54 protein-coding genes are annotated in these 57,058 nt (G+C 36.8%); 26 read left to right on the top strand and 28 right to left on the bottom strand.

The annotated features are described in order from the left end of the window. Positions 1-1,640: 1,640 nt before the first annotated feature. Positions 1,641-4,508 carry a pitrilysin family protein gene (locus tag CRS_RS24125; protein WP_142726487.1) on the top strand — a complete coding sequence of 956 codons (2,868 nt, stop codon included), beginning with the start codon at positions 1,641-1,643 and terminating at the stop codon, positions 4,506-4,508. A gap of 87 nt (positions 4,509-4,595) precedes the next feature. Here CRS_RS24125 and CRS_RS24120 read toward each other — a convergent pair whose 3' ends face one another. From CRS_RS24120 to CRS_RS24110, 3 genes are all read right to left on the bottom strand, one after another. Next, positions 4,596-5,672: a GNAT family N-acetyltransferase gene (locus CRS_RS24120; RefSeq protein WP_142726486.1), complete on the bottom strand. Its 1,077-nt coding sequence runs from the start codon at positions 5,670-5,672 to the stop codon at positions 4,596-4,598. Next, positions 5,669-6,667, bottom strand: a complete 999-nt coding sequence (locus CRS_RS24115; RefSeq protein ID WP_142726485.1) for a polysaccharide deacetylase family protein — start codon at positions 6,665-6,667, stop codon at positions 5,669-5,671. Before CRS_RS24115 ends, CRS_RS24120 begins: the two co-directional genes overlap by 4 nt. 72 nt (positions 6,668-6,739) lie before the next feature. After that, the gene (locus CRS_RS24110) at positions 6,740-8,878 is read right to left on the bottom strand and encodes a S46 family peptidase (protein ID WP_142726484.1); all 2,139 of its coding nucleotides are present in this window, start codon (positions 8,876-8,878) and stop codon (positions 6,740-6,742) included. 287 nt (positions 8,879-9,165) lie between these two features. Between CRS_RS24110 and CRS_RS24105 the strand changes: the two genes are divergently transcribed. Then, positions 9,166-9,651, top strand: a complete 486-nt coding sequence (locus CRS_RS24105) for a copper resistance protein NlpE (RefSeq protein ID WP_228451344.1) — start codon at positions 9,166-9,168, stop codon at positions 9,649-9,651. 41 nt (positions 9,652-9,692) lie between these two features. Here CRS_RS24105 and CRS_RS24100 read toward each other — a convergent pair whose 3' ends face one another. Then, positions 9,693-10,340 (bottom strand): MgtC/SapB family protein, encoded by a 648-nt coding sequence (locus CRS_RS24100; protein WP_142726483.1) that lies wholly within the window; start codon positions 10,338-10,340, stop codon positions 9,693-9,695. Between the two features lie 230 nt (positions 10,341-10,570). On the opposite strand from CRS_RS24100, the gene CRS_RS24095 reads away from it, so the two are divergent. Continuing rightward, positions 10,571-10,969: an immunity 22 family protein gene (locus CRS_RS24095; protein ID WP_142726482.1), complete on the top strand. Its 399-nt coding sequence runs from the start codon at positions 10,571-10,573 to the stop codon at positions 10,967-10,969. Between the two features lie 215 nt (positions 10,970-11,184). Next, entirely contained in the window at positions 11,185-11,772 is a 588-nt protein-coding gene (locus CRS_RS24090) for a zinc ribbon domain-containing protein (RefSeq protein WP_142726481.1), read from the top strand. Between the two features lie 60 nt (positions 11,773-11,832). Here CRS_RS24090 and polA read toward each other — a convergent pair whose 3' ends face one another. The 11 genes from polA to tssO all read right to left on the bottom strand — a co-directional run bounded on the left by polA (position 11,833) and on the right by tssO (position 26,422). Beyond that, positions 11,833-14,667 carry a DNA polymerase I gene (gene polA / locus CRS_RS24085; protein WP_142726480.1) on the bottom strand — a complete coding sequence of 945 codons (2,835 nt, stop codon included), beginning with the start codon at positions 14,665-14,667 and terminating at the stop codon, positions 11,833-11,835. 306 nt (positions 14,668-14,973) lie between these two features. After that, positions 14,974-15,387, bottom strand: coding sequence for a type VI secretion system tube protein TssD (tssD, locus tag CRS_RS24080; RefSeq protein ID WP_142726479.1), 414 nt, complete (start codon positions 15,385-15,387; stop codon positions 14,974-14,976). Positions 15,388-15,725: 338 nt separating this feature from the next. After that, the gene (gene tssD / locus CRS_RS24075) at positions 15,726-16,139 is read right to left on the bottom strand and encodes a type VI secretion system tube protein TssD (protein WP_142726478.1); all 414 of its coding nucleotides are present in this window, start codon (positions 16,137-16,139) and stop codon (positions 15,726-15,728) included. A 283-nt stretch (positions 16,140-16,422) separates the two neighbouring features. Continuing rightward, a complete protein-coding gene (locus CRS_RS24070; protein WP_142726477.1) occupies positions 16,423-16,962 on the bottom strand; it encodes a YdcF family protein in 540 nt (179 codons plus the stop codon). 99 nt (positions 16,963-17,061) lie between these two features. Beyond that, a complete protein-coding gene (locus CRS_RS24065) occupies positions 17,062-17,928 on the bottom strand; it encodes a lytic transglycosylase domain-containing protein (protein WP_142726476.1) in 867 nt (288 codons plus the stop codon). A 57-nt stretch (positions 17,929-17,985) separates the two neighbouring features. Beyond that, positions 17,986-20,481: an ATP-dependent Clp protease ATP-binding subunit gene (locus tag CRS_RS24060; RefSeq protein ID WP_142726475.1), complete on the bottom strand. Its 2,496-nt coding sequence runs from the start codon at positions 20,479-20,481 to the stop codon at positions 17,986-17,988. 610 nt (positions 20,482-21,091) lie between these two features. Then, the gene (gene tssD, locus CRS_RS24055) at positions 21,092-21,499 is read right to left on the bottom strand and encodes a type VI secretion system tube protein TssD (RefSeq protein ID WP_142726474.1); all 408 of its coding nucleotides are present in this window, start codon (positions 21,497-21,499) and stop codon (positions 21,092-21,094) included. Between the two features lie 437 nt (positions 21,500-21,936). Beyond that, a complete protein-coding gene (gene tssR, locus CRS_RS24050; protein WP_142726473.1) occupies positions 21,937-24,342 on the bottom strand; it encodes a VWA domain-containing protein in 2,406 nt (801 codons plus the stop codon). A 47-nt stretch (positions 24,343-24,389) separates the two neighbouring features. After that, a complete protein-coding gene (locus CRS_RS24045) occupies positions 24,390-25,301 on the bottom strand; it encodes a PKD domain-containing protein (protein ID WP_142726472.1) in 912 nt (303 codons plus the stop codon). Between the two features lie 48 nt (positions 25,302-25,349). Continuing rightward, positions 25,350-25,874 (bottom strand): type VI secretion system transmembrane protein TssO, encoded by a 525-nt coding sequence (locus tag CRS_RS24040; protein ID WP_142726471.1) that lies wholly within the window; start codon positions 25,872-25,874, stop codon positions 25,350-25,352. A gap of 11 nt (positions 25,875-25,885) precedes the next feature. Continuing rightward, positions 25,886-26,422, bottom strand: a complete 537-nt coding sequence (gene tssO / locus CRS_RS24035; RefSeq protein ID WP_142726470.1) for a type VI secretion system TssO — start codon at positions 26,420-26,422, stop codon at positions 25,886-25,888. A 179-nt stretch (positions 26,423-26,601) separates the two neighbouring features. Here tssO and CRS_RS24030 point away from each other — a divergent pair, with 179 nt between their 5' ends. The 5 genes from CRS_RS24030 to CRS_RS24005 all read left to right on the top strand — a co-directional run bounded on the left by CRS_RS24030 (position 26,602) and on the right by CRS_RS24005 (position 31,422). Further along, positions 26,602-27,273, top strand: a complete 672-nt coding sequence (locus tag CRS_RS24030) for a response regulator transcription factor (protein ID WP_142726469.1) — start codon at positions 26,602-26,604, stop codon at positions 27,271-27,273. A gap of 318 nt (positions 27,274-27,591) precedes the next feature. Then, positions 27,592-27,882, top strand: a complete 291-nt coding sequence (locus CRS_RS24025) for an HU family DNA-binding protein (protein WP_002984212.1) — start codon at positions 27,592-27,594, stop codon at positions 27,880-27,882. Positions 27,883-28,249: 367 nt separating this feature from the next. Then, entirely contained in the window at positions 28,250-29,809 is a 1,560-nt protein-coding gene (locus tag CRS_RS24020) for a ribonuclease E/G (RefSeq protein WP_142726468.1), read from the top strand. Between the two features lie 281 nt (positions 29,810-30,090). Further along, complete coding sequence (locus CRS_RS24010) at positions 30,091-30,558, top strand: OsmC family protein (protein ID WP_142726467.1); 468 nt, start codon at positions 30,091-30,093, stop codon at positions 30,556-30,558. Positions 30,559-30,771: 213 nt separating this feature from the next. Next, complete coding sequence (locus CRS_RS24005) at positions 30,772-31,422, top strand: response regulator transcription factor (RefSeq protein ID WP_228451343.1); 651 nt, start codon at positions 30,772-30,774, stop codon at positions 31,420-31,422. A gap of 261 nt (positions 31,423-31,683) precedes the next feature. Here CRS_RS24005 and CRS_RS24000 read toward each other — a convergent pair whose 3' ends face one another. From CRS_RS24000 to CRS_RS23975, 6 genes are all read right to left on the bottom strand, one after another. Continuing rightward, complete coding sequence (locus CRS_RS24000) at positions 31,684-33,195, bottom strand: carboxypeptidase-like regulatory domain-containing protein (protein WP_142726466.1); 1,512 nt, start codon at positions 33,193-33,195, stop codon at positions 31,684-31,686. 12 nt (positions 33,196-33,207) lie between these two features. Next, entirely contained in the window at positions 33,208-34,572 is a 1,365-nt protein-coding gene (locus CRS_RS23995; RefSeq protein ID WP_142726465.1) for a CsgG/HfaB family protein, read from the bottom strand. 23 nt (positions 34,573-34,595) lie between these two features. Further along, a complete protein-coding gene (locus CRS_RS23990; RefSeq protein ID WP_142726464.1) occupies positions 34,596-35,006 on the bottom strand; it encodes a curli production assembly/transport component CsgF in 411 nt (136 codons plus the stop codon). A gap of 11 nt (positions 35,007-35,017) precedes the next feature. After that, positions 35,018-35,752: a curli production assembly/transport protein CsgE gene (locus CRS_RS23985; RefSeq protein ID WP_228451342.1), complete on the bottom strand. Its 735-nt coding sequence runs from the start codon at positions 35,750-35,752 to the stop codon at positions 35,018-35,020. 7 nt (positions 35,753-35,759) lie between these two features. Continuing rightward, positions 35,760-36,158, bottom strand: a complete 399-nt coding sequence (locus CRS_RS23980) for a hypothetical protein (protein ID WP_142726463.1) — start codon at positions 36,156-36,158, stop codon at positions 35,760-35,762. Positions 36,159-36,279: 121 nt separating this feature from the next. Then, positions 36,280-37,098 carry an RIP homotypic interaction motif-containing protein gene (locus CRS_RS23975; protein WP_142726462.1) on the bottom strand — a complete coding sequence of 273 codons (819 nt, stop codon included), beginning with the start codon at positions 37,096-37,098 and terminating at the stop codon, positions 36,280-36,282. 507 nt (positions 37,099-37,605) lie between these two features. Here CRS_RS23975 and CRS_RS23970 point away from each other — a divergent pair. From CRS_RS23970 to murC, 4 genes are read left to right on the top strand one after another with little or no spacing between them, the layout of a single operon-like run. After that, on the top strand, positions 37,606-38,235 hold the full coding sequence (locus CRS_RS23970; RefSeq protein WP_142726461.1) for a CoA pyrophosphatase: 630 nt from the start codon (positions 37,606-37,608) through the stop codon (positions 38,233-38,235). Positions 38,236-38,262: 27 nt separating this feature from the next. Then, positions 38,263-39,069, top strand: a complete 807-nt coding sequence (locus CRS_RS23965; RefSeq protein ID WP_062675350.1) for a 1-acyl-sn-glycerol-3-phosphate acyltransferase — start codon at positions 38,263-38,265, stop codon at positions 39,067-39,069. Positions 39,070-39,083: 14 nt separating this feature from the next. Beyond that, positions 39,084-39,521, top strand: a complete 438-nt coding sequence (locus tag CRS_RS23960) for a hypothetical protein (RefSeq protein WP_142726460.1) — start codon at positions 39,084-39,086, stop codon at positions 39,519-39,521. A 6-nt stretch (positions 39,522-39,527) separates the two neighbouring features. Next, positions 39,528-40,865 (top strand): UDP-N-acetylmuramate--L-alanine ligase, encoded by a 1,338-nt coding sequence (murC, locus tag CRS_RS23955; protein ID WP_142726459.1) that lies wholly within the window; start codon positions 39,528-39,530, stop codon positions 40,863-40,865. A gap of 41 nt (positions 40,866-40,906) precedes the next feature. Here the strand turns inward: murC and CRS_RS23950 are convergent, their stop codons facing one another. Both CRS_RS23950 and CRS_RS23945 read right to left on the bottom strand, forming a co-directional pair. Continuing rightward, a complete protein-coding gene (locus CRS_RS23950) occupies positions 40,907-41,971 on the bottom strand; it encodes a nitronate monooxygenase family protein (RefSeq protein WP_142726458.1) in 1,065 nt (354 codons plus the stop codon). Positions 41,972-42,144: 173 nt separating this feature from the next. Then, positions 42,145-43,020 (bottom strand): aldo/keto reductase, encoded by an 876-nt coding sequence (locus CRS_RS23945; RefSeq protein WP_142726457.1) that lies wholly within the window; start codon positions 43,018-43,020, stop codon positions 42,145-42,147. A 299-nt stretch (positions 43,021-43,319) separates the two neighbouring features. Between CRS_RS23945 and CRS_RS23940 the strand changes: the two genes are divergently transcribed. Both CRS_RS23940 and CRS_RS23935 read left to right on the top strand, forming a co-directional pair. Further along, positions 43,320-43,754, top strand: coding sequence for a GNAT family N-acetyltransferase (locus CRS_RS23940; protein WP_142726456.1), 435 nt, complete (start codon positions 43,320-43,322; stop codon positions 43,752-43,754). After that, positions 43,755-44,222, top strand: a complete 468-nt coding sequence (locus CRS_RS23935) for an N-acetyltransferase (RefSeq protein WP_142726455.1) — start codon at positions 43,755-43,757, stop codon at positions 44,220-44,222. It abuts the gene before it with no gap. On the opposite strand, the gene CRS_RS23930 is transcribed toward CRS_RS23935, so the two are convergent. Beyond that, positions 44,196-45,095, bottom strand: a complete 900-nt coding sequence (locus CRS_RS23930) for a LysR family transcriptional regulator (RefSeq protein ID WP_142726454.1) — start codon at positions 45,093-45,095, stop codon at positions 44,196-44,198. The two genes, CRS_RS23935 and CRS_RS23930, sit on opposite strands and share 27 nt — an antisense overlap. Before the next feature lie 40 nt (positions 45,096-45,135). Next, positions 45,136-45,882, bottom strand: coding sequence for a metallophosphoesterase (locus CRS_RS23925; RefSeq protein ID WP_142726453.1), 747 nt, complete (start codon positions 45,880-45,882; stop codon positions 45,136-45,138). Between the two features lie 314 nt (positions 45,883-46,196). Between CRS_RS23925 and CRS_RS23920 the strand changes: the two genes are divergently transcribed. From CRS_RS23920 to CRS_RS23895, 6 genes are all read left to right on the top strand, one after another. Next, positions 46,197-46,814 carry an NAD(P)H-dependent oxidoreductase gene (locus CRS_RS23920; RefSeq protein WP_142726452.1) on the top strand — a complete coding sequence of 206 codons (618 nt, stop codon included), beginning with the start codon at positions 46,197-46,199 and terminating at the stop codon, positions 46,812-46,814. Beyond that, positions 46,811-47,695, top strand: coding sequence for an NAD-dependent epimerase/dehydratase family protein (locus tag CRS_RS23915; RefSeq protein WP_142726451.1), 885 nt, complete (start codon positions 46,811-46,813; stop codon positions 47,693-47,695). Before CRS_RS23920 ends, CRS_RS23915 begins: the two co-directional genes overlap by 4 nt. Before the next feature lie 2 nt (positions 47,696-47,697). After that, complete coding sequence (locus CRS_RS23910) at positions 47,698-47,985, top strand: putative quinol monooxygenase (RefSeq protein ID WP_142726450.1); 288 nt, start codon at positions 47,698-47,700, stop codon at positions 47,983-47,985. Positions 47,986-47,987: 2 nt separating this feature from the next. Continuing rightward, entirely contained in the window at positions 47,988-48,743 is a 756-nt protein-coding gene (locus CRS_RS23905) for a type 1 glutamine amidotransferase domain-containing protein (protein ID WP_228451341.1), read from the top strand. A 211-nt stretch (positions 48,744-48,954) separates the two neighbouring features. Continuing rightward, complete coding sequence (locus CRS_RS23900) at positions 48,955-49,938, top strand: aldo/keto reductase (RefSeq protein ID WP_142726449.1); 984 nt, start codon at positions 48,955-48,957, stop codon at positions 49,936-49,938. A 219-nt stretch (positions 49,939-50,157) separates the two neighbouring features. Next, on the top strand, positions 50,158-51,126 hold the full coding sequence (locus CRS_RS23895) for a cyclase family protein (protein WP_142726448.1): 969 nt from the start codon (positions 50,158-50,160) through the stop codon (positions 51,124-51,126). Between the two features lie 243 nt (positions 51,127-51,369). Here the strand turns inward: CRS_RS23895 and CRS_RS23890 are convergent, their stop codons facing one another. The 3 genes from CRS_RS23890 to CRS_RS23880 form a co-directional block, all read right to left on the bottom strand. Further along, a complete protein-coding gene (locus tag CRS_RS23890) occupies positions 51,370-51,813 on the bottom strand; it encodes a carboxymuconolactone decarboxylase family protein (RefSeq protein ID WP_142726447.1) in 444 nt (147 codons plus the stop codon). A 7-nt stretch (positions 51,814-51,820) separates the two neighbouring features. Continuing rightward, entirely contained in the window at positions 51,821-52,252 is a 432-nt protein-coding gene (locus CRS_RS23885) for a DoxX family protein (protein WP_172617147.1), read from the bottom strand. Between the two features lie 63 nt (positions 52,253-52,315). Then, positions 52,316-52,888, bottom strand: coding sequence for a Crp/Fnr family transcriptional regulator (locus tag CRS_RS23880; RefSeq protein WP_142726446.1), 573 nt, complete (start codon positions 52,886-52,888; stop codon positions 52,316-52,318). Positions 52,889-52,952: 64 nt separating this feature from the next. On the opposite strand from CRS_RS23880, the gene CRS_RS23875 reads away from it, so the two are divergent. The 5 genes from CRS_RS23875 to CRS_RS24900 all read left to right on the top strand — a co-directional run. Next, complete coding sequence (locus CRS_RS23875; protein WP_047429381.1) at positions 52,953-53,318, top strand: DUF1304 domain-containing protein; 366 nt, start codon at positions 52,953-52,955, stop codon at positions 53,316-53,318. Between the two features lie 529 nt (positions 53,319-53,847). Then, positions 53,848-55,098 (top strand): glycine betaine/L-proline ABC transporter ATP-binding protein, encoded by a 1,251-nt coding sequence (locus tag CRS_RS23870; RefSeq protein WP_142726445.1) that lies wholly within the window; start codon positions 53,848-53,850, stop codon positions 55,096-55,098. A 1-nt stretch (position 55,099) separates the two neighbouring features. Further along, on the top strand, positions 55,100-55,927 hold the full coding sequence (locus tag CRS_RS23865) for a proline/glycine betaine ABC transporter permease (RefSeq protein WP_047429375.1): 828 nt from the start codon (positions 55,100-55,102) through the stop codon (positions 55,925-55,927). 1 nt (position 55,928) lies between these two features. Then, on the top strand, positions 55,929-56,783 hold the full coding sequence (locus tag CRS_RS23860) for a glycine betaine ABC transporter substrate-binding protein (protein WP_142726444.1): 855 nt from the start codon (positions 55,929-55,931) through the stop codon (positions 56,781-56,783). Between the two features lie 85 nt (positions 56,784-56,868). Continuing rightward, positions 56,869-57,058: helix-turn-helix domain-containing protein (locus CRS_RS24900; protein WP_142722049.1), on the top strand; the 190-nt coding region annotated here is incomplete at its 3' end.

Raw genomic sequence — 57,058 nt, 5'->3', positions numbered from 1 at the left:
CCTGAGCCAGGATCAAACTCTCCATTGTATGTTTGTCTGACTCACTCAAAGTTTTTAACGCTTTAGTTTTTCCTTACTTGGTTGTTATATTGTATGTCAATGATCTTTATATCTTTCGCTTTTAACGAAGCAATCTCTCTGTCAGTGTCGCTCCGTATTTGCGAGTGCAAAAGTAAAACTTTATTTCTTAATGACCAAATGTTTTAAAGAAAATTTTAAAGTTTTTTTAAGTAACTTTAATTCCTTTACCAAACCTCAATCATCCTACTCCTGCGCTCCCTTAATTGGGACTGCAAAGATACAAACTCTTTTTTATCCCGCAACTCTTTTTAAAAAAAAGTTTAAAGTTTTTTCCGCCTGTTTCTTTTTTGAAGTAATAATGTTTTTGCCCATCTAAAGGCTCTCCTGCGCTACTGATCTACTCACGTTTTCAGTGGGGCAAAGATAGAAACTTCACATACACTACGCAAGTTTATTTAACATAAATTTCATATTGAAACAATATTTTGCCCTAATCAGCTGGAACGCAGGGTGAAAAATTTTAAACATTTGTTTGGAGGATCGGGTGAGAGCGTTCGAGGGTTGGAGAGTTGGAGCGGTGGAGAGGATGAGAAGCGTGATTCGGGGTACGGGATGCGGGGTTTTGGGGTGTGAAAGGATCAAAATGAGGTATATAGAATTATATAGAATGGCTTTTTTAAATTAATAACCTATATATAAGTTTTGGCTAAAGCCGAGTTAAGGGGTTCTTTTTTGCTAAACGGGCGTACTTCGACGAAGCTCTGGATTTTAGCCCGTTCCTATTGATGGAAGATCATATATATTATATAATGAAGGGAGATTGTTGATTTTCATGTATGGGGATGATGATTGCCCACAGATCTCACAGATTTACACAGAGAAGGAGTTCCTATTTTATTATATACATTTATATTATATATAGGATGGAAAGGATTGGAAATGCTAAAGAGTATATTTATATTATGTATAGAAGAGTAATAGAATTTACCTCGTATACCGTAATTAATTAAAATGCTTCGACTCGGCTCAGCATGACACTGCTAATACTAACTGTTAAAAAAAATCTTAGATATTATTCTGTCAACTTACAGCCTTTAAGGGTATTGGGATTCCTCTATAGAAACCAGCAATATGAAAATTCAACACCAATGTTCCTTTTATACCTGGAAACCCGCAACCCGCAACTCAATAATCCTAACCTCATCATTCATCATTCATCATTCATCATTCATAATTCATAATTCATAATTCATAATTCCCCCCTAGCCCTGATAGAAATGGATACCCCGCAGCAAAAGTTTGAAAGTGGTGGGCTTGAGCACCGGAGAGCACAGGCGCGAGGAGTAGGAATGAATAGCAGGAGAAAGCTCCTGAAAATGTTGGAGAGTCTGAGAGTATGAGGGCTTGAGAGTTGGATGGATGAAATTGTAGTGATGCCATATATAAATGTAGTATAGATATATGAGTGTATGCAGGATTGGAAAACCGTTTCTGTAGAATGATTCACCTTTTCAACTATAACAATAGATGTAATAATGATAAAAAGCAGCTGACATTTTTTTTGATTCCTTACATTTGTAGTGCATTCCGGTTGCTAAGGAATGAAATGAGTTTTATATATGACAGACAGAAAATATAAGGAAACGGTTCACACAGATAAAAACCATTACGAATATATTACAGTAACAAACGACGAAAATAACGTCAGAATCTATACTTTGAAGAATGGATTAAAGGTTTTTCTTGCTCAGAATTTTGATGCTCCGAGAATACAAACCTTTATTCCGGTAAGAACAGGAAGTAATAATGATCCGGCTGATAACACAGGCCTGGCTCATTATCTTGAGCATATGATGTTTAAAGGGACTTCCAAAATCGGAACCCAGAACTGGGAAAAGGAAAAAGAACTTCTTGATCAGATCTCAGCACTGTATGAAGACCACAAGGCAGAACAGGATCCTGAAAAGAAAAAGGAAATCTATAAAAAGATTGATGAAATTTCTCAGGAAGCCAGTCAGTATGCCATTGCCAATGAGTATGACAAGGCAATTTCTTCTCTGGGAGCAAGCGGAACAAATGCTCACACCTGGTTTGATGAAACGGTTTATAAAAACAATATTCCGAACAACGAGCTTGAGAAATGGCTGAAAATAGAAAAGGAAAGGTTCTCTGAAATTGTACTCCGCCTTTTCCATACCGAATTGGAATCTGTATATGAGGAGTTCAACAGAGCACAGGATAATGATACCAGACTCGTGAATTATGAATTGATGGATGCTCTTTTCCCTACCCACCCTAATGGACAGCAGACAACGCTGGGAAGGCCTGAACATTTAAAAAACCCTTCTATGAAGGCTATTCACAAGTATTTTGATGAATATTATGTTCCTAATAATTATGCAATGGTATTGGTTGGAGATCTTGATTTTGAAAAGACGATTCAACTGATCGACCAATATTTTGGGGCCCTGCCTTATAAAGAACTCCCTAAAAAGACCCCTGTCATTGAAAGTCCTATTACAGAAGTGGTAACCAGAACGGTAAAAAGCCCCACTACTCCACGCACTCAGCTGGCATGGAGAACGGACAGCTATGGAACGAGAGAGGCTATGCTGGCTGATGTAGTCGCCAATATTCTTAGCAACAGAGGGGAGGCAGGACTATTGGATCTACATATTAATCAGACTCAGAAAATGCTTTGGGCACAAGCCTTTTCAGTAGGCTTAAGGCAGTATGGATATTTTTCTATCGTTGCAGTTCCTAAGGAAACACAAACGCTGGAGGAAGCAAAGAATATGGTACTGGATGAAATTGAACTGATCAAGAAAGGAGACTTTCCCGATTGGATACTGCCGTCTATCATCAATGATTTCAAACTTCAGAGAATGAAAGGACTTGAAACGGCTGAAGGACTGGCCACCAATCTCTATGATACTTACATAAAGGGCAGAACATGGGAAGAAGAACTGAATGAAATGGATGAATATGCAGCATTTACCAAAGAAGATGTGGTGAATTTTGCTAACGATTTTTTCCGGGAAAACTATGTTGTGATCAATAAAGAAAAAGGAGTCAACGACAAATTGGTCAGGGTTGAAAATCCAGGAATCACCCCTGTTAAAATTAACCGTGATATTCAGTCTGAATTTTTAAGAGAGATTCTAGCTGATAAAACGGAGGATATCAAACCTGAATTTATTGATTATCAAAAAGAAATTCTCACAGATCAGCTTGACGGAAAAAAACTGAGTTTTGTAAAGAACAAATACAACGATATTGCTCAGCTGCATTTTATTTTTCCTTTGGGAAGTGATCATGACAGAGATCTGGGAATTTCTACCCAGCTTCTTCAATATCTGGGAACGGATACACTTTCGCCTGAAGATTTAAAAAAGGAATTTTTCAAAATAGGAATCAGTAATGATTTTAAAACAACCAATGACCAACTGACCATCTCTTTAAGCGGGCTGGAGGAGAATATAGAAAAAGGAATTGCTCTTCTGCAGCACTGGATGTATCATGTAAAACCTGATCAGGAAATCTACAGGCAGTTTGTTGGAACAGTACTGGAAAACCGCCAGGCAGTAAAGAAGGATAAAAACCGTATTATAACGGCTTTAAATAATTATACCAAACTGGGAAGCCATTCCCGTTTTACAGACGTTATCTCCAAAGAAGAACTTGAAAACAGTTCAGCGGAAATATTTACCAACAGAATGAAAAAGCTTTTCAAATATCCTTACCAGGTATTTTTCTATGGTAAAGACTTTGAAAATTTCAAGAAATATATCGGAAGGTATGTAGAACCTGAAAGTCTTCAGATCCCTGATGCCAAGGAATATCCTGAACCTGCAACAGGAGGAAACGTCAATTTCATCAATTATGATATGGTTCAGATGGAAATGAGTAAGATCGGGAAAGGAAATGAGGTGAATCCTAATCATTTTGGAAAGATCAATGTATTTAATGAATATTTCGGAAGAGGATTGTCTTCGATTGTGTTCCAGGAGATCCGTGAAAGTAAAAGTCTCGCCTATTCAGCATATGTTTCCTATGCAGCAAATTCTGAGCTTAACCATCCTGACTACGTTACTACTTATATCGGAACCCAACCGGACAAACTGATGATTGCGGTGGATACCCTGAATGAACTGATGACAGAACTTCCTGAAGTACCTATTCAGTTTGAAAATGCAAAGAATGCAGCCCTGAAACAGATTGCTTCAACAAGAGTTACCCGAAACAATATATTTTTCAACACTTTAAGATTGAGAAAGCTTAATATTTATCATGATTTCAGAAAGGATATTTATGAGCAGATCCAAAGCCTGAAATTTGAAGATATCAAACATTTCTATCACACAGAAATCAAACCGGTGCAGTTTAATACAGCCATTATCGGAAAAAAAGAAAATCTGGATATGGAAGCCGTCAACAAAATGGGAACATTCAAAGAAGTAAGTCTGAAAGATATTTTCGGACATTAAAAAAACATACGCCTGGTAGTATTATCAGGCGTTTGTTTTTTTATAAATGATGATCGATAATTGATATGTGATAATTCCTTATTCTACTTACGTCATCATACAATCTCCGTCGCCATCCTGATAGTTTGGGTTAAAATTATCGTGTAATAGTGCCAAAAGGTTCTTATGGAAAAGATATTCTCTTCTGAAATCACGCTCGTAGATATGGGAAAATACTTTTGAGTTTTGTATCGCTTTGTTTAATCCGGTTTGATAAGAGGTGAAGCCTTTCACTTTATGGGTAATGATGAAGTAATTTAAAAAACGGACAACCTCATCTGAATTACTATCCGTAAAAAGATAAGGTATTTTAAGATAGTCATCACGGAGCTGCAACAGAAAACAAGATGTAAGTTTATTGGTTTGATCAAAGATTTTAATCCAGAAGTATTTAAATGTCCCGGCAAAACTCGAAAAAAAGTATTGGTCATCTTTTTTGCCCTCCAGCACCCAGGGATTGTCTATAAAGATGTTAATCTCATCTGCATTACGCTTGTTAGGAAATCCATTAATGAAAACAGCACTTTCCTGATCGATTCTATCAAGCATTTCATATTTGAAATCCGGTTTCTGTGTGGAAAGATTTTTTATTGAGATCAGTCCATTGGTTGCAACATCCAGAATTTTTAAAAGTGGCTTCAGAGATTGCGTTCCCGGTTTTTTTTCGGGAATCATTTTAGCAGCATCTGTTCTGAAATAATAACGCTTTCCTTCTTTAGGAAAGACATACTCAAATACTCCCATAATATTGTAAAGTGCTTCTGCTTCTTTGGTAAATTCTGTAATGGCGATTTTCCCATCGTACTCTTCAAAAGCTTTTTTCAACAGAGCTTTCGCAGGTCTTTTTTTTCTGTATTCCGGATCCGCATATAATGTACTGAGCCAGACATAGCGGATTTCTTGTCCATCAATATTAAAATTATCCGGAAAACATCCGACATAACCAATCAGTTTTTCTTCATAAAGAGCCAGAATAAGAAGCGTATCTTCATCAGATGCTTTGGGATTCCGGATATGAGACAGCGCCCGATGCTTTGTGACAGGAAGAAAATCATATTGCTGATAAGTTCCGGAGGATATAAAATCTTCCAGTTCTTTTCTGTTATATGTTTTCAGCACTATCATTTTCTCACAATCGTATTTTTATTCATCCATTTTTTCAGTCTGAAATAAGCAATTTCTTTTCTCAATATCTGCGCTCCACTCTCTCCCATTTCCATTGGGATTCTTTGAAAGTTTTTCTTCACACTGTCAAGCTTTATACCAGCACATCCGAAGCTGCAGTAGATTTCTTCATTTTTATAAAGTTCATCAAAAAAATCTTTTCCTACTTCAAAATCAGTGAACGGAAATGCAAAACTTTCGTATAAGAAACTATTTTCTTTTAAATAGGCAAAAGTTTTATCCGTTGTTTCCATTTGTTCTTTTAAAGATAAATCTCCGTATTTTGGGTGATCCCAACTATGCGATGAGATTCCGAAACCTTTACTTGTAAGTTGTTTTAGTTCTTCGGTACTCAAATAAGGTTTATATTCTCTGGAGTAGGCTTTAAAATCCACTTCAAGTTTGCCTGCAAGCCGGTCCAGGATCTCTTTTTCCTGATAATTGATTGTTAAAATTTTCTTCTGTAAAACGTGTCTGTCTGTATTTTTAAGCGATAAGATAAAATAAACTTCGGGATCTATGGTTTTTATTTTCCCAACAGCATCTGCAAGCAGACTTGCCTTACACCGGAACATCATCTCTTTATTATCAATGAAAGCAGGATTAATAAAATTACAGGCATAAATTCCTTTACGTTCCAAGATGGGAGCGGCTACGTCATAAAACTCTCTGAAACCGTCATCAAAAGTAAGCAAAGCGATCTTTTTAGCAGGTTTAAAATTTCCCGACATACAATCTTTGAACTCCTGCCAGCTTACAAACTGAAAATTCTTTGAAAAATGATCCAGGTCTTCTTCAAACTGTTGGATATTCTTGTAGCGGATCACATGTTTTAAATGAGGAAGCTCTTTATCTGAGACACTGTGATAAAGCGGCAGACAGTAATCCAGCGGAAAAGATTTTCCGATATTCTCAGATTCGAAGGCTGCCATTACATTGATGATCCTGTCTTTCATCTTATTTAAAATAAAAAAGAATCTATTCAAAACTCAATTCAAACAGATTCTTAAAGGTATAACTTTTAAAAATTATTTTATAATTTTCATTTCATCAATAAGCCACTTTGAATCAGCAAACTTGTCAATGATGAAAAGGATATATTTGGTATCTACCATAATGTTTCTGCTGAAACGCGGGTCATAGTTGATATCACTCATGGTTCCTTCCCACTGTCTGTCGAAGTTCAGTCCGACAAGGTTTCCGTTGGCATCAAGAGCCGGGCTTCCTGAGTTTCCTCCTGTGGTATGGTTGGTGGCTGTAAATCCTACAGGGACATCACCGGTTTTATCTTTATAGATTCCGAAATCCTTTTTGTTGTAAAGATCTATAAGTTTATTTGGGACATCAAATTCATAATCTCCAGGAACATATTTTTCCATTACTCCTGCAAGGTGGGTCTGGTATCCGTAAGAAACTGCATCTCTTGGTGTAGATCCTTTTACTTTACCATAGGTTACACGAAGTGTTGAGTTGGCATCCGGGAAGAATTTTCTGTCTTTATCCGTCTGCATCTGCTGAGCCATGAACTTTTTCTGTAAAGCATCTATTTTCGTCTGCATTGAAGTATACTGAGGGTCCGCAGTTTTCATATATGTTTCTTTCATAGAAACGTACAGCTGATAAATAGGATCTTTCTTTAATGTTTTGATCAATTTATCCTGATTAGAAAATGCTTTATCAATATCTGCTGTCAGTGCTGCCCCGTTGACAGCAGTTCTTCCTGTGATAACAGAATTTTTGGACATATCTTCTACGACAGGAATATTGGCATTCTCATCTTTATATTTACTGAATCCTGCTGGTAAAAACTGTGAAGCCGTTTTATTGGCATATAAAGCCAAAAGCTTTGCTGTTACTTTAGCATCAAGCTCTGCACTGTAGTCTTTATAGAAGGAGGTTAATTTTGTTTTTACCTTTGCAAGCTCCTTTTCATCCATTCTGCCTGCTTCTACAGCAGCTACAAAGTCATAATAGTCACCGGCGAGTTTCAACGTCTCTGCATTTTTGATCACTTCTGTATAGTAAGCATTGTTTAATGCATAAGGTGCCTGATCATTGTACAGCTTATTCAACTGGTCCAAAGTATTTTTAATATCGGGATTTTTAGAGACCAAAGAACCCTCATACATTACTTTCTTTTCTACGGCATTGGATTTTTTCAATCCTTCTACCTCGCCAATCCATTTTTTCCAGTAGTTCGCTACCGAAGCATATTTTGAAGCATATTTAATACGTGTTTCATTATCAACACGCATTTTTTCGTCCAATGTTTTTAAGGCAACATCCCGTACAGCAATTTTTGCAGGATCAATTTCTTTCATGATCTTCTCTACTCCAATAGCAGGAAGATATTCTGTCGTTCTTCCCGGGAATCCGAATACAAAAGTAAAATCGTTTTCGTTTTTATCTTTTATAGAAACCGGTAGGTAGTGCTTAGGGACATAAGGAACATTGTCTTTAGAATATTCCGCGGGTCTGTTGTTCTTGTCTGCATAGATTCTGAACATAGAGAAATCTCCGGTATGTCTCGGCCAAACCCAGTTGTCCGTATCACTTCCGAATTTTCCGATACTCTGAGGCGGAGCTCCTACAAGACGGATGTCTTTATAAGTTTCGATCGTGTAAGCATAGTATTTGTTGCCATAATACATAGGTTTTACCATGATCGACTGATAGGATTCAATTTTCTGAGCGTTTTTATATACCTCAATATTGTTGTTGATCTTTTTGGTAAGTTCCGGTTCTGTAAGATTGTCTGTACCTTCCAAAATCTGATCAGTAACTTCTTTTATATCTACAATAAAATCTACTTTTACTCCCGGATTGGGAAGTTCTCCTTCTGTATTTTTTGCCCAGAATCCATTGGAAAGAAGATCATTCTGAACCGTTGAATGTGCCTGAATCTGACCATAACCACAGTGATGGTTGGTTAACAGCAGTCCTTTAGGTGAAATAATTTCTGCAGTACATCCACCATTAAACTGTACTACTGCATCCTTAATGCTTGGTTTCTGAGGGTTGAAAATATCTTTTGCAGAAATCTTCATTCCCAAATCCTTCATTTCCTTTTCATTCAGCTCAGTAGGAATCCACATTCCTCCATATTGTTGTGCAAATGCCATTGCAGCCGGCAAAAGAAATACAGATAAAAGTATCTTTTTTGTCATAATAAAAATTTTGCCCGAATTTACGAAGAAAAATAAGAATAGGCTTTATAAAACAGGTGGAAAAGTTGTTAAGAGTGGCTTTTTGTAAAATCTAAAAAGTAAAATGTATTAATGAAGGGAAAACAGAAAATTCATTTAATGATCTATACAGTAAACCCGAACCGTATATTGACAACTATCAGCCAGCAACATTAAACTTTAAACATTAACCTTCCACCCTCTCTCTGGCTCAGTTTTTGCTTATTGGAAGTAACTTTATTATTAAAAACATACTTAAATTTATTATTATGATGAAAAACAAAATGCTCATGTTGGGATTAGTATCAACTCTGTTTCTTGCTTCATGTTCTAAAAAAGAAACCACTGAGGCCACCACTACTGCAGATTCAGCTACTGCTGTTCAACCAGCAGCGACAGACAGTATCACAAAAGCGACGCCTACGGCGGCAGGAGACACTTCTGAAAATGCACTGGACTGGGCGGGTACCTATGAAGCCACTGTTCCATGTGCTGACTGCCCGGGAATCAAGACTTCTTTGACATTAAACAATGATAAAACATTCAGCATTACGGAAGAATATCTTGACAGAAATTCAAAGAATCAGGATAAAGGATCTTTTGCATGGGATGCAGCAGGAAGCATCATTACTTTAAAAGGAAAATCTGCCAACTACAAATATAAGGTGGGTGAAAATGTTCTGATCCAGCTGGATATGGAAGGAAAAGAAATCGATGGTCCGAACAAGGATCTTTATATATTTAAGAAAAAATAAAAGTAAAGGCTTCGGCCTTTATTTTTTTGACCATAAATTTTTTAAAACTGATAGGCTGTAATTTTCGGGTCATCCACAAGACGTCTGATCACTTCTTCATGATGGGTGTTTTTACCTGTAAGCCTCCAGATAACAGTAAAACTTTCCTGCGAATACTGCTGCTTGAGCATCAGATAATTTAGATGATGTTCTTTAAAGATATGTTCACAGTATTGGATATCTTCTGAGCTGGTCACCGCAATTCTATATTCCCTTACTTTATTATAATTATCAATAAAATTCTGAAGATAGGTTAGAGCGCTCAGAACGATCAGTACCAACGCAGTTCCGAGCATAGCAATATAGATATATCCGGAACCAACCGCCATTCCTATGGAAGCTGTTGCCCAAATGGTTGTTGCTGTCGTGATTCCTTCAATTTTATTATCTCCTTTAAAAATAACCCCTGCTCCGAGAAACCCGATTCCGGTGATGATATTGGCAGCAAGCCGGTCAGGATTGGCAACTCCGATTTTTATAGAAAGTATAGTAAACAGACAGGCACCAAAACACACCAGGATAAAAGTTCTGAGACCGGCAGACTTATTACGGTATTCACGTTCGGCCCCAATAAACAATCCTAAAATGACAGAAATGAGAATCAGCAGCAATTCATTTTTAACAACGTAATGGTCCTGAAGAAAATCCATTTTTTAAAATTTAAACGTAGAATAAAATTACAACAAAAAATTCACCTGTGAGACGATCATTGGCCGGAAGATTTTATTTGACTGAAAACTTTCGTAATATTACAGCTTAAATGAAAAAGGCAGGTACAGGAGATATGACAACTGTATTTTTCCGACAAAGAAGCTTTCACGATTTGAAAAAGCTGCTGATATAAGTAAACGATCAAAAAGATTAGAATAAAAATAATATTATGGATAAAGAAATTTCACACTTCTGGTTAGGGTATTTCAAGAATGAAGAAGATTTTTACAGTTTTGTAGAAGAAGATGAAAATTATTATATAGAGGAAGAAACTGATGATCAGTATGTTTCCAAGTTTGCAGAGTCACAGAACATCAAATGGTTTGATGATGATTTTATAGAATATGGCTTTGAGGACGAAAGTCTTAGCCTGTATGATAAGTTTGCAGAATATTCTTACGCTGACCAATGGCTTCCGATCCTGGAAAGAAAACTGAATGAATTAAGTCTGGACACCCCTGTAAACGCTATTATTTTCGCCACAAGATTTGTAATTCCCAATCCTGTTTCTGTAGAAAATGATGATTTTTCCCTGCATTATGTTGGCGAAATAGAGTACGATATTTAATATCAGGGATTTTTCCCATTAACAACAAGTGACTTCATTTAGGGATGAAGTCACTTGTTGTTAATAAAAGAATAAAAGCATTTGGGAAAACAAGATTACAAAAGAAATTGATTTTTTAATTTATAGTTACTTTTTATAATTTGGTGTTCTAATTACGGAAAGCCGTAAGTTATTCTTGGTTTTCCAAAATATTTTTGTATATCAAAAATATAATTATGTCAATTAAATGTCCAAAGTGCCAAAAAGACTTAAGTAGTACCGATATCTTTTGTTCACAATGTGGCTATTCTATTAAAAATGAATCCACAAAAAATTCTTCAGAAAAAATTTCTTATAATACACCTCAAAAAAAGGGTAATGGATGTGGTATCGCTTTATTCATATTTATTGCTTTTCTATTTACTATATTTCTGATTAGAACCTGCTCTAAAACAGAAAATACGTCTAGTCTTACAAACGATTCAGTATCTCAATTATCTAAAGAGGATAGCATCAAAAATAAAATACGAATTGACAGTATTGATAAACAACAAAAAATTGAGGAAGAAAAATTCTTAAAAACAAAAGCAGGAAAAATTTATAAAAAGCATCGCGAATGGTCTAAGGAAGATTGCATTAAAATTGCAGAACGCCAAGTTTGGATTGGAATGCATTATGACATGCTTATATATATGAGAGGAAAGCCTAATAATGTAAACACATCAAACTATGGTGATGGTCCACATTATCAAGCATGTTGGCATGATTATGACCCATCTTGTTTTTATTTTGATGAAAGTCAAATTATAACTTCTTATAATTAAAAAGGTGAACTATTTGCTCACCTTTTTAATCTATTTTTAAGACTACTATCTAATACAAAATTAATGCGCTTCCAGCCAGTTGTCTCCTACTCCAATCTCTACTAACAACGGAACCTGTGTTTTTAAAGCATTTTCCATTTCAGTTTTAATCAGTTTTGAAGCGGCTTCAATCTCATCTGTTGGAGATTCGAATATCAATTCATCATGTACCTGAAGCAGCATTTTTGTTTTTAGCTGTTGTTCTTCAAGTTCCCTGTCTATTTTAATCATCGCAAGCTTCACAACATCTGCGGCACTTCCCTGAACCGGTGCATTTACAGCATTTCTTTCTGCATGTCCTCTCACCACGAAATTGTTGGAATTGATATCTTTCAAATGACGTTTTCTTCCTAATATAGTTTCTACAAAACCTAGCTGACGTGCTTTATTCACCTGCTCAGCCATGTATTCCTTCAGTTTTGGATAGGTTTCAAAATACGCTTCGATCATCTGCTTGGCTTCTGTACGGGATAATCCGGTCTGTTCTGCCAATGCAAAAGCTCCCTGTCCGTAGATAATACCAAAGTTTACAGTCTTTGCCTGGCTTCTCTGGGTTTTGGAAACTTCTTCCAAAGGAATTTTAAAGAGTTTTGCTGCTGTGGAAGCGTGAATATCTTCTCCATCCTGGAACGCTTTGATCATATTATCTTCTCCCGAGATTTCAGCAATTAAACGAAGTTCAATCTGGGAATAGTCAGCAGAGATGATCTTTTTTCCTTCTCCTGATACAAAAGCTCCACGGATCTGCTGTCCCCTTAGAGTTCTGATCGGAATATTCTGCAGGTTCGGGTTTACACTCGCCAAACGGCCTGTAGCTGCAGTGGTCTGTGAGAAATTGGTATGTACCCTGTTATCATCTTTATCAATCTGTGAAGGTAAAGCATCCACATAGGTTGATTTTAATTTCTGATAGGTTCTGTATTCCAGAATATGTTTGATGATTTCATGTTTGGAAGACAGTTTCTGAAGAACATCTTCTGAGGTTGCATATTGTCCGGTCTTTGTTTTCTTTGCTTTCGGATCCAGCTGCATTTTTTCAAACAGGATTTCTCCCAGCTGCTTTGGAGAGTTCATGTTGAACTCTTCTCCTGAAAGTTCAAAAATTTTGGTTTCTAATTCTTTCAGGTCATTTTCAAGGTCAACGCTTTCCTGGGCAAGCCATTTTTCATCCAGAGAAATACCGGCCAGTTCCATTTTTGCCAACACTTCCATCAAAGGCATTTCAATATTGTAGAAAAGCTCTTCCAGATTTTCTTTTTTAAGCTGTGGTGCAAAAAGTTCGTACAACTGAAATGTTATGTCTGCATCTTCTGCGGCATAATCGGTCTGGGTTCTGAGATCTGCATCTCTGAAACTGCCTTGTTTTTTTCCTTTCTTTCCAATAATGGTTTCAATAGAGACCGGTTTGTAGTTCAGGTAAACTTCCGAAAGATAATCCATCCCGTGTCTTCCATCCGGATTCAGCAGGTAGTGAGCAATCATGGTATCAAACATGGCCCCTTTCACAGTGATATCGTATTGTTTTAGAACTTTATAATCGAATTTGAGATTGTGCGCTACTTTCAGCAGGTCTTCTTTCTCAAAAAACGGTCTGAAGATCTCCAGTGTCTGCAAAACTTCTGCCCTGTCATCAGAGAGAGGAATATAATATGCTAATCCTTTTTTATAGGAAAAGCTCATTCCCACCAGTTCTGCTTCCAACTCATTCAAAGAAGTTGTTTCTGTATCAAAGCAAACTACTTTTTGCTGAAGCAGGTTATCAACCAGTTTTTTCTGCGCTTTCGGATTGTTGATGAACTGATAAAGGTGGTCATTCTGCTCAATGGTAGACTTTGTAGAAGTAGCCTGTTCAAGTTCTTCAAAATTAGCGAAAAGGTCAAGCTGCATTACCTGTCCTTTCACTTCTGTTCCTGCCGGTGTCTGCTTTACTTCTACCTCACTTACCACAACAGTTTCTGCTGCTGCAGGTGCAAAAGCTCTGTAAAGATTTTCGTACAGCCTTCTAAATTCTATTTCATCAAAGACTTCTTTTACTTTTTCAAAATCCGGAGTTTCAAGGTCATACTGTTCCTGATGAAATTCTACAGGAGCATCACAGATAATGGTGGCCAGTTTTTTAGACAGAATACCACGTTCAGCAGAAGCTTCCACTTTTTCTTTCAGTTTTCCTTTCAGCTTATCAGTATTTGCCAGTAAATTTTCAATACTTCCGAATTCCTTCAGGAATTTCATCGCCGTTTTTTCCCCTACTCCTTCCAGTCCGGGAATATTATCTACTGCATCTCCCATCATAGCAAGGAAATCTATAACCTGTTTAGGGTCTTCGATCTCATATTTCGCCTTTACTTCTTCTACTCCAAGAATCTCGATATCCCCTCCTTTCAGGCCTGGCTTATAAATTTTAATTTTATCAGTAACCAGCTGGGCAAAATCTTTATCCGGAGTCACCATAAAAGTAGTATATCCTTCTTTTTCTGCTTTGCAGGCAATGGTTCCTATCACGTCATCAGCTTCATATCCTTCTACCCCAAGAATTGGAATATGCATTGCTTCCAGAATTCTGTGGATGTATGGAACTGCAATTTTGATCGCTTCGGGTGTTTCACTTCTGTTGGCTTTATAATCTGAGAAATCATCTGTTCTTACACTCGCCTGTCCTACGTCAAAAACAACTGCCAGATGAGTGGGTTTTTCTCTCCTGATCAGTTCGATCAAAGAATTGGTAAAGCCAAAAATAGCAGAAGTATCCAGTCCTTTGCTGGTAAGTCTCGGATTCCTGATCAATGCGTAATATCCTCTGAAAATCATCGCATAGGCATCGATGAGAAACAGCCTTTTATCTTGTGTTGCGTCCATATTATCTATAATGAACAAATATATGAAAATAGGACTAAAAGTTGATAGTTTGCAGAACGGGGTTGGCTTACATTTTCATATTTATATATCACATTGTAATAATATCATACCCACAATATTACAGGCATTTTCCCATTAAATGTTCTTTACATAAAGTGAAACTGCTCTATGCTGTAAGAAAATAGCAGATGAATTAAAAATTTGTCTGAACATTTTATTTGTTTTTACCCATGGCTATTAATTACTGATAAAAAAATGAACAGCATGCCAAAGGCATGCTGTTCATTTTTTCTGAGCTGTATTGGATTACATGCTTGCCGAAGGCCATAGTCCACGGTACTGAGAGTCACCATAATCAATGGTTTCAGCACTTACTACAAAACTGATCAGCATACTGTTGCTGTCTACGGCATCGAAGTCTATTTCGTGCTGGATAACATATCCGTTTTCCCATTTCAAAGTAATCAGGGTTCCTTCTTCATGGGATTTATTGAAGGTGATTTCTCCTACTGTCGGCTTGTATTTACCGTTTAACAAGCTTTCAAGAATGTCTGACTTTTCAGTAGCTTCTACTGTTACTTTGATTAATGCATTGGAAGGGTCTGATGCTACACGTCCTGATACGTCTGTAGATCTGGACACGCTGTAGTTCAGTTTTAACAGCTTCTGTCCTTCACCATTGTTGAATTTTAAGATTCCTCTTGAATTTCTTTCTGCCATGATTGTAAATTTTAATCGTTAATAATATTTTGTGATTCAATAATTATATAACAAAGATAGAACCCCTGTTTTTGAAAAAAAAGCATTTGAACAGAAATATGAAAAAGTGTAGTAATTCTACGATTTGATGTCGTAATTCTACGACAACAGACTTAAAACACAATATAAACACCTCATAACAAACACATTAAAAGCAAAAATAAAACATATATTATTACACCATAAAGAGATATACTATATCCGGAATCGTTATGGAAATATAATCCCAAAAAAACAGAACAGCGTCTCCTGTCCGCTGTTCTGTACCAATTTTATTTTTACTAAGATGATGAATAGGCTTATTTACCTACTGAAGGCCATAGTCCACGGTACTGAGAGTCACCATAATCAATGGTTTCAGCACTTACTACAAAGCTGATCAGCATACTGTTGCTGTCTACGGCATCGAAGTCTATTTCGTGCTGGATTACATATCCGTTTTCCCACTTCAAAGTGATCAGCGTTCCTTCTTCATGGGATTTGTTGAAGGTAATTTCTCCTACTGTCGGCTTGTATTTACCGTTTAACAAGCTTTCAAGGATGTCTGACTTTTCAGTAGCTTCTACTGTTACTTTGATTAATGCGTTAGAAGGATCTGATGCTACACGTCCTGATACGTCTGTAGATCTGGACACGCTGTAGTTCAGTTTTAACAGCTTCTGTCCTTCGCCATTGTTGAATTTTAAGATTCCTCTTGAATTTCTTTCTGCCATGATTAGTAAATTTTGATCGTTAATATTTTGTGATTCGGTGATTGTACAGCAAATATAGAAGCTCTTTTCTCCCTAAAAAAACTTTTTAATATAAATCTGAAAAAGTGTCGTAATTCTACGATTTCTTGTCGTAATTCTACGACAATAGATTTAAGCATCTGCTAAAAACATGATGGACAAAAGATTTATATGTAGTAAAAACTATTGGTAAATTCTATAATTTTCCACATCACTGAGAAATATTGAGACTTTATTAATAGTAAATCAGAATCATTTTAATCAATTATTGATTCCAATAATAGGCAATCACTTCTCTGAAAACAGAGTAAAAATCTCTTATTTCAAAGTAATTCGGACTTGAGCTTTCTACGGTGTAAAAATGACGGTTCATGAAAAGTTTTTTAATTCTTGTCTGATGGTAATATTGTGAAACGGAAATAACATTTCTGAAATGGAGGCTGTCACATATCCTGATGGTATTTTCTACTGTCATTTCAGTATTATTGCCTTTATTATCAACAATAATATTTTCTTTCGGAATATGTTTGATCTCCAGGAATTCTTTCATTTTATCGCCCTCCCAATACCCCTCTTTACCCAATCCTCCGCTTACAAGAATCTTCTTTACGCGACCTGAGTTGTACAACACAACGCTCTGATCAAGCCTGGCCCGCAATCTCTCTGATAATGTCCCATCCTCATTTACCTTATTTCCAAGAACCACAGCTAAGTCTGCCTTCTCTCCTTTATCTTTCATCCCATCAGCTATAATGTAAACCGTATGAGCAGAAAGCCAGAACACGGGGATTAAGAGAATAAACATCAGTCTTTTTTTCACAACAATCTCTGCTTTTATTGATTATTAAGAGAATAGCAACCAGTAAAACTGATTGCCATTCATTATTTTTTATTATATATTATCTTATTGCTGAATCTTTCCTCCTTCTTTTATGGAGCGAACCAATATTTTATTTTTTCTCAGCAGAAAATCAGGCATGAGATCAACCGGAAGATAGAATGTACTTTCTCCTTTTTTCTGAAGCTCATCCATTATACCGGGATTCCAGGCCAGGATTCTATCAACATCAACATTCAGTTCATCAGCAACAATTTTCAGGTTGAATCCGGCATTGATTTCGGTCTCTGAAAGAGCAGGCTGAATAACTTTTCTGTTTCCATCCTCAAAGAAAATTTTATTGATTCTTGAAGAGTTATAGTTATTCAATACACTCTCAAGCTCTCCCGTAGCATAACATGCATTCAGGTATTTCTTGACATGATTAATCGTTTCTGCGGGAAGATACTTATAAAACTCATGGTATTGGGAAGAACCGGCAGCTTCCATTGCTTTGGCTATGTTTCCTTCACCACAGTTATACGCTGCAACCACAGTTACCCAATTATTATACTTTTTATACAGGTTACTTAAAGAAACAGCCGCAGTTTTTGTACTTTTATAAATATCAGTACGCCCCTGCTCTGTAAGTCCGTACTGATTGGCATGGGCAGTCATAAACTGCCAGATCCCCACAGCTCCGGCTCCTGACGTAATATTTCTGTCAAAATGAGATTCAATCAGAGCCAGGTTTCTCAAATGCTTGGGAAGGCCTTTCTGACGAAGTAACTGCTCAATAAATTCTACCAGATCTTTATTGGCTTTAATGATTCCCTGATATTTTTTCACGCTGTTTTCTGACGTATCAGAAGCAGCAAGAAACTGTCCGTTTACAAAAACAGCTGTACCCAATAACAGTAAACCTGTAAAGATATTTCTGACAATAGTTTTCATTTTAATAGTATTTAAGGTAAAAAAGCGGGTTCACAAATTTACTCTTTTGCCTTATAATTAATCTACTTTCCAACTTAGTTTTTCTTCTTCTTTATTCCAGTCTACATGAATGGTCTGCCCGGACTTCACTTCTTCCCTGACAATCATTTTAGAGATAGGCCTTGCAAGCTGTGCACGGATTACTCCTGAAATCTGTCTTGCCCCATATTTGCTGCTGAATCCTCCCAATGCAAGGTTCCTTACAGCTTCATCACTTATTTTTAAAGCGATTCCCAACCTTGTCAATGAAGCATGAAGTGATTTCAGCTGAATATTAAATATTCTTTCAGCAATGGATTCCGTGATCGGAGCAAAAGGAATAATCTCTGTAATTCTTGCCAAAAATTCAGGTCTGAAACGTCCTGAATTGGACATGATCTGCATCAGTGAAGATGATTCCGGAATTTTCCCTTCTTCAAACTGTTTTACAATTTCCTCACTTCCGATATTGGAGGTAAACAGGATCAGCGCGTTGCTGAAATCCCCTTCTTTACCTAATTTATCATGAACTTTACCCTCATCCATAATCTGAAGAAATACATCAAAAACAGAGTGATGGGCTTTTTCAATTTCATCAAATAAAACAACGGTATAAGGCTGTTGCCTGATCTTATTCACCAGCATACCTCCTTCTTCATATCCTACATATCCCGGAGGCGCTCCGTATAGCAGTGCAGCAGAATGTTCTTCTTTAAATTCTGACATATCAAAACGCACCATTGCCTTTTCATCGTTGAAAAGCAATTCTGCCATTGATTTGGCCAACTCTGTTTTACCGGTTCCTGTAGGTCCCAGAAGGAAGAAAGATCCGATAGGCTGCCCCGGTTTATTCAGTCCGCTTCGGTTTTCAACGATGGCATCGGAAAGGATTTTTAAAGCATGATCCTGCCCTACGACTCGATTCAACAGAAGGGATTCCATGTTCAGAAGCTTCTCTTTTTCCTGAGCCTGGATCTTCCCGATAGGAATATTGGTCTTTGCAGCCATTACAGCCGCCAGTTCCAGCCTGTCTACTTTTTCTCTTTTCTTCGCTGCATGCTGCAGGAGTTCAGCATAAGTATCTTCAATAATCTTCTGGATCTGATCTACCGGCATAGAGTTGTCAATTGATGGCTGCTCGCTTAGTGATCCCCAAAGAATCGGGCTTATTTTATCTCTTAACAGATTGTATGTCCAGATCAGTTCATCTGCTTTATCTTTGCTGTCAGCATATTCTTCTTTTAGGATAGTATCATAGCTTTCTTTCCAACTGTTGAGTTCTTTTTCTGACAGTTCATCAAGCATTTTGATCGCAGCCATTGTTCTGTCTAACAAGTCAATAGCAGCATCTGGTAATTTTTTACCTTTCGCATATCTTTTTGCCAGACGTACACACTCAGGAAGGGCTGTTTTTTCCACTTCAATGCCGTGGTGTTTTTTGTAGCCTTCAAGAAGAACATCAATCATTTTTACGCAGGTTTTTTCATCCGGTTCATGAACGGTTAAAACTTCAAAACGACGGTTAAAAGCCTGTTCTGGTTCTATAATTTTTCTGTATTCTTCCTGTGTTGTCGCTCCGATTACTGTAATTTCACCTCTGGCAAGCTCAGGCTTAAGGAGATTGGCTACATTTCCGATGCTTCCTTTCGGATCTAAAAGGGTATGAATTTCATCAATAAAAAGAATAGCTTTTTCAATTTTCTTACATTCATTGATTACTTTTTTAAGACGGTCTTCAATTTCTCCTTTATAAGAGGTTCCGGCCAGTAATGCTCCGGTATCCAGTTCTAAAAGGGTACCGTTTTTAAGCATTTCCGGAACATTTCCTTTGATAATTTCAGTAGCAAAACCTTCTACCAAGGCTGTTTTACCAACTCCCGGCTCACCGATAATGATCACATTCGGCTTACTTCTGCGGCAAAGGATCTCCACCAGCATTCTGAGTTCTTTATCTCTGCCGATGATATTTTCGATCTCTCCTTTTCTTGCCTGTGCCGTTCTGTCTAGACAGTAGCTTTTAATGGAAGGAAAGGAAGAATCTGAATGGTCTGATCCATTTGAAAATAATGATGAGAAATCTCCATCTTCAGAAACAGTAAACGGAGTATCTTTCCTATACAGATTGAAGATCTCATGTTCTCTCAAAGGAAGGGATTTTAACTGCTGAAGAGAGAATACCACCTGCGGCTTTACAATAGCGGTAAGAATACAGATTGGCGTAATCTCATCCAGTCCTAATTTTAAACGGATATCATCAGCTTCTTCAATAAGGGTATCCACCGCATCATCCTGACCTACTTCATCCGGAAGATGACTGGTTTTGGGATATTCTTCGATACGGACGTCTGCCCATTCGTAGAAGTATCCGGGATCTTTATCTATACTTTTCAGGAATTCATTGAGTCCGATATCTTTATGCATTAAAGCCTGCAGGATATGCGGGCCTCCATACGTTCCATTATAATTTTCCTTCGCTATCGACTGAGCAATATGAAATAGTTGCTTTACTGTTTCGTTGGTTACTAGTACTCCCATTTATAATTTTCTTATATTAATATATTTGCGTTTTGCTTTTAATGTGTCTCAGATTTGATGGTTTGATCTAATTTTTATTCCTTATAACCAGAAAATCAAAATTTATCTTTTCAGGTAGTTAAAATTAACTATTTTATTCTAAATGATATAAAGATAGCTAATTCTTCAATTAGAGAAGTAACAACTGTATTTTTTTGTTACCCAACTCAATGCTGATCATTGAATTTTGTGACATATTACCGCTCCAGGACAACTTTTAATCAGACTAACTCATTGAAGTAGGCTGAGAAAAGCACTGCTGAAGATTCTGCCAGCCCATATAATTTTTCAATTAAATTGGTTTTGAAAAAAGGACCTGGATCTTAAACTCAATGAAAGATTCAGGCTTAGAGAAAGTATATTATATCTTCAAAAACATCATATTTTCTATCAAAATAAAATATCTCAGAAGCGGACAACATTCAAACTGAAAGATCACAATATTTACTTAACAGAATTATGCACATCTGTTGCAGAATAAAAGTTTTTCATCAATTTTCATCAGTCAAAAAAGACCGTCTTATTTAGGGACAGTCTTTTTCTTTATGAATGTTGATAATGTGTGTAAATATTAGTTGCCTGGCCATAGACCGTTATACTGAGAATCACCATAATCAATGGTTTCAGCACTTATTACAAAGCTGATCAGCATACTGTTGCTGTCTACTGCGTCGAAATCCACCTGGTGCTGGATGACATATCCATTTTCCCATTTTAAAGTAATCAGGGTTCCTTCTTCATGAGATTTGTTGAAGGTAATTTCTCCTACTGTAGGTTTGTATTTACCGTTTAACAAACTTTCAAGAATATCTGATTTTTCAGTAGCTTCTACCGTTACTTTGATTAATGCGTTAGAAGGGTCTGATGCTACACGTCCCGATACATCTGTAGATCTGGATACACTGTAGTTCATCTTTAGCAGCTTTTGCCCTTCACCGTTGTTGAATTTTAAGATTCCTCTTGAATTTCTTTCTGCCATGATTGCAAATTTTAATCGTTAATAATATTTTGTGACTCAGTGATTGTACAGCAAATATAGAAGCTCTTTTCTTCCTAAAAAAACTTTTCATTATAAATCTGAAAAATTGTAGTAGTTCTACGACTTCTTGTCGTAATTCTACGACAATAGATTTATATCCATTTATATAACACCCTTCAATAAAGCATTTTGGAATATATCTCATTTTCAGGATAAAAAATAATTTTGCACTCAAAAGGGAAATCAATCTGAAAATCAGAGGTGAATTATGTACTATAAGTTATCTTTAATTTTTTTTTAAAGTATCCATATCACTTTTCGAAAAAAGGTTTGACGATTGAATATGAATGTGTACAGAGGTGCAGCTTATTATTCTTTCACATCACAAAAAAAGCAGAAGTGTATACTCCTGCTTTGATATAATGAAAATGATTTTCCTAATGCTTCGTGTATTCCGGCTGTTCCGTCGGAATTCTTGATGGGGTAAAATATTCATTAAGCCAATAGAATGTCTGTCCGTTCTGCTGAATTTTTACAGCCGGATTGTTTCTGTTGGCCAGCATTCTGTCTGCCAGATTTTTATAGTGGTAGAAATAATTCTTTACAGTCTCATTAGGAACCACTTTGGATTTTTTCCAGCCTTTCAGTTTATATTTAGCCATCAGTTCTTCTTCGGAAAGATCAAATCCGGTACTCATCCCGATTGCATAAGACATCGGCAGTTCATAAAGAGCTCCCTTATCTAAGAATTTAATGGTCGGATTATATTTCTTAAGCAGTTTAACATATTCTTTAATGGCTCTTGCCTGATTAAAGTCTGCACGATCAGCCTGCGTATTTCTGTATACTTCTGTGTAGAAAGCTTTAAGATTATCATATTCTGATTCAGAAATAAGAATTCCTTTTTCTATTCCCGGAGTAAATTCTTTCAGCTCTTTTGGAATATACCCTTTCACAAGGAATGGGCTTCCATAGTTGATCAGCTGTGCAGCAATGCCTGCAGAAACAGGATTGGTAAGTCCGGGATAAAGGTATTTATACTTCAGATCAACATCTGTTCTTCCTGCCCCTACAGATGAATGGAAATATTCATTGAGTGATTTGTCAATAGTCTGGTTATCCAAAGTAACCTGTGCAATAAGGCTGTCAACAGATTTTTTCAGGAAGCCGGGTGTTGTGATATCTCCTTTTTTAGGGAATATAACGAACCCCTGTGACATACTCTGCTTAGGATAAGCAAGAGAAAAGAACCCTTCATCACCTTCTACCAGACTGAAATTATTTTTAGTAAGGACATCGTATTGGTTGATGATCTTTTGCTTTTTAAGCTCAGCAATATTTTTGGCTGTATTGGTAACCACATTTTCAGCCATCAGTACAAAATCATTGTAGTTATCTGAAGATCTTGCGCTTGTCTGGAACATGATCAGTCTTGCCTGTGCCTGAGTCAGCGAACTGATTACACTGTACATATTTCCGCTTTGGCTTGCAGAAGTTCCTACAGTCACGACAATATTGGTTTCATCAGGAACATTTGAAAGAAGGTTTCCTGCAGCAGTAAGAGCTTCTCCTACTGGTTGATACCCACTATTGCTTGCGCAGTTCATTTCATTTGTTTTATCGTCAATAAATGTTGTGATTTTAGTATAGTCTGAACTTAAGTTAGACACAGAAACATTATTTCCGCAAGGGTTATTTTTATATAAAACCACTCCATATTTAACATTATTAAAGTAGGATGGCTTTTCAAATCTAAGCTGAAGATCCTGTAATAATGATTTTACGATAGGTGCATACGGTGCATTGGCAGCACTTACATCCAATGCAAAAACAATATTGATATTTTTATCCCGGTCAGTGATCTCTCTGTATCTGTCAAAGCGAATAGGCTCTCCCAATACATTGGAAACAAAGTTCTTGCTGTAATCCAAAATATTGGTAAAATATTTTGTTTTAGAGTCAAGAGTTGGTGTTTCTTCCAGTGGGAGGTTTACAGGGAAAATATTTTCCAGCGGTGTTCTTTTGTTTACCTCAGTAAGAAGAACTGCTGTTTTATTTGTTGCATCTGATGCAGAAGCACCAGGATGGCCTTCATGAATTCCCAGAGCTGAATCATTGATTCCTGTTGTATTTTTAAGCTTGATAGCAGAGCGCTCTCCCCACGTAGAAATAACATTGGAGCTCACCCATCCGTAAAGTCCTTTGCTGATACTGTCCATATCAACAGAAGGCTTTTTACCTACTAAAAAACGTTTGTTATTCTCAGCCATCTTGTATACATATACAATCTGTCCGTTAGGAATTTTTACGTTGGCCGTTTCGATAAGACTTGGTGAGTTAAACACCATAATGGAGTCATTTTTATAATACCTTTCAGCATTTCTGATGACTTCGCTGTTATTAGGTACTACAGCAACCCTTACCGGATAACCTGTTTTTTCGCTTTTAAGGGCATTGTTCCAGAGAAGAAGATCTGACTCCGGGATCCAACCGTATGTTTTAACTGATTTTGACGAAACTTTCTTCATTAAAGCATCAGGAACATACTCTGCTACTTTTACCATTCCGTCCCTATGTTTCAGAACCATTAAAGGCTCAAGGAATTTTACTTCTTTGTAAGATTTCTCATCATCTTTATCCAGATAAGCCGTATTTCTGGATCTGTCTGAAATGACAATCCATGGAACAGACTTTTTAGGATAACCATTAACGACAGGAGAAGTATCCACCTGTCCATACTGCGATGGTTCCGGGGTTTTCTTTGACGGCAGTGTTACCTGGCAACCCGTCAATAATACTGATAACCCTATATAATATGCTGCTAGAGGAAATTTATTTTTCATCCTATTTAATCTTTTTATGATTGGTACATCCGTAAGACCGGACGAAATTATTTGCTTTGGTTGATATCTACTTTAGTTACACAGTTCTGTGTATCATCCAGATTGACTTTCACTGTCTGGATCACCGTATTCTTGTCAAACTGAAGACCTGCACAGTACATATAGAAGTTATTGACTTTGCTGTCATTTACTTTAACAACCGTATTCTCATTATTACACAGATAAGTTTTCAACAGATAATTATAGTGCATATTGAAGCTGTTTCCGTTGGCGATCTGCTGCAGGTGGTATTTGAAATCATTATCTACTTTTGCATAAGAATCTTCTACTGAAACTTCATCTTCCGCAAGAGCATCGTAAGCCGGAAGAATCTTAATACGGTGGTAAACAGGATCCTGGCTTTCTTCAGTGTATAATGTTACCAGATAATCTCCAGGTTTTTTATAAGAATAGATGGTAAACTTATCCTTGGCATCTGTATTTCCTGTCTCTCCGAATTTCCAGGCGAAATGTTTGGCTTCAGAAATAGCACGGAAAGGTACATTTTCATTTTGCATAGCCTGCGCCGGAGCCTCAATCGTAGTACTTATCTTGGCAGTATCTTTTGGTTTCTGAACGCTTCTTGCACTTACCATTACAGGAAAAGATTTCGTATACTTATTGTCAACGATCAAGCTTACCTGATAATATCCCGGTTTATTGTAGAAGTGAATACCGCTGTTTTTATCTGAAGTTGTCCCATCTCCGAAATTCCATCTCTTGGTTTTGGCAAACTGGGTTTTGTCCTCGAATAAAAGTGTATCTCCTACCGCCAGTGAAGACGGATAAACCACCCCAACAATATCATCGGCTGAATGGATTACTTTTTTCTGCAGCCACAAAGCAACCAAAGCTGCGATCAGCAAAGTTGCAATAACACCGATAATAATGTTTTTCTTGTTCTTTTGAAAATAATTCATAGTTAGTAATTGTGATGTGTTTTATTTATAGTTCCTAGTATTTATTGCTTACTGCATTCTTGCTTTCAGATCCTGCTCACGCTGATAAAGCTTATTCTGCTTATCTTTAAACCCGATTCGGCATTCATCTACCTGCTTCTGGAAAATTTTAATATCTTCAGAAGTTGTCGAAATGACTTTTTTGTCATCAAAATACATTTTATAGAATTTGGCAATCTGTGGATAAGCATCTTTCCGGATATCGACAACGTCAGTGCCATTGAAATAGCTGTTAAGGTCGTTCACTCCAAGCTGAATATTATTTTCCACAAAAGGCTGTGGCCCGTCATCGGTAAGTTTTGTAATCATGGTATAGGTACTGTCCATGATGGGAAGAACAATTTTCTGGTGTCGTTCAAATTCTGCTTTCTGCTCAAGATTCTGAATACCTCTTACATCTTCATCAGAAAAGGGAGATTCAAAACCCTTTAAAAAGATCACTCCCAGAAACAACATAGCGGTTATAAGCATCAGTATTAAATAAAAAAACTGATAATGCCTTTCCTTCTTTGATAATGTGATTTGTCCTTGCATATCTTTCTCTTTTATCTTCTTCTTTTACTTCCGGTGAAATTTCTTGTAGGGTCTTTTCTAAGTTCGTTGTTGGTTACTTTGATTTTGCCCATGCATTCGTCAAGGTCCCTTAAAACGGTTTTCTTCTGATACTCTACTTCAATGATTTTAGCTTTTAAAGTCATCATAGGTACAATCTGCTTCATCAGTACAGCATAATGCTTAAAACTCTGAGCACTGTCCTTACCCATAATATTTTTAGCATCCCTCACTTTATCCATAATGCTGGTTCTGAGAAATACTTCGTTTTCCACCTTATTGATACTAAGCTGGTTCATTTTGTCATAAATATCATCAATGTGATCTTTCAGAACATCACTCCGAAGCATCAGTTCTTTGTATGCTTCAGCTTCCCGGCTAATCCCTTCCCGCTGTATATCATAACTCTTAAAGAAGAGAAATAGACAAGCAAAAGATACAACCGACAAAACAACAAATGACAGAATAAACTTCCAAATGCCCATTCTTACGTCAGATTTGTTCAATTTTTTTTCCCTGTTAGAAGACATAATTTGCGATTTGTTTGGCCTGTGAAAATATAAAAAAAAAATTTTATGCACAATACGTAATTTCCCCAAGCCTGTTTCGTGAAAACCCTGATTAAATTAATATTAATTTTCCCTTTGATAAGTTTTTCATAAATTAGACCTCTGAATTTTAAATATCATTCGCCAAATCGATATTAGGAATGAGCAAAATATTATCCAATACCGTACGTTTTTCTATTGCTGACAGTGATTTTTATTTCAAGAAAATAATGATCAAAACGCTTATGGAAAATCCTTTCTATATGCTTCTGAATGACTGTAACAATGGACATGAGCTGGTAAACAGAATCTACAGAAGGCAGGAAGATGTTTTCATTATTGAACTGTTTATGCCGGTATTAAGCGGAATTGAAGCAATCAAATATATCAGAAAAAACAATACAGAAACCCCTATCATTACGTATTCGGGCACTTATCAGGAAGATATGGCCGAAATTCTTTCAAAGATCCCTAATATATACTACTGTCAGAAAAAAAGCACCATCATAAAAGATATCATCAAAGGAAGTATTGCTTCTGAAGGCTTTGATTACCAGGCTTATTCAAAAGAATGGGAGCAGCAGCCGCTCGCTGTACAGGAATACATGGACAGGCAGAAGAAAGGACAGGAAGAGCTTTCACCGGCTGAGATACAGCTGATGAGATTCTGCTATGAGGGATTCAGCAACAAGGAAATTGCAGAAAAACTCAATCTGAGTACCAGAACTATTGATACCTACATCAACCGTCTTACAGAAAAGCTGGGACTGAAGACCAAGCTTCACCTTATACGCTTCTGTGTGGAAAACGGCTATTATAATTCCAGTTTATAAAATTTTTTATCTCGTCTTTTATAATTTAAAAATCTGAATTAAAAACATTAGTAGTCAACCCATTACGCATCTGCCATTGAAAATGATAAAACTTTTCAAAAGCTGTTATGGCCGGGGTTTATTAAATTTTGTTCATCAGATTTCCACCCCATTATTCTGCTATATTATTTTATTGTTAAATAATCACCACCCAGCCTTAATATAACATGTACATGAAAAGTCCAACGTTTTGAATAAAAATATTTTGCCACTAATTTGCTAGTATTCAATTTTTTTAACTAAATTTGCACACCTAAAATTTAAAATTAAAATAAGGAAATGACAAAGGCAGAATTGGTAAACACCATCTCAAATAAGTTGGGAACAGAAAAGAATGAAACACAGAAAGTTGTAGAAGCTTTTATGCAGGAGATCAGAACTTCTATGTATAATGGGGATAACGTTTATCTAAGAGGGTTTGGATCTTTTATCATTAAAACAAGAGCTGCTAAAACAGGAAGAAATATTTCTAAAAATACTGCAATTGAGATTCCTGCTCATAACATTCCTGCTTTCAAACCTTCAAAATCTTTTGTTGAGAAAGTAAAAACTAAAGTTGCAGTAAAATAAGAACATTAACTGAATATTAACTAGTTACTAAAAAATTAAAATTATGCCAAGCGGAAAGAAAAGAAAAAGACACAAGGTTGCAACTCACAAAAGAAAGAAAAGAAGAAGAGCAAACAGACATAAGAAAAAATAATCTCTTTTTCTCGAGATTTACAATATAATAATATAGTTGGTGGATTTAAATTTATAAAGTTCACTAACTATATTTTTGTTTGCAACTATAAGATTCCGCGGAACACGGAGGGTTTCAAATATTATTTTAATAAACATATAATGATTTTCGTTCAAAATCCTTATATTTAATAGATGAATTAATCGAGAAAAACATCCAATTCCTATAATCTTAACAATTTTATCTTATTAAAAAATGAAGAAAGAACTAATAGTTTCGCATGAAGATGATCTTACAAAGATTGCACTGCTGGAAGACGGAAGACTATGTGAACTTCATGAGCAAGAAGACAAAAGCGATTTTATAGTTGGAGATCTGTTTATAGGAAAAGTAAAAAAACTGGCACCCAATCTGAATGCGGCATTCGTCAATATCGGATATGATAAGGATGCGTTCCTGCATTATCAGGATCTGGGGCCTCAGTATCTTACATACAGAAAGTTTTTAAAAGATACTATTTCTAAAAAACAAAGCACTTCGAGCTTAAAGAATTTCGAGATACAACCCGAAATAGACAAAAACGGAACGGTAGATAAAGTAATCGCCAAAGATGATCTGGTTCTGTTACAAATCACCAAAGAACCTATATCTACAAAAGGTCCAAGAATTTCTACCCAGATTTCATTAACAGGACGCTTCCTGGTTTTAATTCCATTTGACAATAAAGTTTCCATTTCCAAAAAAATCAGAAGCTCTGAGGAAAAAGAAAGACTGAGAACTCTTATTGACAGTATAAAACCTGAAGGATTCGGAGTTATTATCAGAACGGTAGCAGAAGGAAAAAAAGTAGCAGACCTTCATAATGATATGAACCAGCTGGTTCAGAAATGGGAAAGCACTTTTAAAAATATCCAGAAAAATAAAGTTCCGTCTAAAGTTTTAAGCGAAGAAGACAAAGCTTCAGCTATTTTAAGAGACAATTTTAATCAGGACTTCGTCAATATCATCTGTGATGATGAACAGATGGTGAACGAAATGAAAAATTACATTGAAGTCATTGCTCCTGAAAAGAAAAATATTGTCCAGTTTTATGATTCCCATATTCCTCTTCTGGAATATTACAATGTTGAAAAACAGCTTAAACAGAGCTTTGGAAAGCACGTAAACATTCCAAGTTCCAAAGGAGCCTATCTTGTTATTGAACACACAGAGGCACTTCACGTCGTTGACGTCAACTCCGGAAATAATATCACTACCGGAACTGCTGTCAATAAAGAGCACGCACTGAAAGTGAACAAAATGGCTGCTACTGAGATCGCAAGACAACTTCGCCTCCGCGATATGGGAGGAATCATCGTCATCGATTTCATAGACATGCCGAATTCTGATCACAGAAGAGATCTTTACGAGCATCTCAAAGAGGAAATGAAGCGCGACAAAGCCCGCCACAAAATACTTCCTCCAAGTAAATTTGGTCTGATCCAGATCACCAGACAAAGAAACCGTCCGGAAAAGCAGATCGATACAAAAGAAGAAAACCCGAACAAAGACGGAGAAATCGTAGCTCCTATTGTAATCGTGGAAAGAATGGGTGAAACTTTAAGAAACATCCTGCAGAAAGAGAAAGGAAAAATTTATCTGCATGTACACCCGTTTGTGGAAGCCTACCTTACAAAAGGCATCAAAAGTATCCAGATGAAATGGTTTATGAAATACAAAAAATGGGTAACCATTGTTCCAAGGGATTCTTTTAAATATTTAGAATATAAGATCTACAATTCCAAAAAAGAAGAATTGATAGAATTTTCTAATTAAGACAAAATTCAAACCTTCAGTTGTACTGGAGGTTTTTTATTTTGCATTGATAAGTATAGAATATGATGTATAATTTAGTTTGGGATAAAGCCAATGGATGTTTATATATACAGACAGGGATAAAGCTCCCCCCTATTGAATTTTAACGAAGATCTTTTATCTTTTATCTTTTATCTTTTATCTTTTATCTTTTATCTTTTATCTTTTATCTTTTATCTTTTATCTTTTATCTTTTATCTTTTATCTTTTATCTTTTATCTTTTATCTTTTATCTTTAAAATATGAAAAATCACCATTACAAAATCACCATCCAATGGACAGGAAATCAGGGAACAGGAACAAGTGGTTACAGAGCCTATGAAAGAAGCCACACCATTTCAGCGGAGAATAAAACAGTTATTGAAGGCTCATCTGATCCGGCATTCCGGGGCGACAGAACCCAATATAATCCTGAAGAACTGTTTTTATCCTCACTTTCCTCCTGTCATATGTTATGGTATCTTCACTTCTGCTCTGAGGCAGGCATTATTGTTACCGATTATACCGATGAGGCTACAGGTATTATGACTGAAACAGCCAGTGGGAGCGGCCATTTTACAGAAGTGACACTGTACCCAAGGGTAACCGTTGCAGAAGAATCAATGATAGAAAAAGCAGAACAGCTTCATCATAAAGCTAATCAATATTGTTTCATTGCCAACTCGGTTAATTTTACAGTCAGGCATATCCCTACCACGTTAATTAAATAAGTCACAAACAAAAATTAGCATTCATAAACCATGATGGATAATACAATTTAACACAAATAACTCTAAAAAAATCAACAAAAAGAGAATTATTTAGCAAAAAATCAACAAAAATAATGTTTTAATATCAATAAAAACACAATAATTTAAAAATATTTATCAATTTTATTCAAAATGTAAAGTTTTTTTCCTATTTTTATATAAACAAAACAGACCATGATGAAACCAAGATTGACCATTTTTGATGAACCCATGCTGTATACAGAGGGATTATCACGACTACTTTCACAGAGTAATATTTTTAGCACCATTGACATTTGTAATTCTTTAGAACCCCTCTCCAAACGTTTAAAAGATCAACCTCCGGAAATGCTTATCATGAGTTCCAATATGCTTATGCTGACGGAACTTTGCAAACTGACAGAAAATATTATTTCTGAACATCAAAATATAAAAATCATCATCATAGGAAGTTCTTATGACGTGATTGACATCCGGAAACTCTTCAACAAAGGCATCAAAGGTTATCTTGACAAAAACTGTACATATGATGAATTCCTGAAATCTATTAATATTTTACTCCTTAATGAGATCTACATCTGTGACCATGCAAAGGAAAAAATGATCAGCTTTATCAGCAGAGAACAGGGAAAGCCCAATCCACATATTAAAGAGCCTCTTACCCGCCGTGAAATGGAAATCCTTAAACTGATATGTGACGGGTGCAGCAGTAAAGACATATCAGAAAAATTATTTATAAGTATCAATACGGTAGAAACACATCGAAAAAGAATTCTTTTGAAACTCAATGCGAAAAACTCAGTTGGAATTGTAAAATATGCTATTGAAAATCATATCATCGACTGAGAGATTCCATGAAAATCTCAAAAAAATCCCAGGCCTTACAGTCTGGAATTTTTTCTGTCTCAATTCAATTCGCATCACCTTCAGACAGATAATTATTGTTAAAGCATTTCAAATCAGTTGAGATAAAAAAGCAGGACAGAAAGATCAAATACCTAACAATCTCATGTCCCGCCTTCAACTAAAACCTTGGACTTTGAATTTAATCAGCTGTAAATGTTAAACGATTTTGAGTACTGAATCTTAAACCCTGATCTCAACATCTCATTCATAATCTGGCATTTCTGCGTTACTGAAAAGCGTAGTTCTGGTAAGATCCGTCAATGTATTGTTCAGATCAATTACCATTACATTTCTCTGCGAAATATTATCATTGGAAGTATTCATAAAAATAATCTGAGCATTATTAGGAGAAAACCTAGGATCAAGATCATTGGTTCCCATCACTTTTTCGCTTTCTGAAGAAATATCATTAACGACATCCGTAACCAGATTATAGATGAAGATATGAGAATCCAGCTGCCTGTAATTACCGCTTCCATCCAGATATCCGGAAACATCTCGGGTGAACAGAAGAAGCTGTCCATCCACAGAAAAATTCAAACCACCGCTGGCACCTGCAGTACCCGACAATACAGTCTTAAGCACATTTCCAGTCATATCGATCACATAAATTTTAGTGTTATAGCCATTATAATCGTTGGTTTTCACTGCTATTTTGCTTCCGTCATAGCTCCAGTCACATTCCGAGATCATGCTTCCGTCCGGAGTTGTATATACCAGACTGAGGCCACTTCCATCCTTATTGATTCTATAAAGCTTATTAAAATTAGAATAGATAAGCTCCTTTCCATTGGTACTCCAGGCAAAATCCATTTCATAATTATTAAAACCTGCTACAGGAACCGTTGTCACTTTAAAAGGATTGGAACCGTCAGGATTTGCAGTATAAATATGAGTACTTCCGCCATCTGTACGCAGGAACGCAACAAGGCCTGCGTTATTATTCATGCGGGGACGCCAGCTGTTGTATGAAGAGTTGGTAAACTGGAAATTATTCCCCTGCGCGTCACTTGATATAATCACGAAATTTCCATTCTGTTTCTGAACATAATGATACCTATTGGCCGGAACAGTATTGGTGGTAAACTTACTGACCGTACTTAAAACTGGCTGGTGAATGCCGTCCGAAACAGACACCTGCCAGAAGTAACTTACACCAAACTTCAGATTTGAAAGCGTATAATGGTTGGCTTTCAAATCATTAACCTGAATCACGTTAGTGTCAAGATTATTTTTAATCGTCAGACTGTATTTTAAGACATCTGCTGTATCGGGATCTGTTGCACTCCAAGTCAATTCAACACTTAAAGGCTGATTTACGGCATTATCTATCGGACTTAACAGCTGCGGCACAGTGGGAGGAGAGTTCAATGAAGTATCATCATCCATCTCGAAAACTACGGTTACGACCTGATTCTGATTCTGTATATTGACAGACTGGAAACTGGTAATATATCCTGAAAGTTCTGCTTTTACTGAATAATTACCTACCGGCATGGCAGCGATCTCAAACGAACCGTCTGTACCGCTGAAAACCGTCTGTGTTGTGGGATTGGTAAAAATTTTCACATTAGGAATCGGTACATTACTACCTCTTTTTACTACTTTTCCTTTTAAAATTCCTGTTTGAGCCTGCTCTACAAGGTCTTCACTGCATGAAAACAGACAAAAAGCAAAGATGAATATGCTGAGTATTTTAATTAAAGTTTTCATAATTCGTGTTTTTTATTTGTTTCCAAGGTAAAAATTGATTCCCAAACCAAAACGTAAAGCCTGATCTTTCCTTTTTCCATTCACAAGACCCTCCCAACTATCTTTGAAACCCAGATCATATTGAGCTGAAGCTCTCAATGAAATGTTTCTGCTCATCATATATTCAAACCCTCCTCCGAACTGTCCTTTATATTGAGGTTTGTACTTCGAATACATGGCACCTGCCCCACCATACAGGTATGGGCTGAACTTATACTTAGGGAAAAGAATATATTCCAGATTTACTTCAGGACCGAAATAACTTCTTTTCACAATATTTTCGTTTTCAAGAGTGAAATAATTACCATTCACTTCTACATTAAAATAAGGATTGAGAAAATATTTAAATCCTATCTTTCCGCCGATATTCATTTTAGGATTCACATAATCATCTCTGACTTTCTGGCCTTCAATATTGGCAAAAACAGCTACTTTCTGTCTGTAATTCTCCGGATATCTTCCTCCGATCACTCTGCCGTTATTCTGTTCCTTCTCCCTGTTATATTCATTGATCAAGATTTGATATCCACCGTTACCGTCTATAGCTTTCCCCCATATTTTATCCTGAATCCCTTCTACAATAAGAGCCTTTACAGCTTTTTCAATGGCTTCAGTTACAGCGAGCTGAACGGGTTCATTCTGGGTAAGCCCTACTTCAGCCTCAAGCAGCCTTTCCGTGTCAATATATCTGAAAAAACTGCCGTTAACACTGGTTGAAAGAATTGTTTTGGAAGTATAAACTGTTTTAAGAATTTCTCCGTTGAGTGTAGAAACCGCACGAAGATAAATAGTAATTCTGTCCTGACGATACTGTGTGGAAGCTCCTATTCCGAAGTACCTTGCTCCAAGTCCTCCGGTCAGGATATTGCTGTCATAAGAGATAACACCGCCTTCCAAAAGAATTCCAGCATACAAAAGAGGAGGAAGCAACTGATTGTTTTTATCAGTATCTTTAATATATTCCTGTCTTGTGGAACGGATGATCTGTCTTTCATTAAGGAGGTTCGCAATATTCTCCCTTTCAATAGGGATAAACCAACGGCTGTCTTCCAGTGCCTTGATAAGAATGGTTGTGGTTCCCTGCGGAACTGCTGTACTCCAGTTATTTCCAGTTTCTGAAGGTTTATACTGGCCGGTCTGGTCACGGAATTTATAGACGCCTATTACTATTTTCTCTTTGGGAAGGGGAAGGTTTTTCAATTCTTCGGTAGAAGAAGTAACTTCTCCCATGGTTGGTTTTTCGGGATCCGAAGGTAAACCGAATATCGAACTACAGGCCTGCAGAATACATAGCAGGAAACTACAGAAAAAGATTCTGGTGTAAGTGTAGGTTGTCATGGTAAGTCAATTTTTAGTTATTCTTATTTTGGAATTACGATCTCGGACTGATCGCCATTACTGGTATCCAAAATATTGATTAAAAGTCCCTGATTAGTATTGGTGATCTGCAAATAAAGGGATCCGAAAAGATAATTTCCGGGTTTTATATTTCCATCACCAAACTGTTCATCAAACAGTTTTCTTGAAAGTTCGCTGAGAATTTGCCTGTTGAGACTCTGGGTAAAACTGTCAAGAGAATTTACACGATCAAGTAAATCAGTGTAATCATTTTTTTTATCAAATTGATTTTGTGCATTGGCAGAACTTAAAAGCCATTGATAATTAAATGTATCTCCTCCAAAAGCCGGATTGACCGGTTTATAGACGAGCTGCTGAGATTTTCCGTAGAAAATACCCGCAATAAAGGTCAAAATAATGATAAAGGTTTTCATGGCGGACATTTTTAATAGATGAATTCATTTTTAATAAGGTTTTTCTTAGCGTTAAATTCTTTGATATACTTTAAGCTGTAGTTCAGCTGTTCTATTAAATAATCTTCTGCAGGGTTGGTCATAAAACTATAAATAACTTTGTCCTCAATCTGAACATTGATCTGACCGCTTGTTCCACGAAGAGGGAGTTCTGTAATAGTAACCACACTGCTGCTTTTATCCGGAAGCTGGCTGTACTGCATATAAAACATATCATAAAAGTCTTTTCCTACCTTAGTTTTTGTTTCATCAATAGTAAGCCCTCTGAGTTCATAGGCAGCATCTTCCTCTATCTTAGCTGTTTTCTTCTTAAAAAGATCACTGTTCAACTCCAGGCTGTCCTTGGCAACTAGTTTCTGGGTTTCTTCATCTCTGATGTATAGGAAAGCTTTCAGTGCATCTTTTGATTCAAGGTTCACATTGATTTCTGATAATACTTTCACTTCATTGGGATTAACGGAAAATTTACCACTCTGCTGGTTATTCGAAAGATTTCCTTCGCTTCCTTTTTTAATAGAAACCAAAAGGTAATTCAGTTCTTTGTAAACAGCTGTATTATTCATGACAACTGCTTTCAGCCTGATCTGATTTTCAATGAGACTGCTCTCTATTCTGGCGTTCACTTTTTTTTCTTCCTGCCCATACACCCATACAGACAGGAAGGTTAAAAAAGTGCTTAGACTTAGGGAATATAAAAGTTTCATCATCTGTGTTTTAATAGTTTCTCATGAAAACTGTTTTATCATCTCCCTTTATATTGATCTGAATTCCATCGGAAATACTGTTGCTCCCTGTAATATCAATAATATTATTATTTCCCTGTGCTGTAACAGCAGCTTTTGTTTCTTTATCTGTAAAAGAATTAATAAAATACAGGGTATTAAAATCACCCAGCTGTTTTACCATAATATGGGTTCGGGCATTAAGTGACAGCTCGGCATTATTATGATCGCCCGTCTGAGTGATATCGGATCCATAAGAACTTTGATCAGTCTGCTGTCTGGTGATAAGATTAAAGATTGTATTACTGTTGATCTTATCCCAGTCTATTTCCTGTGCATGTAATGGCAGCAATATAAAAAAGGCCAGAACACACCATTTCCAATTGACCATAATCAGTTTATTAAAAGTACATGAATAACAAAACAGAGAAAATCGAAGGTAAAAAAGGAGAAACCCTGTAGTTTCTCCCTTACAATTTCTAAGATTTACAGTATATTGTTATAGGGCTTAATTAATTGGACTGATTCACAATCATCGAGTTGCCATTACCCATTTGAGTACCTACATGGATATGAGAATCGCCACTTTGAGCAACCCATGTAAAATTACCATTACCCATCTGAAGATCAATGGCAGTATTGGAATTTCCTAGCTGAAACTGATAAAGCTGGTTGGCATTACCTGCCTGAATTCCCACAGAAGTATTATCATTTCCTACCTGAACTGAACCGGCAATGTTACCAGTACCCGCCTGAGCATTGGTTGCACTGTTATCATTACCATCCTGATACTGAACAAGGACATTATTAGCTCCTACCTGAACACCGCTGGCATCATTTCTTCTTCCTAACTGAACCTGATATGCCATATTACCGCTTCCTACCTGAACAGCTGAAGCGTCGTTTCTTCTTCCATCCTGATATTGAACAACAGAGTTGCCCAATCCAATCTGTACCGAAGAGGCATCATTTCTTCTTCCGATCTGGGTTTGTTTCGTAGAGTTAAGAACACCAAGCTGCCATGTTGAAGCAGAATTTCTGTTTCCCATCTGGCTCACTTCATTTGAATTTCCTATACCTACCTGGTCTACGTCTATAGAATTTCTGTTTCCGATACTTTTGGCAGTATTAATGTTTAAAATACCTGTCTGATCTATATCTGCAGTATTACGATTCCCTGTTTGTGTCAAAGAATTGATATTCAGAAGACCAGCCTGGCTTACAGTAGCAACATTTAAGTTTCCTGTTTGGGTAGTCACATCAATATTAAATTGAGCGAATCCAAAACTCATGGCGAATAGTGTAAATACACCTGTAAGTAAATTTTTCATCTTAGTAAAAATTAATTGGTTAATAGTAAGGCAAAGGTAGCTCCTGCACCAAAATGAAAAACCACCACCACGGTGTAAATTTCAAAAGTCACTGTTTACAGGTGTATGAGTCACCGTTTGCCGTTGTAAGAAAATCATGGTTTTCAGTTACGGAAAAATCCGGTGATCAATATCAGAACTACATGTATATCTGTTTATAGTGAGTATTCAATCCATTCAACCATTGATTTTCACCTGCTTTTTGCTGTTAGACACCAACTTTGCAAGTTCACAATTCCGTGGTATACACTTTTGACTATACAATCACCATAAAACATTCACTTTCAATAGAAAACAGGTTTCTGCTTCTAAAAATTAAAATCTGAAATCAGATTTTTCATTCTTTACAGGACATAATCAATTACAGGATAAAATTCTCTATAATTCATCTTTCAAAACCTAGTAACGGTATAGGTTAATTAATGTTAAGGCCCTTATTACTTCAAGATATATTGCTAAATTTGAGCTATGGAAAATTTTGGAAAAGATTTATTGAGAAAAATAAAAAGCGTGGAACTTCCCGGTGAACATGCACATGGAGTCTTCTCTCCTCCCTACCGTCCTGTTTTTACTTACGATGAGGTATTGGCAAAAAATCCCAAATTTGCAGCCGTCAACATCGTTTTATACCTTAAAGACAACGAATGGTATTTTCCATTGATTCAAAGAACCATTAACGAGCACGACAGACACAGCGGGCAGATATCATTACCTGGTGGAAAACGTGAGGAAATGGACAGGGATTTTGCCGAGACAGCAGTTCGGGAGACCTCTGAAGAGATCGGAATAGACAAACATTATGTAAGGATCATCAGAGAAATGTCTCCTATTTATATCCCGCCTAGCAATTTTTATGTATACCCTTATATTTCCTATACTAAAAAAAATCCTGCCTTCGTTCTTCAGCAGACGGAAGCCGTGGAAACTATAGAATTTCCCATCACCTCTTTTCTGAACCTTTCAGATACTCCCGAAATTATGGCTCTGCCAAGTGCAGGCGGACATGAAGTTCCTGTCATTAATTTCAACGGGTATATTATCTGGGGGGCTACAGCAATGATATTAAGCGAATTCAGCCAGTTGCTGAAAAAAATGTAACTTTGCACTACCGTGTTTAATTGAGAGATGGCGAAGAAAAATATTTTCACCGATGCATTCGGAACACCTTATTTTTTGAAAAGGTTTATTATTTTTATTTTAGGTATTGTATCCTACAGAAGGTTCAATGGCTTTAATAAACTGAAGATTACCGGCACAGAACATCTTGTGGATCTTCCGGATTCCAATGTATTGTTTGTGTCTAATCATCAGACTTATTTTGCAGATGTAGCAGCCATGTACCACGCTTTCTGCGCTGTTAATAACGGATATTTAAATACCATTAAAAACCCGATTTATCTGCTGAATCCAAAGATTGATTTTTATTATGTAGCAGCTGAAGAAACGATGAATAAAGGGATTCTCCCTAAAATCTTTAAAATAGCAGGAGCTGTTACCGTAAAAAGAACATGGAGATCAGAAGGTAAAAATGTTAACAGAATGGTTGATATGAGTGAGGTAGACAATATCATGAAGGCATTAGATAATGGATGGGTAGCCACATTCCCTCAGGGAACCACTTCAGCTTTTGCCCAGGGGCGAAGAGGAACTGCCAAACTGGTAAAAAATCAGCGCCCGATTGTCATTCCGATCAAAATAAACGGATTCAGAAGAGCTTTTGATAAAAAAGGACTCCGCGTAAAGGTAACCGGTGTAAAGCCTACGATGGAATTCAAAGCCCCTTTGGATATTGATTATGACAATGAAAAAGCACCGGAAATTCTATTGAAAATCATGACTGCTATTGAGCAGACAGAAGATTTCAATTTATTACACAGTTATGATGAAGAACTTAAAGCTAAAAAATTAGAACAAAAGGACTCAAATAATTAAAGTAAATTAAAATTATGAACAAAATACTTGGAATATTATTCGCAATCATAGTATTAGTTTCATGCAACAGCCAGAAAGTATATTCGGATTTTGACATCAGCTATTCGAAAAGCGGTGGCTTTGCTCCCATTTATGAAAATCTGCTTATAAAAGGTAATAATGTACATTATTCTTTTGAAGGACAGGGAAAGAAATATAAACAGGATTTTAAAATTTCTGATGAAGATTTAAAGAAACTGGACCAGGTTCTTTCTCAGAACAATTTCAGAAGAATACAGGAAGACCGTAAAAAATTGTATGACAATATTTCAACTTCCATCAATGTCAGAAAAGGCCCTAATGAAGGCAGTAAAACAGATGCAAGCATGATCATCCCGAATTACCAGACCAACTGGAATAACATTCTGGAGGCTTTCCAGCAGATCATTAATACTAATGTTAAAAAACAGTAAATACAATTGAAAACCCATTTCATTGCCATTGGCGGAAGTGCCATGCATAATCTTGCAATCGCATTAAAAGATAAAGGATATCAGGTGACAGGTTCTGATGATGCCATTTTTGAGCCTTCAAAATCCAGACTGGAAAAGAAAGGAATTCTGCCTCAGGAAATGGGCTGGTTCCCGGAAAAGATTACCCCGGATATCGATGCTGTTATTCTTGGGATGCATGCCCACCAGGATAATCCTGAGCTGGCAAGAGCAAAGGAACTGGGTCTGAAAATATATTCTTATCCGGAATTTCTTTACGAACAGTCTAAAAATAAAACCAGGGTTGTCATTGCAGGATCACATGGTAAAACAACGATTACCTCAATGATCCTTCATGTATTGAATTTTCACCAGAAAGAAGTGGATTTCATGGTAGGTGCCCAGCTTGAAGGTTTTGACTGTATGGTAAAGCTTACCCAGGATAATGATTTCATGGTGCTGGAGGGTGACGAATATCTTTCCTCTCCTATTGATCTTCGTTCAAAGTTTTTACTGTACCAGCCGAATATTGCTTTAATGAGTGGGATTGCATGGGACCATATCAATGTATTCAAAACATTTGACGATTATATTGAACAGTTCAGAAAATTTGTAGCAAGCATTACTGCAGGAGGTGTTCTTGTATACAATGAAGAAGATGCGGAAGTAGTAAAAGTGGTGGAAAATGCAGAAAATTATTTCAGAAAAATTCCTTATAAAACTCCTGAATACGAAATCAGTAATGGTAAGGTATATCTAAAAACGGAAATGGGAGATGTCCCGCTGTCTGTTTTTGGAGCGCATAACCTGTTAAACCTTGAAGGAGCAAGACATATCTGCCAGCAGCTTGGCATTATGGATGAAGATTTCTATGAGGCTATCATGAGCTTCAAAGGAGCCTCCAAACGTCTGGAAAAAGTGGAAAGAGAAGATAAAGGAATACTTTACAAAGACTTTGCCCATGCTCCAAGTAAGGTAAAGGCTGCAGTAAAAGCATTTACCGAACAGTTTAAGAAAGATCAGAAATATGGATTTCTTGAACTGCATACCTATTCAAGCTTAAATCCGGCTTTCCTTGAACAGTATGACCATGCTATGGATGGTCTGGATGAAGCTGTTGTCTTCTACTCTGAAGAGGCTTTAAAGATCAAAAGAATGGAGCCTATTTCTCCTGAATTTATCAAAGAAAAATTCAGGAATGAGAATTTAAAGGTTTTTACCAATGCTGAAGATCTTCATGCCTACTGGAATACGCTGGATAAAACAGATGGTGTTTACCTGATGATGAGTTCCGGAAATTTCGGTGGTCTTGATTTAACAAAATAAACAAAAAGCTTCAGAAGTATGATCTGAAGCTTTTTTATTTATTACCTGTATTTTTCACACTGCCTAATTAAACCTTTCAGAATTTCTTCTGTGGAAAGTTCACTATACCGGTGAATAGACTGTCCAACCCAGATTCCTACAAATTCTGGATTTTGCAAGGATTTTGCTGCTTTGCGTAAGGCATTGGTCAGCTTGTTCTGATAAGGATAGGGTAAAATATATTCTGAGTTTTCAACCGTTTCTATAAATTGATTTTTTATTCCTCTGGCATATCGTCCGGAAAAGCTCTTCGTTAAAACAATTTCTTCTTCTCTTACTTTTTTCAGTCTTTCCTTTTCAAAAGGCTGCAAAGCACTCTCCTGTGATGCCAATAAAAGATTTCCCACCTGGAATCCCTTTGCGCCCAAATCTTTAACAGCCTTTAAAGTCTTTGCATGATAGATTCCTCCTGCATAGACCAAAGGGACATTGACCTGGTCATATACCTGAGACAGCAGAGACAACCCTCCTATCTGCGGAATGTGCTCCGCGTCAAAACTTCCTCTGTGGCCTCCTGCTTCTATTCCCTGAACACAAATGATATCAATACCTGATTTTTCAAGCTGCAAAGCTTCATTCACAGACGTACAGGTTCCGATAAGGGTAACTCCGTTTTCTTTTAATTTCTGAATACTCTGAACATCCAGATTTCCGAATGTAAAGCTTAAAATTTTACAGTTTTCTTCAATGATGGCATCCACCTGCTCATGATAAGTTTTTAAACTGATTGTTTCAAGTTCCGGAAGATCTACTTCAATATCATTTTTTCTGGCCAGCTGCTGGATAAACTGTTTGGTTTTAATATACTTTTCTTTTAAACCATCCGTCACTTCAGGAATGTGATGGGTAAATATATTAGCTGAAAAAGGTCTGTCTGTCAGTTCCTTCATTTTCCTGACCAGTTCAGCACACTGATCTGCGGAAAGATCTGCCAGTGCCAGTGATCCCAGACAGCCTGCTTTAGCCGCTGCTGCAGCCATCTGTACTGTGCTTACTCCAAACATCGGAGCCTGAATAACAGGGTATTGTATCCCTAGTTTTTTACGGATTGTATCTGGCCAAAACATAAGAATTATTTTAATTAAAAAGGTACAAAAAATAGGAATACCTCATTTTCAACAGTAAATGATATTCTTCACATTTAATGAAAAATACAATTCCCACAGCTTTCACGGAAAATACAGATTGTAATCTGTGAATTTGTGAGAGCTGTGGGAATATGATTAATTTATATTCTTTATTAAATATCCGCTACGGAATTTAACATTTTTTGTTCCCATTCAGGATCTTTAGGATCAAAGAATAATCTTTTCCCAGTATCCAATGAACGGACTACATTCATTTCTTCTTCTGTCAGTTCAAAATCAAATACATTAAAGTTTTCTTCAATTCTTGACGGGGTCACAGATTTTGGAATCACCACAAATCCTTCCTGTAAATGCCATCTGAGAATAACCTGTGCAACCGTTTTACCATATTTTTCAGCAATTGCTTTAAGGTCAGGATTGCTTAAAAGATTGGCATTACCGTTCCCAAGCGGGCTCCAAGGCTGTGTTATGATATTATTTTCTCTGTCATACACCTGTAATTCTTTTTGCTGAAATACAGGATGCAGTTCAATTTGATTAATTACCGGTAAAACAGTTGAATTCGCTTTCAGTTCTTCCAGTTTCTCCACAGTAAAATTACATACCCCAATGGCTTTGATTTTTCCCTCCTGATATAATTCCTCCAAAGCTTTCCATGTTCCCAGAAAATCCCCATATGGCCAGTGGATAAGATACATATCAAGATAATCCATCTGCAGTCTGTTTAATGTTCTCTGGAAAGCACTTTTAGCCTTTTCATATCCATGATCCTGAACCCATACTTTTGATGTGATAAACAGTTCATCTCTGTCTATACCACTGTTTTTTACGGCAGCCCCTACTGCAGTCTCATTCTGATAGATAGCAGCAGTATCTATCATTCTGTATCCTGTCTGAATAGCTTTTATGACTGCATTTTCACATTCTTTCAGATCGTCCATCTGCCAAACTCCAAAGCCTAAAGCCGGAATATCCACTCCGTTATTTAATGTTACCACAGGTTGTCCTGCATAGGTTTTCTTTTGCATAAGTCTTTATTTTAATGATTAATATAAAGGAATAAACAAATTTGCAACAAAAAATCGGGAATTCTGTCTACCAATTTTACTGTTTTATGTTAATAGACTGCTCTTGTATTACTTTTTTAAACTACCCCGTCTTTTTGCTTTTCAAAAATCCACCCCTTTAAGTAAGGGGAATGATAACAGACTATAAAACTTATCATGCTACTTTTTCTAACTTCTAGCCCCATCTTCCATCCTTAAATCTTCACTCCTGCTAGCATTCCTCCTCAATTTTCTCTATTTTTGTTCAAATTCAAAAAATTATGTCACAATATATCAGGCTGGCTCATGCAGAAGATTATCCAAGAATTATGGAAATATGGGAATCAGCAGTAAAAGCCACTCACGATTTTCTTTCTGAAGAAGATTTCAATTATTTTAAAGAAGCCATTCCAAGAGATTATCTTCCTAATCTGGAAGTTTATTTAATTACTGAAGATAATGAGGCTAAAGGATTTGCTTCAGTAGCAGAAGGCAACCTGGAAATGCTTTTCATTCATAATAATACCCGTGGAAAAGGTTATGGCAAAGCACTTTATCAGTTTATGAAAGAGAAGACCGGCCTCACCAAAGTGGATGTTAATGAACAGAATCCTCAGGCCATTGGTTTTTACGAAAAAATGGGTTTCAAAAAGATTGGAAGGTCAGAAAAAGATGGTTCCGGAAAAGATTATCCACTTATTCATATGAGCCTGTAAATGGAAAACTTATCATTCAATCCATTACATTCTGATTCGGAAATCCCCTATCACTTGCTCCTTCTTGCTGATGAAACCAAAGAAGCCATTGATCAGTATATTTTCAAATCTGACATCTATCTTTTACATGACGGCATAGAAGATATTGCTGTGATGGCATTATTCAAAACCAGTGATACAGAAATAGAAATTAAAAATATTGCTGTGATTGAAAGCTACAGAAGTAAAGGAATCGGAAGCATTCTGATGAAGAAGGCCAAGGAAATTGCCAGAGAAAATCATTATAAAACACTGACTGTTGGAACATCGGACACCGGCTTCCAACAGATCAGATTTTATGAGAAAAACGGTTTCATAAAAACCGGAATCCGGAAAGATTTCTTTATTGAAAATTATCCATTTCCCATTTATGAAAACGGTTTACAGATGCGGGATATGATTTTACTTACCCATCACCTGCCGGAATAACCCTTTAATATGTTCTATTTCGGATTGATAATTCGTTTTTTTACGGCATCCGAAATACAAGGTATTTTCCAGCTTTTTCTTTCCTTCCCAGATCAGTTTCACATCACCGCTTTCGATGTCGTTTTTGCATAGAAAATCAGGAACTACGGCTAATCCTGTTCCTCCTTTCAGGCAACGGATGATTGAATTCAGATTAGGAACGATATAATTGGGCCGGAAATTCGGTTTATGGCCAAAATTCAAGGTCCAGAACTGGAAAAGATGTTCCATATCTCCTGTAGTTCCGTACCATTTTTCGTTCTTCAGCCATTCCTCTATCTGCTCGGCATCTTTTGTTTTTAAAACTTTATTGAAAGCCACAGTATCTACATCTTTCCCTCCTACCAGAATAATCTGTTCAGAAGAGAATGCTTCATGTTCTATATTGGGTGAAGATCCTTTTTTCGGGGTGATGATAAGATCCAGAATTCCTTTATCCAGCTGATCCAGCATTTCGGGATATTCTCCAAAATTGATGATCAGGTTAAAAGGCAGTGAAGAAACATACTGTTCCAGGGTAGTCTGGAAGGTCTCAAAACACATTCCCACGCTAATGGTGGGCGTAAGTTTTTCTGTGGATTTCTGAAAATTTTTCTCCACTTCCTCCAGTTTGGTAAGTGGTTCGGTAACTGCATTAAATAATACTTTTCCGCGTTCCGTAGGAATCATTTTTCTACCGGTTCTGTCGAACAGTTTATACCCTACATAAGCTTCCAAAGAGCTTAAATGAAGACTAACTCCCGGCTGCGAAATGAATAAAGCATCTGCTGCGCCTGTCAGTGTCCCGGTTTTATAGATCGCTTTAAAAGTGCGATACCATTCTAAATTAACCATGACTTAATTATTAATATTCTGATGTAAATTTACAAAATAATTATAATATTAATACATTTTCATTCTTTAGAAATGATGCATAATAATCGGGAATGCCGCTTTCCCTTATCTGACGGGCGGTTTCATCAATCGGATAAGATAATTGTACAATTTCAGGCGTGATTTTTTCTTCGTCCAAAGTCAATACCAAATAAGAAGCCAGTCTATTCTCCTCTTTGGAACGGCCTACAGAACCACAATTGACAGCCCATGTATTATTTTCAAACTGTTTTTTAAATGACAGATGGGTATGCCCCATCACAATCAGATCAGCATCTGCACTTTCCAGCATCAACCTAAAAACCTTATCATTTTCTGATTCATACAGATAGGTATCATTGCTTTCCAGACTGGAATGAGCCAACTGAATGTTCCAGTGTTTTTTACCTGTTTTATAATTTAATTTTAAATGAAAAGGAAGTTCAGCAAGAAATTTTTTATTCTGTTCTGTAATATGTTTTTTAGAATGGTCTATGGCAATGAACCGGGCCTCAGTCTCTTCTTCTGAATGTTTAGACAAAGGAATTACAGGAATATCAAAGGCTATTCTTTCATCATGATTTCCCATAAGACAGGGAATGTTCAGGCTTCTTATTTTTTCGATCACTTCATTTCCCCAGGGTGCAAAATCTACAAGGTCTCCAAGACAGAACTTCAGCCCAATTCCTCTTTGCTCTATATCTTTCAACACTACTTCTAATGCAGGCAGATTTCCATGCACATCACTAAAAACCGCTATCTGTATCATTGTCCTTCAATTTGTTAGACAAATTTACACGACAGAAAAGAATTCCAGTTCAGATATAATATGACATTTTACCATGAAATGAGAAAAAGTAAATTGTCAATTTTTGCTTCGCAAAGTCAATAGTGAACTGGTATATACACAAAAATTCACAAGCAAAGCGAATTGACTATTCGCTATTGACCATTCACCATCCACTCTCAATCTTAAATTCAACAAACTATAATTTTAATAATACTTTCATATAATTTATATTATTTTTATTATACAAGCATCTGATCTAACTTTGCAGAGTAAAATTTAAACAATCATAAAAAATGAAAAAAGTACTAATTATCAACGGAGGACAGAATTTCGGACATTCCGGAGGAAAATATAATCAGACCATCGCAGAAAATACAATAGCAGCTCTTAAAGAATTTGATAATGTGGAAATAAAGATCACTAATGTAAGTGAAAATTATGATAAAGACGAAGAAGTGAAGAAGTTTGTATGGGCAGATTATATTATTTACCACACTCCGATCTGGTGGTTCCAGCTTCCGAACGGATTGAAAAAATATATTGACGAAGTATTCACTGCAGGTCATGCCAAAGGAATTTATATGAGTGACGGAAGAAAAGCTGAAAATCCGGAAATCAACTATGGAACAGGAGGAATGCTTGGTGGCAGAAAATATATGCTGACTACAAGCTGGAACGCTCCAGCAACTGCTTTCACGCTTCCAGGAGAGTTCTTTAATGAAAAAAGCGTGGATGAAGGTCCGTTATTTGGTTTCCACAGAATGAATGCTTTTGTTTCTATGGAAAAAATGGAAAGCTTCCACTTCCACGATGTAGAGAAAAATGCTAATATAGAACGCGATATGAAGCTTTACAGAGAGCATGTGAGAAATGTTTTTGAAAAAGAATTAAAACCAGAATTGGTATCATGAAAAAAGTACTGATCACAGGTATTACCGGCTATATTGGCGGAACTATCGCAAAAAAACTGCTTGACAGAAATTATGAAGTGACCGGATTAATCCGTAATGAAGCTCATGTACAGGAGCTTGAATCATTGGGAATCAAGACAATTGTCGGGAATATCCACAATGAAAATCTTATAAAAGCAGCCGTTGCCGATGTTGAAGCAGTCATTCACAATGCAGACTCTGCAGACGATGCCTATGTTGTAGATAACCTGATCAAAGCTCTGGAGGGAAGTCATAAAACATTTATCTTTACTTCAGGATCTGCGATTTTTGGAGGTAAAGAAAATGGAAAAAAAAGTGATTTTGTTTATACAGAAGATTTCCCTTTGACTCCAAGACTGGAAATGGCATCAAGAGTACTTATCAATAATCATGTACTTCAATCGGTTCAAAAGAAGATAAGAAGTATCGTTATTGTTCCTGCCATGGTGTATGGAGAAGGCCTGGGAATAAAAAAAGACAGCATCCAGATCCCTGCTCTGATTAATTTCTCACAGAAAAAAGGACATGGTGTTTATTTTGGCGAAGGTGAAAACATCTGGTCCAATTTACATATTGAAGATTTGGCAGATCTTTATGTACTGGCCTTGGAAAAAGCAAAAGAAGGTTCCATTTATTATGCAGAAAACGGAGCCTCATCTTTAAAAAACATTGCGGAAATCATCAGCAAAAAATATCATCTGGAACCTGCCAGATCTTTAAGCGTACAGGATGCTGTTGACAATTTTGGTCCTGCGGGCGGCTATTTCGGATTTGCATCCAACAGTATATGCAGTGCAGGTAAAGCCAAAACAGAACTGGGATGGAACCCGGTGTATAATTCAATTGAAAATTTTATTTAAATATGAAAATTCATCTCACAGCGATTATAAAATCAAAAGAAGAACATCAGGCCGAAGTACTGGAAGTTCTTCAAAATATGGTAAAAGAAACGAGAAAAGAAGAAGCTTGTGAACTTTACAGCTTACACCAGGGAATTGAAAACAAAAATGAATTTGTTTTCTACGAAATCTGGAAAAGCGAGGAAGGACTGGCTCAGCATAATCAGCAGCCTTACATCCAGGCTTTCGGAGCTTTGGTTGAAGAAAAGCTTCAGGAGAAACCACAGATTTATACTACCCATATCATTTAATCATGAAAAAATTAGCGTTCTTAATGCTGGCAGTCCTTACAGTAGGATTTGTACATGCACAAACCAAAAAATCAAAAAATATGAAAAAGAAAATTTTATTTGTCGTAACCAGTCATGATAAAAAAGGCAGCACTGGCGAAGATACAGGATATTATCTGGGTGAAGTCTCCCACCCATGGGAAGTCCTTCACAAGGCAGGATATGAAATAGACTTTGTAAGTCCACAAGGCGGAACTCCTCCGGTAGATGGTTTCGATTTGAAAGATCCTGTCAACAAAGAATTCTGGGAGAACAAGGAATATAAAAACAAAATTGACCATTCTATGACGCCGTCACAGGTCGATCCTAAGGAGTATTCAACCATTTTTTATGCCGGAGGGCACGGTGCGATGTGGGATTTTGCAGATAATCAGGAACTGGCGGACATTGCTTCCAAAATCTATGAAAACGGCGGTATTGTAGCCGGAGTATGTCATGGTCCCGCAGGTTTGGTGAATATCAAACTGAATAATGGAGAATATCTTGTAGACGGCAAGAAAATCAATGCTTTTACCAATGAAGAGGAGTCTGAAGTAAAATTAACGAATGTTGTTCCTTTCTTATTGGAAGATAAGCTGAAAGAAAGAGGAGCAAAATTTGAAAAATCAGGGCTTTGGCAGAATCATGTGGTAACGGATCAGAGAGTGATCACAGGACAGAATCCACAGTCTGCAAAGAGTGTTGGAGAAGCAATTTTAAAGGAATTAAATAACAAATAATTTTTAACCATAAAAGTCACAAAAGTTTCAGACACTTAAATAAAAAGAAGTTTCTAATCAGAATACAGAGAAGAATATTTAAAGTCTTTTTATATCGAAAAGTTCTTAAAAGTGTCAACATTGAAACGGCGAGAATTCCCCTCCAGTGGAGGGGTGGCGAAAATTCAAAGAATTTTTGACGGGGTGGTTTACACATAACAATTAAAACAAAATGGAATACAGAAAATTAGGAAACACTGATTTAGAATTATCAACAATCACACACGGAGCATTTGCAATCGGCGGAAATATGTGGGGAGGTAATGAAAAACAGGATTCTATTAATTCTATTCACGCATCATTGGATCATGGTGTAACATCTATCGATACTGCACCATTCTACGGTTTCGGATTGAGTGAAGAAATGATAGGTGAGGCTATCAAAGGAAAGGACCGTTCAAAAATCCAGCTTTTGACAAAATTCGGATTGGTATGGGACGGAAGCAATAATGGTAAGGGAGAATTTTTCTTTGATGCAGAAGATGAAGGACAAGTTCTTCCGGTGTACAAATTAGCTTCTAAAGAAAACATCATCAAGGAAGTTGAAGAGAGTTTAAAAAGATTAGGGACAGATTATATCGATCTTTTACAGCTTCACTGGCCGGACAGTACTACACCTATCTGCGAAACAATGGAAGCTATGGAACTATTGATCCAGCAGGGAAAAATCCGTGCCGCAGGGGTAAGCAATTACAGCGTGGCTCAAATGGAAGAAGCTAACAGAACCTTAAAGCTTGCCAGCAACCAGGTTTCTTACAGTATGCTGAACCGTGCTATTGAAAATGATCTTGTTCCTTATTCTTTGGAAAACAATTCAGGAATTATCGTGTACAGTCCGATGGAAAGAGGTCTTTTAACCGGTAAATATTTCAAAGAAACCCAATTGAAAGATAATGACCACAGAAACGGATATTTCTCTCAGTTTGATTTGAATAAAGTAAAAACTTTCTTAGAAAAAATTGAACCTATTGCTCAGGAAAAAGGAGCCAGCCTTTCTCAGCTTGTTTTAAGATGGACTACCCTTCAGCCAGCTATTACAGTAGTGTTGGCGGGAGCAAGAAATGCGCAGCAAGCCATCGAAAATGCAAAAGCAATGTCTATTGATCTTTCACAGGAAGAACTGAAGTTTATCAATTCGGCTTTGAGCGAGATATAGTATAAAGCTGGAAGAAAGAGGCTGGAAGATTGAAGTTATTGATGTCGGATAACCAATAGATTGGTTTACGATTGAACTCCAACTGTCATTCCGACGTAGGAGGAATCTCTTTGTTACATGCAGAAAAGTGCATAAAAACCACCTAATTATCAATACACTAATAGAACTTCCCTCTCCCAGCTTCCAGCTTCCTTTCTTTTAACCTCAATCCTTATAAAAATGAAAAATAATCTGATCAAAGTGTTCTGGTTAGCGACACTATTGACTATAAACGGCATTGCATTAAATGCTCAGACCCTCGTTAATCCGGAAGACCAATCATGGTTTCCTTCTGCTTATGGAACAAAAGATGAGATCGGAGCTGCTAATTTATTGACACCTGAAGTTGTAAAACAGGCATTAGGGCTCGTGAAACAAGGTAAAACGCTGGCGCTTGCGGTTCCGATTGATAAAAATCTACCTGCTTTCAGACACAGAAGTTTTAATTTATACAATATTCAACCCGGAGAACAGGGCGGAAAAAGCATAGGACCAAACAAATTCACCTTCAATGACGAACTGGTGAACGGATGGACCGGCGTGGGAACCCAGCTTAACGGAATCGGACACATCGGGATTGATAACACGTACTACAACGGAAATAAAGCAACAGACTTTGTAACCGTAGAAGGGGTGAAAAAACTGGGTGTTGAAAAAGTTCCTCCTTTCGTTACCCGCGGTGTAATTCTTGATATGACTGCCCATTATGGAAAATCAATTGTACCGGGAGGAACAGAATTTACGGTGGAAGACATCCAATCTGTTTTAAAGAAGCAGGGGCTTACCCTGAGAAAAGGCGATATTATACTGTTTAATACCGGATGGCTTGAGTTGATTGGTAAAAACAACCAGCAATTCCTGGAAACTGAACCGGGAATCGGAATGGACGCTGCAAAATGGCTAGCCGATCAGGGCATCGTAGCTTTTGGCGGTGACACCTGGGCTTCTGAAGTCTATCCTAACCCAAAAAGTAAAGAAGAATTCCCTATCAACCAGTTTATGCTGGCCAAAAAAGGAATCTATAACCTGGAACTGATAGACAGCCGTCCGTTGGTGAAACAAAAAATCTGGGAATTTTTATTCGTGCTGGGACAGTCTTTATATGTTGGCTCTACTCAGGTGAATGTAAATCCTGTGGCTATTTATTAATTTAAATACTTACAATATATCTGAGAAACGAAGAGACAATGTAATTCTGTTTTAAAAAATAAAATTAACCTTAGAATTTATTTTAGAATTAATACCCAAACGGTGCTACATTGTCACTTTTCATCTTGTATCAAAACGGCCTTTCAAAAATTTGAAAGGCCGTTTCTTAAAATAAAGTAAACATCCGTAGATGATGCAGTCTTCATCAACTTCCATCCTCCATCACTCATCTTCCCGACTTCACTATTTTGCAATCGGAAGATGAGTACTTACTGCAATTCTGTTCCAGGCATTGATCGTAATGATTGCCATGATAATTTGAGCGATTTGGTTATCATCAAAGAATGACTTTGCTTTCTGATAGGTTTCTTCAGTTAATCCCTTGTCGCTTATCAGGGTAATTTCTTCTGTCATTGCCAATAATGCCTGCTCTTCTTCGGTGAAAAATTCTTTGGCTTCTGTCCATCCGTTCAGAATAAAGATTCTTTGAGGATTTTCTCCGTATTTAATAGCATCTTTTGTATGCATATCAAGGCAAAAAGCACATTTATTGATCTGTGAAGCTCTGATCTTAATCAGCTCCTTCTGAATGGGTGTCAAAGAAATAGTTTGTAAATATCCTTCCAATCCCAGCATTGCTTTATATGCTGCTGAATCTACTGTTGCAATATTCAATCTTGCGCTCATAATATTATTATTTTTTGGTTAATTGATCTATACTTAAAGAATAATGTTGTTGTACCGCCAGTAAAAGTGCAGCAGCACTTCCCACCCATACAGAGTAATTCAGCGGGGCTTTTGGTCCAGATGCAATGGTCATGGATATGGCAAAAACCAACAATAAGATACAGCTTCCGTAGGCAGCCATTTTTGTTTTATATCCTAAAATCAGCATTAAAGGAAAAAGAATTTCCAAAAAGGTAGCAGCATATGCTGAAAATGTACTCAGAGATTCCGGAAGAAAAAATGTCAGTTGCCTTGTGTATTGTTTAAAGCTTTCCATGTTTCCCCATGAAGAATTTTCTTTGCTCCATAACCCGAACCGGTCTGCTACTGCAGAAAGCATGGTAATGGCTAGAGCCAGCCTTAAATAGATTTGTGGAAATTGATTTTTGGTATCTGTCATTGCATTAGCTTTTAATCACATGACAAATTTCCGGCTTCTGATCTGTAAAAAACTTAAACTGGTTTAAGAACGTAATTTGGCTCTGATTTCACTCAGATATTCCGGAGTTAGATTCAAAAAGGAAGCAATCAGGTATTGAGGAATTCTTTGAATAAACCATGGATATAATGTACTGAAATGCACATAAAGTTCTTCTCTGGACATTTCATACAAATAACGGATTCTGCGTTCAGCAGCAGCATATGCCCGCTGATAGACCATACGGAAATACCTTTCCATTACAGGATGCTTTTGTAATAATTCTTCCTGACGTTCCAAATCAATCATCAAAACAGAAGAATGTTCTACCGACTGTATAGAAAAGCTGGTTTTTATTTGTCTTTCGTAAGCGAATGTGTCTGTAATCCACCAATTTTCAATGGCAAATTCAGTAGTTTGTTCCACCCCTTTCTCGTTGATGAAGAACTTTCTCAGACATCCTTTCACCACAAAATACATCGTCCGGCAGATCTCTCCTTCCAACACAAGATTCTGTTTCTTTTTCACATCAAGAATCTGAAAAAAGGACACAATAGAAGTATATTCCTCGTCAGTTACAGTAATAAATTTGCTTAAATGCGATTTGAATGAGTCCATTGTAAGAATTAATACTCAAACTTAACTTTATTTTTTTAGTTTTACAATGAGAAAATATTGAATCATGGAAATCGTTGCTAAAATTCTGATCGCTGTTGTTGCACTGGAACACCTTTATATTCTTTGGATGGAAATGTTCGCATGGGAAACCAAAGGAAAAGAAGTTTTTAAAGCGGCTCTGCCTGCAGAAATGTTTAAGCCAACCAAAGGACTCGCTGCCAATCAGGGGCTTTACAATGGTTTTCTGGCTGCCGGACTGATCTGGTCGTTTCTGATTAAAGATCCGCAATGGCAGACCAATGTAGCGCTATTCTTTTTAGGATGTGTAGCCGTTGCCGGAATCTACGGAGCAATTTCTGCCACTAAAAAAATTTTTTTCGTTCAGGCTTTACCTGCCATCCTTGCTATTATTGCCGTTTTATTGAAATAAGCCTTACGAGTTTATCGTCAAAGTTTCTTCTCACATCAATATTCTCTTAACTTAAATGATAAGAGAAAAAATGCCGTGAAACACCTGATTTAAAACAACACTGAAAACCAACACATTACAGCCATAAAAATCCATTTAATATAAAATTCGTAAATTTGCACCGTCATCAGAAATTGATATACAGTTTTTTGATGCTGGCAAGCATTTTGATGAAATGTAGCCATTCAAGTTGTTCAGTACACATATCTTTAATTACCTCATCCGTAATTTAATTGTAGAATCTATGTAAAAGATCAGTTTCTTTTTACATAATACACTCTTTTTCTAGAGTATAATCTATTGAAATATTTAAAATAAACATAAGGCCATCAGGTCTTTATGCTGTTATTTTTTTGTTTGAAGCTTTTATCACTAATGGCTTGGCAGGTTATTTTATCCTATCGTCATCACCAGAACAACTAAAGCTAAATGGATATAATGAATTGATGTACAGTTTTTATATCCAATTATTAATTGAAAAATTCTGAATATGGAAAAAAATGAAAACACTCGAAAAGTAAAACTTAAGGTTGAAGACCTGACTATCATCTTTGGTAAAAACAAAGAAAAAGCACAGGAACTTTTAGACAAAGGTTTTTCCAAAAAGGAAATTCTTGAAAAAACTGGCTGCACCATAGGAATCAACAAAGCCAGTTTTGAAATCTATGAAGGGGAATTCTTTGTCATCATGGGACTGTCAGGAAGTGGAAAATCTACTTTACTGCGCTGTCTTAACAGACTGAATGAGCCTACTTCCGGAAAAGTATACATCAATGACGATGATATCACCAGCAAAAACAACAAAGAACTGCTGGAAGTAAGAAGAACGGAAATGAGCATGGTATTCCAGAAATTCGGATTACTCCCCCATCATACGGTTCTAGACAATGCCGGTTTTGGGCTGGAAATAAGAGGAGAAGATAAAGCTTCACGCGATAAAAAGGCACAGAAAGCACTGGATATCGTAGGATTAACCGGTTTTGAAAACCAATACTCTTCACAACTTTCAGGAGGAATGCAACAGAGAGTAGGGTTAGCAAGAGCTTTGGCCAATGATCCTGAGGTACTGCTTATGGACGAAGCCTTTTCTGCACTTGACCCATTGATAAAATCTGAAATGCAGGATCAGATGCTTGAACTGCAGAATACCTTACAGAAAACCATCGTCTTCATTACCCATGATCTGGATGAGGCCATTAAAATCGGAGACCGTATCGTCATCATGAAAGATGGAGTCATAGAACAGATAGGAACAGCGGAAGAAATTTTAACCAACCCAGCAAGCGACTATGTAAAAGCGTTCGTAGAAAAAGTAGACCGTAAAACCATTATTACAGCAAGATCTTTAATGTTTGATAAAGCTACGGTGGTCCGTTTCAGAAAAGATGGTCCTGAGGGTGCTTTACGAAAAATGAGAGCCACCGGATTGGAAAACTTACCTGTTGTAGATTTTCAGAATAAATTTCTTGGATTTGTTACTCTTAACGATGTCGTACGCATTGCCAAAAAGAAAGAACCAACAGTAGAATCAATTATCAACAGTAATGTTCCTTCAGTGTATCCTGAAGTGACTGTTGAAGAAATGTTACCACTGATCTCAGAAAATAAATCGTCCATTGCCGTGATTGATGAAGACAATAAATTTTTAGGTCTTGTGACCCAGTTATCTCTGATCATAGAAGCCACAAAGTTTAACGAAGAAGAAATTATTGAATTAAAAGAAATCGCAAACAACCAATAAGATGAATAAAACTATAGATATAGGTCAATATGTAGAAACTGCAATCAATTGGCTCACAGAAAACGGAAAACCTGTATTCGATGTCATAAAACACTTAGGAAATGCCTCTATCATGGGGATTGAATGGGTATTAACAAACACACCTTTTTATGTAATTATTCTCTTCTTTACCCTTTTGGCACTGTGGAAAGCCGGAAAAGCTATCGCTGTGGTAACTGCAGCCGGACTAAGCTTAATATTTTTAATGGGATTATGGAAAGAAACCATGGAAACGCTGGCACTGATCTTTGTTTCCACTATTACAGCCCTTATCCTTTCTATCCCTTTGGGAATTCTGGCCGCTAAAAGCAAAATAGCAGACAAAATCATCCGTCCTTTACTGGATCTGATGCAGACTATGCCAGCGTTTGTCTACCTGATTCCTGCGGTGCTGTTTTTCAGTATCGGAAAAGTACCCGGTGCTTTTGCAACGATTATTTTTGCGATGCCGCCTGCAGTAAGGTTAACGGCATTAGGAATTGAGGCTGTTCCAAAAGATATTGTAGAAGCAGCCAGAGCCTTTGGAGCAACCAACCGACAAATTCTGTTTAAAGTAGAGCTTCCTTTAGCCATGAAAACGATTTTAACAGGGATCAATCAAACGATATTATTATCCTTATCCATGGTTGTGATTGCAGGAATGATTGCTGCAGGTGGTTTGGGAGAGAAAGTACTGGAAGGAATTAATAATCTGGATATCGGGTTAGGATTTGAAAGTGGTTTATCCGTTGTGATTTTAGCCATTATCCTGGACCGTATTACCCAGGGATTTGTAAAGAAAAAGCAATAAGATGAAACAATTAAAATATCTGTTTTTACCCGTTTTAATGTTACTATTTACAGCATTAAGTTCGTGTGAAAATATAAAAAACTCTAAATATATCACCATCGGAATGGTAGATGGCTGGGCGGAAGATGTTGCGATGACACACCTTGCTAAAGCCATTCTGGATGAACAGGGATATCACGTTATTATTCAAAAAGCTTCTACGGATATGATCCTGGCTTCGATGAATAATGAAGATACAGACCTTTTCATGGGAGTCTGGCTTCCATACACTCACGCAAAAAAGCTCGCTAAATTTCCGGGACTGACTCATCTTGGAACCAATTACGACAACGGCCGTATAGGATTGGTGGTTCCGGAATATGTTCCTGTGAACTCTATTGAAGAGCTCAATCAGCATAAAGATCAATTTAATCGTAGAATCATAGGCATTGAAAAAGGAGCCGGATTAACCACCGGAACAGACAAAGCAATCATAGATTATAAACTGGATTATCAGCAGATCAACTCCTCTACCATTGCCATGATCACCGAGTTACAGAATGCCATACAGCGCAAACAATGGATTGTGGTAACGGGATGGCAGCCTCATTGGATGTTTGGAAAAATGAAGCTTAAGTTTCTTGATGATCCCAAAAAGATTTATGGTGAAGCGGAACAGATTAAGACTTATTCAAGGAAAAGCTTTGCGAAAGATCATCCGGAGCTGGCCATATTCTTTTCAAAACTTCATTTTGATGATGAGAACATGTCTGATCTTTTAATGAAAATGGAACAGAGTAAAAACAAAGAAGCCACTGCCAAAGAATGGGTGAAAGATCACCAGGAACTGATACAGTCTTGGTTAAACAAAAATTAATAAACAATTTGGTATTATTTAAAATCCTCAGCTCTATATGTGGACTGCCCCCAAAAAGTTAGACACTTTTTAGGGGCATTTTTTTATGTATAGAAAAGAAAAATTTAGCGTTGCTTTCAAGCTAGAATGTATTAATCTTCACAAAAATTCTCATTGTTCAATTAAATCTATAGCAACAGAGAAAGGATTTAATGAAAGCAATCTGCGCAAGTGGATTGGTTTTTATAACAAGTACGGAATCTCGGGACTATACCCTCGAAAAAACATGAGTTATT

This window comes from Chryseobacterium sp. ON_d1, assembly GCF_006829085.1.
Lineage (GTDB): Bacteria > Bacteroidota > Bacteroidia > Flavobacteriales > Weeksellaceae > Chryseobacterium.
The sequence above is the reverse complement of the archived record's forward strand: the minus strand, read 5'-3'. Positions and strand labels throughout refer to the sequence as shown.

Bases quoted from the DNA above. Each gene is read 5' to 3' on its own strand.
- CRS_RS24125 (WP_142726487.1), top strand. From the start codon at position 1,641: ATGACAGACAGAAAATATAAGGAAACGGTTCACACAGATAAAAACCAT.
- CRS_RS24120 (WP_142726486.1), bottom strand. From the start codon at position 5,672: ATGATAGTGCTGAAAACATATAACAGAAAAGAACTGGAAGATTTTATA.
- CRS_RS24115 (WP_142726485.1), bottom strand. From the start codon at position 6,667: ATGAAAGACAGGATCATCAATGTAATGGCAGCCTTCGAATCTGAGAAT.
- CRS_RS24110 (WP_142726484.1), bottom strand. From the start codon at position 8,878: ATGACAAAAAAGATACTTTTATCTGTATTTCTTTTGCCGGCTGCAATG.
- CRS_RS24105 (WP_228451344.1), top strand. From the start codon at position 9,166: ATGATGAAAAACAAAATGCTCATGTTGGGATTAGTATCAACTCTGTTT.
- CRS_RS24100 (WP_142726483.1), bottom strand. From the start codon at position 10,340: ATGGATTTTCTTCAGGACCATTACGTTGTTAAAAATGAATTGCTGCTG.
- CRS_RS24095 (WP_142726482.1), top strand. From the start codon at position 10,571: ATGGATAAAGAAATTTCACACTTCTGGTTAGGGTATTTCAAGAATGAA.
- CRS_RS24090 (WP_142726481.1), top strand. From the start codon at position 11,185: ATGTCAATTAAATGTCCAAAGTGCCAAAAAGACTTAAGTAGTACCGAT.
- polA (WP_142726480.1), bottom strand. From the start codon at position 14,667: ATGGACGCAACACAAGATAAAAGGCTGTTTCTCATCGATGCCTATGCG.
- tssD (WP_142726479.1), bottom strand. From the start codon at position 15,387: ATGGCAGAAAGAAATTCAAGAGGAATCTTAAAATTCAACAATGGTGAA.
- tssD (WP_142726478.1), bottom strand. From the start codon at position 16,139: ATGGCAGAAAGAAATTCAAGAGGAATCTTAAAATTCAACAATGGCGAA.
- CRS_RS24070 (WP_142726477.1), bottom strand. From the start codon at position 16,962: ATGTTTATTCTCTTAATCCCCGTGTTCTGGCTTTCTGCTCATACGGTT.
- CRS_RS24065 (WP_142726476.1), bottom strand. From the start codon at position 17,928: ATGAAAACTATTGTCAGAAATATCTTTACAGGTTTACTGTTATTGGGT.
- CRS_RS24060 (WP_142726475.1), bottom strand. From the start codon at position 20,481: ATGGGAGTACTAGTAACCAACGAAACAGTAAAGCAACTATTTCATATT.
- tssD (WP_142726474.1), bottom strand. From the start codon at position 21,499: ATGGCAGAAAGAAATTCAAGAGGAATCTTAAAATTCAACAACGGTGAA.
- tssR (WP_142726473.1), bottom strand. From the start codon at position 24,342: ATGAAAAATAAATTTCCTCTAGCAGCATATTATATAGGGTTATCAGTA.
- CRS_RS24045 (WP_142726472.1), bottom strand. From the start codon at position 25,301: ATGAATTATTTTCAAAAGAACAAGAAAAACATTATTATCGGTGTTATT.
- CRS_RS24040 (WP_142726471.1), bottom strand. From the start codon at position 25,874: ATGCAAGGACAAATCACATTATCAAAGAAGGAAAGGCATTATCAGTTT.
- tssO (WP_142726470.1), bottom strand. From the start codon at position 26,422: ATGTCTTCTAACAGGGAAAAAAAATTGAACAAATCTGACGTAAGAATG.
- CRS_RS24030 (WP_142726469.1), top strand. From the start codon at position 26,602: ATGAGCAAAATATTATCCAATACCGTACGTTTTTCTATTGCTGACAGT.
- CRS_RS24025 (WP_002984212.1), top strand. From the start codon at position 27,592: ATGACAAAGGCAGAATTGGTAAACACCATCTCAAATAAGTTGGGAACA.
- CRS_RS24020 (WP_142726468.1), top strand. From the start codon at position 28,250: ATGAAGAAAGAACTAATAGTTTCGCATGAAGATGATCTTACAAAGATT.
- CRS_RS24010 (WP_142726467.1), top strand. From the start codon at position 30,091: ATGAAAAATCACCATTACAAAATCACCATCCAATGGACAGGAAATCAG.
- CRS_RS24005 (WP_228451343.1), top strand. From the start codon at position 30,772: ATGATGAAACCAAGATTGACCATTTTTGATGAACCCATGCTGTATACA.
- CRS_RS24000 (WP_142726466.1), bottom strand. From the start codon at position 33,195: ATGAAAACTTTAATTAAAATACTCAGCATATTCATCTTTGCTTTTTGT.
- CRS_RS23995 (WP_142726465.1), bottom strand. From the start codon at position 34,572: ATGACAACCTACACTTACACCAGAATCTTTTTCTGTAGTTTCCTGCTA.
- CRS_RS23990 (WP_142726464.1), bottom strand. From the start codon at position 35,006: ATGAAAACCTTTATCATTATTTTGACCTTTATTGCGGGTATTTTCTAC.
- CRS_RS23985 (WP_228451342.1), bottom strand. From the start codon at position 35,752: ATGATGAAACTTTTATATTCCCTAAGTCTAAGCACTTTTTTAACCTTC.
- CRS_RS23980 (WP_142726463.1), bottom strand. From the start codon at position 36,158: ATGGTCAATTGGAAATGGTGTGTTCTGGCCTTTTTTATATTGCTGCCA.
- CRS_RS23975 (WP_142726462.1), bottom strand. From the start codon at position 37,098: ATGAAAAATTTACTTACAGGTGTATTTACACTATTCGCCATGAGTTTT.
- CRS_RS23970 (WP_142726461.1), top strand. From the start codon at position 37,606: ATGGAAAATTTTGGAAAAGATTTATTGAGAAAAATAAAAAGCGTGGAA.
- CRS_RS23965 (WP_062675350.1), top strand. From the start codon at position 38,263: ATGGCGAAGAAAAATATTTTCACCGATGCATTCGGAACACCTTATTTT.
- CRS_RS23960 (WP_142726460.1), top strand. From the start codon at position 39,084: ATGAACAAAATACTTGGAATATTATTCGCAATCATAGTATTAGTTTCA.
- CRS_RS23950 (WP_142726458.1), bottom strand. From the start codon at position 41,971: ATGTTTTGGCCAGATACAATCCGTAAAAAACTAGGGATACAATACCCT.
- CRS_RS23945 (WP_142726457.1), bottom strand. From the start codon at position 43,020: ATGCAAAAGAAAACCTATGCAGGACAACCTGTGGTAACATTAAATAAC.
- CRS_RS23940 (WP_142726456.1), top strand. From the start codon at position 43,320: ATGTCACAATATATCAGGCTGGCTCATGCAGAAGATTATCCAAGAATT.
- CRS_RS23935 (WP_142726455.1), top strand. From the start codon at position 43,755: ATGGAAAACTTATCATTCAATCCATTACATTCTGATTCGGAAATCCCC.
- CRS_RS23930 (WP_142726454.1), bottom strand. From the start codon at position 45,095: ATGGTTAATTTAGAATGGTATCGCACTTTTAAAGCGATCTATAAAACC.
- CRS_RS23925 (WP_142726453.1), bottom strand. From the start codon at position 45,882: ATGATACAGATAGCGGTTTTTAGTGATGTGCATGGAAATCTGCCTGCA.
- CRS_RS23920 (WP_142726452.1), top strand. From the start codon at position 46,197: ATGAAAAAAGTACTAATTATCAACGGAGGACAGAATTTCGGACATTCC.
- CRS_RS23915 (WP_142726451.1), top strand. From the start codon at position 46,811: ATGAAAAAAGTACTGATCACAGGTATTACCGGCTATATTGGCGGAACT.
- CRS_RS23910 (WP_142726450.1), top strand. From the start codon at position 47,698: ATGAAAATTCATCTCACAGCGATTATAAAATCAAAAGAAGAACATCAG.
- CRS_RS23905 (WP_228451341.1), top strand. From the start codon at position 47,988: ATGAAAAAATTAGCGTTCTTAATGCTGGCAGTCCTTACAGTAGGATTT.
- CRS_RS23900 (WP_142726449.1), top strand. From the start codon at position 48,955: ATGGAATACAGAAAATTAGGAAACACTGATTTAGAATTATCAACAATC.
- CRS_RS23895 (WP_142726448.1), top strand. From the start codon at position 50,158: ATGAAAAATAATCTGATCAAAGTGTTCTGGTTAGCGACACTATTGACT.
- CRS_RS23890 (WP_142726447.1), bottom strand. From the start codon at position 51,813: ATGAGCGCAAGATTGAATATTGCAACAGTAGATTCAGCAGCATATAAA.
- CRS_RS23885 (WP_172617147.1), bottom strand. From the start codon at position 52,252: ATGACAGATACCAAAAATCAATTTCCACAAATCTATTTAAGGCTGGCT.
- CRS_RS23880 (WP_142726446.1), bottom strand. From the start codon at position 52,888: ATGGACTCATTCAAATCGCATTTAAGCAAATTTATTACTGTAACTGAC.
- CRS_RS23875 (WP_047429381.1), top strand. From the start codon at position 52,953: ATGGAAATCGTTGCTAAAATTCTGATCGCTGTTGTTGCACTGGAACAC.
- CRS_RS23870 (WP_142726445.1), top strand. From the start codon at position 53,848: ATGGAAAAAAATGAAAACACTCGAAAAGTAAAACTTAAGGTTGAAGAC.
- CRS_RS23865 (WP_047429375.1), top strand. From the start codon at position 55,100: ATGAATAAAACTATAGATATAGGTCAATATGTAGAAACTGCAATCAAT.
- CRS_RS23860 (WP_142726444.1), top strand. From the start codon at position 55,929: ATGAAACAATTAAAATATCTGTTTTTACCCGTTTTAATGTTACTATTT.